We start from the raw sequence: 57,671 nt of genomic DNA, 5'->3' as shown, positions 1-57,671 counted from the left end.
GCATCACGGAGAGAATGTATTGATGGTTTTAGACCAAGATTCTAATGAAGTGCGTTTTTTTAGTCGGAATTTGATGTGTCCTTCAACCGGAATTTCATACCAGAATCCCGAACCGAATTTATTCTCTTTCAACTCTCCAAAAGGAGCTTGTGATCATTGCAACGGTTTAGGGACGGTAAACGAAATCAACACCAAAAAGATAATTCCAAACCCGAAATTATCGATAAAAGCGGGTGGTTTTGCTCCTTTGGGCGAATACAAATCCTCTTGGATTTTTAAGCAATTGGAAATTATCGGAGAAAAATATGGTTTCAAATTGACGGATGCTGTGGAAACCATTCCAGCAGAAGCAATGGAAATGATTTTGAATGGTGGAAAAGAAAAATTCACCATCAACTCCAAAGATTTAGGCGTTGCCAGAGAATACAAAATTGATTTTGAAGGGATTTCGCATTTCATAAAAAGCCAACATGACGAAAGCGGTTCAACAACTATAAAACGTTGGGCAAAGGAATTCATGGACGAAATAAAATGTCCGGTTTGTGAAGGTTCCCGTTTGAAAAAAGAAGCGCTATTCTTTAAAATCAATGAAAAAAATATTACTGAATTATGTGATATGGACATTTCGGATTTAACTGCTTGGTTTCTTGATTTAGAAAATCATTTATCTGATAAACAAAAGATTATTGCTACTGAAGTAATCAAAGAGATTAAGGATCGATTGAACTTTTTGATGAATGTAGGTTTGGATTATTTGGCTTTAAGCCGAAGTTCCAAATCACTTTCGGGAGGTGAAGCACAACGAATCCGTTTGGCTACCCAAATTGGTTCGCAGTTGGTTGGTGTTTTATATATTTTGGATGAGCCAAGTATTGGTTTGCACCAAAGAGATAATGATAAATTAATTCATTCTCTCGAACAATTACGCGATATTGGAAACTCTGTAATTGTGGTGGAACACGATAAAGACATGATTGAACGTGCGGATTATGTGATTGATATTGGACCAAAAGCAGGAAAATATGGAGGTGAAATTATAAGCAAAGGAACGCCTGCGGAAATTCTGAAACATCATACTATTACAGCGATGTATATGAACGGCGAAATGAAAATCGAGGTTCCTACAAAGCGCCGTGAGGGAAATGGAAAGTTTTTAAAACTGACTGGTGCAACAGGAAACAACTTGAAAAATGTTTCGATAGAATTACCTTTGGGCAAAATGATTTGCGTGACTGGAGTTTCGGGAAGTGGAAAATCGACGTTGATTAATGAAACGCTCTACCCTATTTTGAACGCGTATTATTTCAACGGTGTCAAGAAACCGCAACCGTATAAAAAAATAGAAGGATTGGAACATATCGATAAAGTTATTGATATTGACCAGAGTCCGATTGGGAGAACACCACGTTCAAATCCGGCTACATATACCGAAGTTTTTACCGAAATCAGAAATCTGTTTACGATGACTTCCGAAAGTATGATTCGGGGATATAAAGCGGGACGATTTAGTTTTAATGTAAAAGGCGGACGTTGCGAAACCTGTGAAGGTTCTGGTGTGCGAACGATTGAAATGAATTTTTTACCAGACGTCTATGTAGAATGTGAAACCTGTCAAGGAAAGCGTTTTAACAGAGAAACACTGGAGATTCGATACAAAGGAAAATCAATTTCGGATGTATTGAATATGACGGTAGATGAAGCGGTTCCGTTTTTTGAAATGATTCCGAAAATTTACAGAAAAGTAAAAACCATTCAGGATGTTGGTTTGGGCTATATTACACTTGGCCAACAAAGCACGACGCTTTCTGGTGGTGAAGCACAACGTATTAAACTTGCAGGAGAATTATCTAAAAAAGATACTGGAAATACGTTTTACATTTTGGACGAACCTACAACAGGATTGCATTTTGAAGATATCAGAGTGTTGATGGAAGTCATTAATAAACTGGTTGATAAAGGAAATACGATATTGATTATCGAGCATAATATGGATGTGATTAAACTGGCCGACTACATTATAGACATTGGACCTGAAGGGGGAAAAGGCGGCGGACAACTTATTGCCAAAGGAACTCCAGAAGAAATTATAAAAATTAAGAAGAGCTATACGGCGCAGTTTTTGAAAAAAGAGTTACTTTAGTATCTATAAAAATAAAAAATAATTTCGGTAAGTTATGAATTTAAAAAAAGCGTTCAGTAGTGTCGAAAACTACTTTTCACCTAAAATAATTGGCGAAGTTAATGATCAATTTATCAAAGTAGCAAAAATTAAGGGCCAAGATCTACCATGGCATAATCACGAAAATGAAGATGAATTATTTTATATTGTAGAAGGCGAACTTTTAATGGAAATTGAAAACGAGCCAAAATTATCTATGAAAAAAGGAGATTTATTTGTGGTAAAAAAGGTATTAACCATAGAGTTTCGTCAACTGACGAATGTTTAATAATGCTTATAGAATCAAAAACTACCGAACATACAGGTAAAGTTATATCCAAAATAACTAAATCAATTGAAGAACAAACGTATTAAATTTACTTAGCCCTGATAGTAATGAAAATCCTTTATTGTTTTTTTTAAAACAATAAAGATTGAAAAGGATAGCAGGAATTAGCTCCAAAAAAAATAAGATTATAAAATAGAGAATATGAGATTAGAAGATTTTGATAATGATGAGGATAAAGTAATCCAAGACCGATTAAAAAGAAAAACTTGGAACGAGATTAGAACCAATGATAGTTGGGCGATTTTTAAAATTATGGCCGAGTTTGTAAACGGTTATGAAAGTATGGGACGCATTGGTCCGTGTGTGAGTATTTTTGGATCTGCCAGAACGAAACCCGAAGATCCTAATTATTTATTGGCAGAAAAAATTGCCTACAAAATAAGTAAAGCCGGCTACGGTGTGATTACCGGTGGTGGGCCGGGAATTATGGAAGCGGGAAATAAAGGCGCACATCTGGGTGGAGGAACATCGGTGGGATTGAATATTGAATTGCCTTTTGAACAACATTTCAACCCGTATATTGACAGCGATAAAAACTTGAATTTTGATTATTTCTTCGTTCGAAAAGTAATGTTTGTTAAATATTCCCAAGGATTTGTGGTAATGCCAGGAGGTTTTGGAACCATGGATGAGCTGTTTGAAGCGATTACTTTGATTCAAACAAAAAAAATAGCTAGATTCCCTATTATCCTTGTAGGAACCAGTTTTTGGTCCGGATTAATCGATTGGATTAAAACAGTTTTAGTAGAAAAAGAACATACCGTAAGCGCTGAAGATTTGAATTTATTCAAAATTGTGGATACTGAAGATGAAGTGGTTGATGTGCTGGATAAGTTCTATAAAAAATATGATTTAACCCCTAATTTTTAACAAAAAAGCTGTCTAATCAACAGCTTTTTTTTATGTTAATTAGACTGTTTTTATAGTGTTTTATTCTAAAAAAAAGTATATTTATTTTTTTAATAAATTAATACTTGAATTTGAACTCATTCTTTAAAATTACGTTTTATGCTCTTGTTTTATTACTTTCAGTAAAACAATATGCACAACATCAATCTGATATAACGGCTGAGTTAAATACGGAGAATAAAACGTTGAATATTCAACAACAAATTACTTTTTTTAATCAGTCAAACGATACGTTAACCTCGATTGTACTGAACGATTGGAGTAATGCTTTTTCTACTAAAAATACTCCTTTAGCCAAACGTTTTTCTGATGAGTTTTACAGAGATTTTCACTTAGCGAAAGAAGAAGAACGCGGAAGCACGAAAAGTGTAATCATTTTAGACGCAAATAAATTGGTTTTGTCATGGGAAAGACCAGATAGAAATCCTGATTTGATTGAAATTAAATTAGGACAACATTTACTTCCGAATCAAAAAATTGTTTTACAGCTGATTTATCTAACTAAAATTCCAAGCGATAAATTCACAAAATACGGATACAAAAATAACGGAATTATACACCTTAAAAACTGGTTTCTTACCCCAGCCCGTTATGAAAATCATGATTTTATACGCTACAGCAATACCAATTTAGATGATATTGCCAATGCTAATTCAAGTTTTGATATTGATTTAAAAATACCTAAAAATTTCGAAGCTATTTCTGATTTAAAAAGCAGTATATCAATTAATGAAACTTTTATAAATTACAAATTATCGGGAAATAACAGAACCAATTTCAGTCTTATCATTGAGCCAAAATCTCATTTTGAAAGTTATAAAAACAGTGCTGTTGAAGTACTGACCGATTTAAGAAACAACAAATTAGATAATATTCAAAAAGCGATTATAATCGATCGAATTGTGAATTTTACAAACGATTTAATTGGAAAATATCCACATGAGAAGATTATTGTTTCTCAAACGGATTACGAGAGAAATCCTTTTTATGGCTTGAATCAGCTTCCGTCTTTTATAAGTCCCTTTTCGGATGAATTTCTTTTTGAAATTAAATTTCTGAAAACCTATCTGAATGAATATTTAAAAACAAGTTTACAATTAGATCCCCGAAAAGACAACTGGATATATGATGGTTTACAAGTCTATGCCATGATGAAGTATATGGATGAAAATCACCCAAATACTAAAATGATGGGAAGTGTCTCTAACATCCGACTATTGAAGAGTTATAATATTGCCAATATTGGTTTTAATAATCAATATAGTTATTTCTATATGCTGATGGCTCGAAAAAATCTGGATCAAGCACTAGGGGATCCAAAAAACACGTTGATAAAATTCAATGAACAAATTGCCAGTAAATATCGTTCCGGATTAAGCATTAGATTTTTAGATGATTATTTACAAAATGATGCTGTACCAACTAGTATCAAACAATTTTACAATCAAAATCAGATCAAACAAGTTTCCAGAGCTGATTTTGAAACTATATTAAAATCAAATACCGATAAAGATATTAATTGGTTTTTTAATACCATTATTAATTCCAGAGCTATTATTGACTATAAATTTTCCAGTGTTAAAAAAACCAAAGACAGCATCACTTTTTCATTAATAAACAAGACAGAAACTCCTATTCCCATCCCAGTTTATGGTACAAAAAAAGGCACAATAGTTTTTAAACAATGGCTGGATATTGAAGAATGCGACAGTACTTTCACGTTTCCGAGAAATGGTGCAGATAAAATTATTTTAAATTTAAAGAATGAAGTTCCTGAATATAATTTAAGAAATAACTGGAAAAAACTAGATGGTTTTTTTCCGAATAATCGTCCGGTTAAGTTTGTGTTTTTAAAAGATTTAGAAGATCCATATTACAATCAAGTTTTATATGTTCCGTCTATATATTATAATTTATACGACGGAATAACTCCTGGAATACGATTGCATAATAAAACTATTTTAGACAAGCCATTCACATTTGACATCAATCCATCCTACTCTACTAAATCCAATAATTTATCTGGATCAGCTTCATTTGTAGTCAATCAAAATTATAGAAACAGCACACTTTATAATGTAAAATATTCTGTTAGCGGCTCTTACTTTCATTATACGCAAGATGCTTCTTACTTTAGACTAAATCCTACGGTTCAATTGCGAATTCGCGAACCTAATTTTAGAGACAACAGAAAACAACTGATTCTTTTGCGACAAGTTATTGTAAACAGGGAAGAAAGCGCTTTTACCATGAACAATGCTCCATCTAATTATTCCATTTTTGATGCACGCTATGTAAATACAAAAACCGAAGTAACGAATCATTTCAATTTTAGTTCTGATATTCAGATTTCAGGAGAATTTGGAAAAGTAAACGGAGAAATAGAATATCGAAAGCTTTTTGAAAACAATCGTCAAATTAATTTGCGATTCTATGCGGGAAGTTTTTTATACAACAAAACCGAATCTGATTTTTTTAGTTTCGCATCAGACAGGCCTACCGATTATTTGTTTGATTATAATTATTTTGGACGTTCAGAAAGCACAGGTTTTTACAGTCAACAATTCATAATGGCAGAAGGTGGTTTTAAATCAAAAATGGATACCCCTTATGCTAATAGATGGATTACCAGCTTAAACGCAAGTGTGAGCGTATGGAACTGGATAGAAATTTATGGAGATTTAGGTTTTATTAAAAATAATAACCAAAATACAAAGTTTTTATACGACAGCGGAATTCGTCTCAACCTTGTAACAGATTACTTTGAGCTGTATTTTCCTGTATATTCGAATAATGGATGGGAAATAGCGCAAAATAATTATAACGAGAAAGTACGATTTATAGTTACTTTTTCGCCTAAAACATTAATCAATCTTTTTAATCGAAAATGGTTCTAATCCAATATAATTTTCATTATTCATTAAACTATTCTCATTAAAACGAATTTAAAATTACATATAACAAAAAAATAAAGTTCTTTTTATTAGAATAAATTGCAATAATTAAATTATATTTTTTTTAATGAATTATGAAAATAGCTAGTTTTTAAGTAAATTTGCCCCACAAAGTTATACTTTTCAATTATGATAAAAGAAAAAACCAATACTACATTGACATTTGAAGATTTCAAAATCGAGGTACTGAATGACTATAAATTAGCTATAATCAGTAGAGAATGCAGTCTTTTAGGACGTAAAGAAGTATTGACTGGAAAGGCTAAATTTGGCATTTTTGGTGATGGAAAAGAAGTACCACAATTAGCCATGGCGAAAGCCTTTAAAAATGGTGACTTCCGTTCCGGGTATTATCGTGATCAAACTTTTATGATGGCTATTGGAGAATTAACCGTGCAACAATTTTTTGCAGGTTTATATGGTCATACAGATGTTGAACAAGAGCCAATGTCAGCAGGAAGACAAATGGGCGGTCACTTTGCCACTCATAGTTTAAACGAAGACGGAACTTGGAAAAACTTAACAAAACAAAAAAACTCAAGTGCTGATATTTCTCCAACGGCTGGACAAATGCCACGATTATTAGGACTTGCTCAAGCTTCAAAAATATACAGACAAGTTTCAGGAATACCAAATGCGGCTAATTTTTCTAATGAAGGAAATGAGATTGCATGGGGAACAATAGGAAATGCAAGTACATCTGAAGGTTTATTTTTTGAAACCATAAATGCTGCAGGTGTATTACAAGTGCCTATGGTTATGAGCGTTTGGGACGATGAGTATGGAATTTCTGTACATGCAAAACACCAAACTACCAAAGAAAATATCTCAGAGATTTTAAAAGGATACCAAAGAGAAAATGGCAGTAATGGCTATGAAATACTGAAAGTAAAAGGTTGGGATTATGCTGACTTAATTGCTACTTATGAAAAAGCTGCTGATATTGCCCGTGAAAACCACATTCCTGTTTTAATTCACGTAAATGAATTGACACAACCACAAGGACATTCTAGTTCAGGTTCTCATGAAAGATATAAAGATGCAAATCGTTTGGCATGGGAAAGAGATTTTGATTGTATCCGCCAAATGAAATTATGGATGATTGCCATCAATATTGCGTCACCAGAAGAAATTGATGCTATTGATGCTCAAGCCAAAAAAAATGTTTTAGAAGGTAAAAAAGCAGCTTGGAATGCATTTATTGAACCTATTATTGAAGAGCAAAAACAACTGGTGGGATTATTAGAAAAAATAGCTGAAACCAGTAAAAATAAAGATAGAATTTTACAATTCACATCTGATTTAAATAGTATTAAATCACCGTTGAAAAAGGAAATTCTAGTTACAGCACGTAAAGTTTTACGCTTAATCCTAAATGAAAACGGTAAAGAAGAATTGTCACAATGGATCAGTTCTTATACTAAAACTACACAGGAAAAATTTAGCAGTAACTTATTTTCAGAAACAGATTTAAATGTCTTTTCTGTAGAAAAAGTGCTTCCGGTATATCCAGAAAATGCCAAAGAAGATACGGATGGTCGCATGATTTTACGTGATAACTTTGATGCTATTTTTACAAAATATCCTGAAACATTAATTTTTGGTGAAGATGCCGGAAATATTGGTGACGTAAATCAAGGTTTAGAAGGAATGCAGGAAAAATATGGAGAATTACGTGTTGCCGATGTGGGAATTCGTGAAGCTACCATATTAGGTCAAGGAATTGGAATGGCATTAAGAGGCTTACGCCCAATTGCTGAAATTCAATATTTAGATTATTTATTGTACGCAATACAAATCATGAGTGATGATTTAGCAACACTGAGATACCGTACTGTTGGAAAACAAAAAGCGCCATTAATTATCCGAACTCGTGGTCATCGTTTAGAAGGAATCTGGCATTCCGGTTCTCCTATGGGGATGATCATAAATGCCATACGAGGAATTCATGTGTTAGTTCCAAGAAACATGACTCAAGCAGCAGGATTTTATAACAGTTTGTTAGAATGTGATGAACCCGCATTAGTAATCGAATGCTTGAATGGTTACCGATTGAAAGAAAAAATGCCGTTGAACTATGGCGAATTCAAAACTCCAATTGGTGTTGTGGAAACGTTGAAAGAAGGTGCTGATATTACGTTAGTTTCATACGGTTCAACATTGCGTTTAGTGCAACAAGCAGCAAATGAGCTTCTTGAAGTAGGCATTGATTGTGAGATTATCGATTTACAGTCTTTACTACCATTTGACATCAACCAAGATGTGGTAAAAAGTATTGCTAAAACAAATCGCTTACTAGTTATTGACGAAGATGTTCCAGGCGGAGCTTCAGCTTATATTTTACAACAAATAATTGAGCAACAAGACGCCTATAACTATTTAGACAGTAAACCGCAAACCTTAACTGCAAAAGCACACAGACCTGCTTATGGAACAGACGGAGACTATTTCTCAAAACCTTCTGCAGAAGATATTTTTGAAAAAGTCTATGCAATGATGAACGAAGTTAATCCTTCGAAATATCCAAATTTGTATTAAGAACTAATATTATAAATTAAAATTCCAATCTTTACGATTGGGATTTTTTTTTAAAAATAATAAACCAATTTTCTCTTTTAAAGATTTAAAACAGTAAATTGTATATCAATTAATTGGCTAATAACCATAAAACATAAAATATGAAAAAAGCATCATTGTTCTTAGGAATCCTATCACTACTTGCGATTGTTTCCTGCAAGAAAAAAGAAGAAACTACAGTTCCAGCAACACAAACTGAAACTTCAAGTGAGACAACTACAACTGTCACTACTGAAGCGAAAGATAGCACGTCAATAAAAGTAGCTACCGATGGTGTAAGTGTGACTACAAAAGATGGAAAAACTAAAACCAGCGTGGAACTTTCCGGTGGTGAAGCAAAAGTGGAGATCAAAAAGTAATATCCGATTATTATGTCGACAAAGTATTAGAATGCCAATATGAAATTTCATATTGGCATTTTTTTAGAAACATTTTTCACAATTAAAAGTTATATTACTACCTAAATTTTTATGTTGCCATTTTTTATTTTAAATTTAAGAATTATAAAAATTAATACAAATTATGACCGCACTGGAAACTATCTTAAAAGACATCCAAAATGTAAAAGTGATAGACAAATCAATAAATTACGACCAATACATCCCATTGGATTTATCGATACAAAATGAAAGCTTTACAAAACAGACTATTGAAACTGCAAGTAATTTTGAAAAATATATCGAAAACTATTTAGACGAAAACAATGCAAAAGTTGCTTTTGGTGGTTATAATGAAATTAGAAATCTATACAAACGCAGTGATATTTTCAACGATTCTAAAACTGAGGAACGAAATATCCATATCGGTTTAGATTTATGGATTAAAGCCGAAACTCCAGTATTAGCAGCACTTGATGGATTTATTCATAGTTTTAATTACAATACTGGTGTAGGAGATTATGGTCCAACGATTATCTTAGAGCATAAAATAGAAAATCAGCGTTTTTATACTTTATACGGCCATCTTTCGTTAGAAAGTATCAGCGATATTGAAATTGGTGATATTTTCGAAAAAGGACAACAAATAGCGACTTTAGGAGATGCTTCCGTGAATGGAGATTATGCACCTCATTTACATTTTCAGATCATAGAAGAAATTTCACAAACATTTGGTGACTATCCTGGAGTTTGCAGTGAGAATGACTTGAAGCATTATTTGAAGAACTGTCCAGACCCGAATATCTTATTAAAAATTGTATAAATATGAAAAAAATAATTATTGTCTTCAGTATTCTTCTGCTCATTGGATGTAAATCAAAAAAAGTTGTTACAACTGCTGAACCGGAGAAAGCTAAAATTGAAAAACTTGGTTTATCCGAAGTTAATGAAAGCCAAAAAATCAAAGCCTATGAATTAGGAAAAAGAGTTTTAATGACTTGTAATACTTCTAAATTCAAACCTTTCAACCAAAGTGAAGCAACAGAATCTGTCATCAAGAATACGACAGAGGAAAGATTGACAAAAACCTGTACCAGATTCCGCCAGTATTATGGAACTTTTATTGATCTTCAATTAGTTGAGATTTACAAAAACAATTTTGACGGAACAACAATTTTTCGCTACAAAGCATTGTATTCAAAGAAAGTAGCCAATAAAGAACTTCGTGTTTCAATGAATCAAGAAAATAAAGTTTCCTCAATTAAATCATTGGATTGGGTAACTCCTTTTTCGATGAATTAATTTTTTAATAAAATAATCCTGAGTATAAACCCTTTTATGCCCCAGAAAGCCTCTTTAATCTAAATTTAGAATAGAGATACTTTTATAACTTATATGCAATGAGTTAATTATAAAAAAATATTGTTTATCAACATCTTTGATAATGTAAACAAATTAGCTGTCCTATAATTGGCTTTTTTCGACCAAAACTAACTCTTTTACACGATTATATAGCGTAAATTGGGTTTAAAGCGACTACCTTCACAAAATCTCAACTTATCGTAGAGCAATTAAATAGTCAATATGCAATATAAAAATAAACCTATAGATAACCGTGAGTTAACAAAATCCCAATCACACATCATAGTTGAAATTATACAGTATATACCAAATGCTGTTTTAAGCAGAACCATAATTAAAAAAACTACTGGAAACATTACTGCTTTATCATTTGATGCTGGCGAAGAATTATCTGAAAGAACGTCACCTTTTGATAATTATGTTCAAATAATTGACGGAACAGCGGAAATTTTCATCAATGAAATAAAGCACCTTCTTAAATTAGGAGAAGGAATAATAATTCCAGCTCACTCCACACATTCCTTTAATGCAAATGTGCAATTCAAAATGATTTCAACAACTATAAAAAGTGGATACGAAAATTAATTAAGTTTTTATGAAAGTAAAGCATAATTATGTCATCCAAAACAAAATATGCCATATTTTAATTATTTAAAACTACAATTTAAGAGAATAATCGATGGATATCTTTCTAAAAAATTATTCATTAAAATATATAATGTAACTTTAACCTGAAAAAAAATAATTTTTCTAAACTGTAAACGAAATATCTTTGAAACTATACATAAAATACATGGTAAGTAATCGCTGTAAGATGGCGGTAAAAGAAGAATTAAAAAAACTTGGACTACACTTCATGGTTGTAGATTTAGGTGAAGTTGAAATAATGGAAAATATCTCTATGGACCAGAGGCAACTTTTAAAAACAGCACTTTTGGACTCCGGACTTGAATTAATGGATGATAAAAAATCTATGCTAATCGAAAAGATAAAAAACGTGATTATCCAGATGGTTCACCATTCAACAGAAAATATAAAAATTAATTTTTCTGATTATCTGAGCCAACAATTAAATCACGATTATACATACCTATCTAACTTATTTTCGGAAGTGCAAGGAACTACAATCGAGCAATTTATAATTTCACACAAAACTGAACGAATAAAAGAACTGATTATTTATGGTGAATTAAACATCACTGAAATAGCCTGGAAAATGAACTACAGCAGTGTGGCACATTTATCCAGCCAATTTAAAAAAGTTACCGGCCTCTCACCTTCCCATTTTAAACAATTGAAAGATAAAAGACGCAACCCAATTGAAGAAATTGGTAACTTAAAATAGAAAAAAATCAAGTCAATTTTATAAATAAATATAGAAACTATAAAAACTCAAGAATCACAATACGCCAGAAGTCTTATTGAAGCAAGTTTGGACCCGTTAATTACAATAAATCCAGAAGGGAAAATTACGGATGTAAATGAAGCTACAGTAAATATTACGGGGCTGAATCGCGATCGTTTAATTAATTCTGATTTTTTCAATTATTTCACCGAAAAGCAAAAAGCACGTGAAGTGTATCAGGAAGTCTATGAAAAAGGTTCTGTTTCAGATTCTCCGCTTACACTGAAGCATAAAGATGGTAAATTGACAGATGTATTATTCAATGGTTCTGTTTATAAAGATGATCTGGGAAGTGTATTAGGAGTCGTAATTGTTGCCCGCGATATTGCTGAGCAAAAATGGGCTTTAGATTTACGGGTTGCCAATAAAGAGCTTGCTTTTCAAAACGATGAAAAAGAAAAGCGAGCAGCTGAACTGGTAATTGCCAATAAAGAGCTTGCTTTTCAAAATGATGAGAAAGAAAAAAGAGCTAATGAATTAATCATTGCTAATAAAGAGCTTCTATTTCAAAATGATGAGAAAGAGAAACGAGCGGCTGAACTTGCAATTGCCAATAAAGAGCTTGCTTTTCAAAACGATGAAAAAGAAAAAAGGGCAGCTGAACTGGTAATTGCCAATAAAGAGCTTGCTTTTCAAAATGATGAGAAAGAAAAAAGAGCTAATGAATTAATTATTGCTAATAAAGAACTTCTATTTCAAAATGATGAGAAAGAGAAACGAGCGGCTGAACTTGCAATTGCCAACAAAGAGCTTGCTTTCCAAAATGATGAGAAAGAAAAAAGAGCTAATGAATTAATCATTGCCAATAAAGAGCTTCTATTTCAAAATGATGAAAAAGACAAACGTGAAGCCGAATTAGTTGTAGCCAATAAAGAGCTTGCTTTTCAAAATGATGAAAAAGAAAAACGAGCGGCTGAATTAGTGATTGCCAATGAAGAACTTCTATTTCAAAACCAAGAAAAAGCAAAACAACAAATTGCCAATAAAAAACTGGAAGAACTTAGTTACGCAGCAAAATTAGCTTCGCAATATTCTCTCAGTTTGATTGAAGCTAGTCGGGATCCATTGGTCACTATAAATACCAAAGGTAAAATTACGGATATGAATGAGGCATTGGTAAACATTACGGGTATGACGCGAGACGAGCTTACAGATTCTGATTTTTTCGATTATTTTACTGACCAACAAAAAGCTCGAGAAGTATATCAAGAAGTATTCGAGAAAGGTTCTGTAGCTGATTCTCCGCTTACACTTCGCCATAAAGAAGGCAAGCTGACGGATGTATTATTCAATGGTTCCGTTTATAAAGATGATAAAGGAGATGTACTTGGAGTTGTAATTGTTGCCAGAGATGTAACGGAACAAAAAAAAATTGCTACGGAGCTGGTAGAAGCACGGGTTTTTGCTGAATTAGCCACCGAAATTGCACAAGAAGCCAAAATAAATGCCGAAAGTGCTACCATTATAGCAGAAAATGCAGTAAAAGCAAAGCAGCAATTTTTGTCTAATATGAGCCATGAAATTCGTACTCCGATGAATGCAATCATTGGATTTACTAAAGTGGTTTTAAAAACAGAATTGACGCCTAAACAAAAAGAATATTTAAATGCAATTAAAATGAGTGGCGATGCTTTAATCGTACTTATTAATGATATTCTTGATTTAGCAAAAGTTGATGCCGGTAAGATGACATTTGAGAAAACACCATTCAAAATGAAATCCTCCATTTTAGCAATGCTTCATTTGTTTGAAACAAAAATTCAAGAAAAAAATTTAAAATTAATTACAGAATATGACAGTAAAATTCCTAATGTTCTTGTAGGAGACCCTGTTCGTTTACACCAAATTATTTTAAACTTGGTAAGTAATGCCGTAAAATTCACCTCTAATGGAAAGATTACGGTAAGCGTTCATTTATTGCATGAAGAAGAGGATAAAGTAATTATTGAGTTTGCAATAACTGATACAGGAATAGGCATTTCCCAAGAAAAAATTGGAAAAATATTTGAAAATTTTCAACAAGCATCCAGTGGCACTTCAAGATTGTATGGAGGAACCGGATTAGGTCTTGCCATAGTGAAACAATTAGTGGAACCTCAAGGAGGAAGTATTCGTGTAAAAAGTACTGTTCATGAAGGATCTACGTTTAGCTTTACATTAAGTTTTCAAAAAACAAATGCAGATGCTGAATTAGAAAATGAACTGCTAGAATTAGATACTGAAATAAAAAACATAAAAGTATTAGTTGTTGAGGATATTCCTCTTAATCAACTATTAATGAAAACATTATTGGATGACTTTGGATTTTCCAGAGACATTGCTGAAAATGGTAAAATAGCCATCGAGAAATTAAAAGAAAACGAATACGATATCATTCTAATGGACTTACAAATGCCAGAAATGAATGGATTTGAAGCTACAGAATACATTCGTAAAACAATGAATTCTAAAATTCCTATAATCGCTTTAACTGCTGACGTTACAACGGTCGATTTAGCTAAATGTAAAGCAGTAGGAATGAATGATTATCTGGCAAAACCAGTTAATGAAAGGCTGTTGTACAGTAAGATTGTTGGAATATTAAAAAAACCAAAACTTGAAAAACTTAGTGCTAAGCTTAATGAGAATATAGAAGAAAATAGCGTTAAGGAGGAAAAAATTAAATGTATTGATTTGATTTATTTAAATCAGCGAACAAAATCAAATCCAGCGTTAATGATGGAAATGATTTCATTGTATTTAACACAAACTCCACCGTTAATTAATACCATTAAACAAAGTTTAGAAGATAAAAACTGGCAATTATTGGGTGCTGCAGCGCATAAAATGATTCCGTCTTTTGCCATAATGGGCATGAATCCTAACTTTGAAAATATGGCAAAAAAAATTCAGGAATTTGCAATTGCGCACGAAAAAATGGAAGGAATAGATGACTTAGTCCTGCAACTTGAAGAAATTTGTTTACAAGCATGCCAAGAATTACAAGAAGAACTTAATATAATCAAAAATACCATATAATGAAAAATGATACTAAAATAAAGATATTCCTAGTAGATGATGACGCTTTATTCTTAAAATCTTTAGAAATTGAATTTTTAGAAAATGCTGATTTTACAGTGGAAACTTATTCTACTGGAGAGCTGTGCATCGCTAATATAAATAACAATCCAGACGTAGTAATTTTAGATTATCAACTTGATGGTATAGTTGCAAATGCAATGAACGGAATTGAAACATTAGATAAAATAAAAGCATTCAATCCAGAAATTCCAGTAATAATGTTGTCCTCCCAAGATAAAATTGAAGTTGCCATAAACTGTATGCATCATAAAGCTGTGGACTATGTGGTGAAAAGCGAAACTGCTTTTGTTCGCTTACAAAAAATAATTACTTCTGTTTTTAAATATCAAAAAATGGAAAAGCAATTAAATTGGTACATGGATAGAATGTAGTATTTTTTAAAGTGTGAATGATATAACTTTTATTGACAATTATGTAACACTTTTAGAGTCAAACAGAAATACATTTGCTTTGTAATTAATTCAAGTACAAATACTTGAATTAATAAAACCTCAAAGCATTTCTATTTTTATCAAGTAGACTTTGAAAGTTAAACATAAAAATAAATTACAATATCAATCTTTAAAAAATAAAATTATGAATCTTAAAAGAATCTTTGGAGCATTACTTACCGCACTTGGAATAGGTGGTCTTATTTATACTGCAATAGTATTTGCTGGAACATCTGGCGACATGACAGATGTTAAATCATTAATCATTTACGGCGTACTGGGTATTATTTTCTTCGTTTCTGGAATCAGTTTGGTTCGTACAACAAAAGACGAATCATAAAAATATAATTCTTTCTTTGCCGCTATTTTTGATGCTTATCCCTTTTCTATTGGGAAACAAAATAATTTAGATTAGCTTTCAATCTTTATTTTCCTGATGGTGCATTAAAAATTCCGAAAATGAATTTAGACTAAAATCGTTACAATTTACAATATCAATAACTTCTCTCCGCTTTTTTAAATTAGTCGAGAGAAGTTATTTATACGATGCAAAATACCTCATTTTGTTAATTAAATCCTCCTTTTTTCTACTAATGCATATGTGAATGTTACAACTCATTCTAAAAATTATGTAATTGATTTTATCTTAAAATACAGAACTTTACTAAACAAGTTTAAACAATTAAATAGAAACAGATGAAAAGTACAGCCACCAAAACTATCAAAAAAGTAAAGTTGCAAGAAGGTAAAGGAAATTCAGAAAATACTATACCTGAAAATAAGGAAAATTGCCGCAATGTTTTTATTGAGGAATTAAAAGAAATCTACTTTAGTGAAAAAGCATTAATGCTATCCATTCCTGTAATGATAAAGAGTGCAACAACTGATGAATTAGTAGATGCGCTCAAAGTACATTTACAATTCACACTAGATCATATAAAACGCTTAGAAGATTTTTTTTGTTCAATTGGAGAAATCGATATTATGCTAAAATATGATGCAATGTATGGGGCAATTACACCCAAAGAATAATTAAAAACGGCTTTAGAATCTGACTTAATTTTTGAGAACAATTTTAGTATACAATATAAGTCGCACAACTAAAATTGATTTTAAATTATAATAAACTCATTTTATACCTATTACGTTAATTTGTAGGTATTTACCAGACACAAATTACCAAATATAACTATCTTTACATCAGTGTTTTAAAACGGGTGAACTATTGTAAATTTAGACTGTTTCAAGATGAAAAATATAGCGCAATTATTAGCTTTATTAGGCAATGAAAAAGACTTTTTACTGAATCATGTCTGTAAAACAATTTCGAAAGATCAAATTCATTTACCCAATCCTTCGCATATAGATACCGTTTTTTTACAAAGCAATCGAAACGCACAAACGATTAGAAGTTTGACACAATTGTACCATCATGGCCGACTTTCGGATACTGGTTATATTTCTATTTTACCCGTAGACCAAGGAATTGAACATACTGCGGGAAGTTCTTTTTATCCAAATCCTATTTATTTTGACCCCGAAAACATCGTGAAACTTGCGATTGAAGCAGGCTGTAATGCGGTGGCTTCCACAATGGGAGGACTGGCAATGTTATCTAGAAAATATGCGCATAAAATTCCGTTTGTTGTAAAAATCAATCACAATGAACTCCTAACCTATCCCAACAAGTACGATCAAATCATGTTTGGGAGTGTTCGAGATGCCTGGAATATGGGAGCTGTAGCTGTGGGTGCAACTGTTTACTTTGGCTCAGCCGAATCAGACAGGCAAATTATAGAAGTGGCAAAAGCTTTTGAAGAAGCGCATAATTTAGGTATGGCAACTATTCTTTGGTGTTACGCAAGAAATGATGGATTTATTAAAAACGGTATCGATTATAATACCGCTGCTGATATTACCGGTCAAGCCAATTACTTGGGAGTTTCTATCCAAGCAGATATTATTAAACAAAAGCTACCTACTAATAACGGTGGTTTTACGACAATACAATTTGCCAAAACTAATCCAGAGATGTATACAAAATTAGCCTCAGATCATCCTATAGATTTATGCCGCTATCAAGTAATGAACTATTTTTCCGGTCGAATCAGCATGATTAATTCCGGAGGAGAATCTAAAGGTGAAACTGATTTAGCCGAAGCCATAAAAACTGCCGTCATAAACAAACGAGCTGGTGGTAGCGGAATGATTATGGGTCGAAAAGCTTTCCAGCGCCCCTTTGGCGAAGGTGTAAAACTGATACAAGCTGTTCAGGAAATTTACCTGGCTAAAGAAGTTTCTATTGCTTAAACATAGATTAATCAATTGATTAAAACTTCAATACTAAATCAAAAAACACTGATTACATAGCTTTTACACTCTCATAAGGTGTGAATCATGTAACTTATTTTTACAATCTTATAATACTTTTAGAGCGAAATCAAATGACCTTTGTACTATCATGATACTTTATTAATTGTTGCACACCGTTTGAATGATTTTAAAAAAAACGTGTACAAAGTTTTAAAAAAAGTAGCGGCAATTAAATATTAAATATAGAAAATATGAAACCACAAATTGGAATTACACAAGAGCATTTAAAAAATAGCATTTCTATCCTATCGTCAATTTTAGCGAATGAGATGACACTGTATATTAAATTAAGAAAATTTCATTGGAATGTTTCTGGCGAAAGTTTTATGGAATTTCACAAATTATTTGAAGGTCAATATACACAACTGGAAGCTTCAATAGATGAAATTGCTGAACGCATCAGCAAATTAGGAGGAAAAACTATTGGAACGATGAAAGAGTTTTCAGATTTAAGCATCATCAAAGAATCGCCTAATCACTATCCATCTCAAAAAGAAATGGTTAAAGAATTACTGGAAGATCATGAAACAGTTATTGTTCATCTTCGAAAAGACGTTGATACAAGTGCTGAAGAAAATAAAGATACCGGAACTGCTGATTTCCTTACAGGTTTGATGGAAGCACACGAAACAATGGCTTGGACACTAAGAAGATATTTAGAATAATAAAAATATAAAAACATGGAAAATTCAGAAAACGAAGTTTATTCAGCTTCAAAAAGTCATTGCAGAGTTGGTAAAATAACTCCTAAAAAAATAGAAGAAGATAAATCTACCACAACAGTAGATTTATAAAAATAGTAAGGTTAGGTTGGTTTTTTTAGGTTTGGTTAAGGGCTATTGTTTTTACAATAGCCCTTTTTGGTATAATAATTATTGCTTTTCTAAGCAGGAATTATTTCAATTTTCATTCAAATTAATAGGATTAAAAACCCTACTTAAAATATGTAAATTATATAATCTTTACCTAAAGTAATATAATGTTTTTTTAGATTAAAAAACTGAACTTTAAATAATTGTAATTCATTAATTATAACAACAGTTACATCACATAACGCTAAAAAAACAATTATGAAAACAACAAAGAAATTAGGCATTTGGATGGATCATTCCATGGCCCATTTAATGGAATTTACTTCTAAGCATTTTGAAATAGAAACTATTGAATCAGAACTTAGCAATCAGGAAAGAATTGCAAGTTTAGCAAAATCCGAAAATTCAAATTTTAGTAAAGAGAGAAAACAACTTTTTGAGTACTATAAAAAAATTGGCGAAGCCATAAAAAATTACAAACGCGTAATTCTCTTTGGACCAACTGATGCAAAAATAGAACTCTTTGATCTTTTGAGTGAAGACACCCGTTTTTTAAAAATTAAATTCGAGATTAAAGACACTGATAAAATGGACGTAAATCAGCAACATAATTTTGTTAAAGAATACTTTTCAAGAGCATAATTCAACCTTTATACCATTATATATCAACTTAAAAACTTTTAAAAATGAAAACAAGAACTATAGGAATCGTTATGATTATTTTAGGAATAATTATGTTGTTGTATACTAGTTTTAATTATGTAACAACTGAAAAAGTAGTTGACATAGGTCCAATTCAAATTAACAAAGAAGTTAATCATCCCGTAAAATGGTCTCCAATTATAGGAATTATACTTGCTGTAGGCGGTGTTGTCTTGATAGTTGCAGGTACTAAAAAAGAAGCTTAATTCTGATGCTAAAATTTCAATTTATTGAATGTGTGAATAATGCAACTTTAAATAATAGTTATATAACACATTTTTTGGCATTGATAATGACCTTTGCAAAGCAGACAATCTTAAATAAATGTAGTACAGTATAATCTAGTTTAATCACTGTTAAAATAGAATAAGATGAATAAAGAGAAATCAATTGTGGTATTAAATAATCTTATTGAAATCAATAATGATAGAATTCAGGTTTATGAAACTGCAACAATAGTAACAGAAGAAAGTGATTTGAAAAATTTGTTTTCTGAATTCCAAAAAACAAGTGAAATTTTTAAATCAGAACTGGCAGAAGAAGTTCAAAAAATGGGCGGAATTCCTGTGGATGTGATTAAAAAAAATAACTTTTTTGTGAAGCTTTGGATGAATTTCAAGGCAAAACTTGTCGATAAAGACAGAGAAGATATTTTAAACACTCTTGAATATAAAGAATTTGTAGCTATAAAAAGTTATAAAGAAACCTTGATCGATAATTTTGATCATCTTACCGTTGAGCTTCTTATTATCCTTAAATCACAACAACTTTTATTAACTGCGCATCATGATAAGGTGAAAAAGTTAGGAGATTTAATGTTGTCTTAAAGCAAACCATTTCTTCTGATTCACTTTAAGTCAATACTTAATTTGCATTTATAAAAACACAATGACCAATGAATAGTATAATAACAGCCAGAAAAGAAAGCGTAATAACGTACTTGAAAGAAACTTTCAATGATGTAGGCAACATTACATTATTTGGAGCGCGTTTTTTCAAAGAAGTCATCAAACCTCCCTATGAAATCAAGGAGTTCATGAAACAATGTTACGTTATTGGGTATAAATCTTTGCCATTAGTAACCATCACAGGATTTATAATGGGCTTAGTGCTTACACTGCAATCAAGACCTACATTAGCTAAGTTTGGCGCAGAATCGTGGTTACCTAGTATGGTTGCTCTTTCTTTAATACGGGAAATAGCACCCGTAATTACTGCTTTGATTTGTGCTGGTAAAGTTTCGTCCGGTATTGGTGCTGAGTTAGGGTCCATGAAAGTGACGGAACAAATAGATGCGATGGAAGTTTCAGCAATAAATCCGTATAAATATTTAGTCGTTACAAGGATTTTAGCCACTACACTTATGATTCCGCTTTTAGTGATTTATGCAGATGGTATTGGGATTATCGGAGGATATGTGGGAATAAATATTCATAGTGATGTTAGTTTATACCGTTACATCTCACAAGTTTTAGAATCCATTACATTTTTAGATATTTTTCCGGCGACTATGAAAACTTTTTTCTTTGGTTTCTTTATTGGAATGATTGGCTGTTATAAAGGATTTAATGCGGCTAATGGAACTGAAAGTGTTGGGAAAGCGGCAAATTCTGCTGTAGTTACTGCTTCGCTAACAATATTTATTATTGATATGCTTGCCGTACAATTAACTGATTTATTTTTCTAAAATGATACAAGAAACAATAACAATAGCTCCTGCTCCAGTTCCTAAAACGAATAGTCCAGTTATAGAAATAAAAGAACTTTATAAATCCTTTGGCAAAAATGAGGTTTTAAAAGGAGTTACTTTCTCTGTAAATAAAGGTGAAAATTTAGTAGTCTTAGGAAAATCAGGTTCCGGGAAATCAATAACCATAAAATGTTTAGTTGGTTTAGTGGTTGCGGACGAAGGTGAAATAAATGTATTTGGTACCGATATCACAAAAATAGATACCGCTGAGCTTAATAAAATCAGAGTTCGAATAGGTTTTCTTTTTCAAAATGCAGCGCTGTATGATTCCATGAGTGTTCGAGAAAATCTAGGATTTACATTGAAACGACACGCCAAAGATTTATCTGCCGAAGAATTAGAAAATCAAATAAAAGACGTTTTGGAGAGCGTTGGCCTGGCTGAGGCAATTGATAAAATGCCTTCGGAATTATCAGGAGGAATGCGAAAAAGAATTGGTCTTGCAAGAACCCTTATTCTAAAACCCGAAATCATATTATATGATGAACCTACCACTGGATTAGACACAATAACATCCAGAGAAATCAGCGAATTATTATTAGAAATTCAAAAAAAGCATAAAACATCTTCGATTATTATTACTCATGATATGGCTTGTGCAAAACACACTGCTGATCGGCTAGTGATTCTAAAAGATGGTGTAATACATACCGAAGGAACTTACGAAGAATTAGAAAAAAGTGATGACGAATGGGTTCGTTCTTTTTTCATATAACCAATAAAAAAATATAAAATGAATAAAGAATCTGGATACCAATGGAAATTAGGAATGTTTGTAATTATAGGGTTAGTACTTTTTGTTACAACAATATATTTTGTTGGAAAACAGAAAAATTTATTTGGCTCTACATTTGAATTGAATTCGAAATTTAATTCGGTGAACGGACTTGAAGTAGGCAATAATGTTCGTTTTTCCGGTATCAATATCGGTACGGTGGAAGAAATTGAATTTCTTACGGATACATCTGTAGTAATTAAATTAATCATAAAAGAAGAAGTTCGTAAATACATCAAGAAAGATGCTATTGCGAGCATTAGTTCTGACGGTTTAATGGGCGATAAAGTGCTCACTATATCCTCCGGCAAAAACTCTAATGTAATTGTAGAAAACAACGATAATATAGCTTCAAAGCAAGCTATAGAAATGGATGATTTAATGGTCAGCGTAAAAAAGAGTGTAGATAATGCCGGCGTTATTACGGCTCAACTTGCCCAGTTCAGTTACAGCATGAATAACGGAAATGGCGCTTTATCTAAATTAGTCTCCGATGAGGAATTTGGAAACAGTATAAAAAACATGGTTTCTAATCTTGAAAACAGTTCAAATGAATTTAAAAAATTCACTATCAAAATGAATGACGGAAAAGGTGCGCTGTCAAAATTAGTGAGTGATGAGAAAATGGGTCGAATGATTGATTCTACCTTAACAAATGTAAAAACAGGAACCGAAGGACTCAATGAAGTTATAGAAGCTGCAAAACATAATTTTCTGTTGAGAGGCTATTTCAATAAAAAGAAAAAAGCAGAAGATAAAAAACTGGAAGAACTCGAAGATCAGGAAGAAATAGAAATGAAAAAGGAATTAAATATTGGGGCAAAATTTGATACTATAAAATAGTCTTTAAATAGCAATAGCTTAATATATTTCTCGAAAATACATCAAATTAAGAAAATACTTATTATTTAATCCTTACGAGTGAGAATTCTACAACTTTATAGTAAAGTTGTATAACATTTGATCTACAGATGCAAAGTATCTTTACAATACTACAAATATTTTGAACCCCTAAATTAAAATGAAAATGAAAAAAATGAAATTTATTCTGTCTTTCATCATGCTTGGATTATTAATTTATTCCTGCAACAATGATGATACTAATGCTAGTTATCCGTATGCCGTGAGACTGACTGATGCTCCTGGTCCTTATGAAGAAGTAAATGTAGACATACAAGGCGTGGAAGTTATAGGTGAAGATGGCAAAACTGTAGCACTTAATGTAGAAAAAGGTATTTATAACTTACTAGAATTTTCTAATGGTGTCGATACATTAATCGCAACAGATTCACTTGAAATTTCTTCAGTGAAACAAATAAGACTTATTTTAGGTGCTGCTAATACAGTAGTTCTTGATGGTGTAAGTTATCCTTTGAGCACGCCAAGCGCAGAACAAAGCGGATTGAAGCTTCAAGTTAACCATACACTTCAAGAAGGAATATTGTATACCGTTCTTTTGGATTTTGATGCCAATAAATCAGTGGTTAAATTAGGAAATGGCGGATACCAATTGAAACCGGTTATCAGAACAATAGAAAAAGCAATTAGCGGTTCTATAAAAGGTAAAATCACACCAATAGGAACAATGGCTGTAGTTGAAGCAACTTCATCAACAGCTGTAAGTTATACGAGTAATGTAAATGAAAACGGTGATTTCTTAGTAATGGGACTTCCTCCAGGAACGTATACCATTACTATCACTCCTGCTCTACCGTTATTGCCTGTAACAAAAACGGAAATAGTAGTTACAGCTGGTCTTACAACTGACATAGGATCTTTTATTATCTTATAAAAATAGTTGTACAAAATGCCCTTTTTTAATTAAAAATGGTATTTACAAACAACTCAATGCCTCTAAAATCATTAAAAACATCATACCAGTAAAGGATGTTTTTAATGATTTTTATTTTTTAAATTCAAATAAAAAGTGACTCTCAAAATAACCTTAAAATTGAAATCATCATGAAAACAGAAAAAGAACTTAATGACGCTATTCTTGAAATTACAATGAAAATACGGAATGACTATCCTGAATTATCAAAATATTTATCAGAGATGCCTGTAACTATTCCGGACATTACAAAGCCTGAAATAAATATTAAAACACTAACGGATTATTACAAATCATTGGAAGACATAGTGAAAAAATACGTTCCAAATCATATCCCCGATTGAAATTAATAAAATGGTTTGCTGACAGCAATATCAAAAAGCTAATTAATTATTCCATAAAAAATAATTTATTGTTTCCTTTTTTTATAAAATCAGTGAATAAAACAAACTATTCATAAAGTTATATAACTAATTAAGTCACTAAATACATCAACTTTGTAGAGTGAAAACTATTTCGCAGACAATACACACAAAGAAATGAATTCTATAGAACTTACAGGAAATTGGGAGGAACAAAAAGGAAAATTAAAACAAAGATTTGCTGCTTTGACCGAGAATGATTTACTCTTTACAGAAGGTAAAAAAGAAGAAATGTTAAAAAAACTCCAAATTAAATTGGGGAAAACCAAAGAAGAAATTCTTAAAATTATACAGTCTATCTAATATTTTTTTTTCAAAAAAACCTTATTTGCCCCTATTACTACATTGCCCACTTTAGAAACCGTTGCATAATTCAAACTAGCAACATTAAATGCTACTAGTTTGAATTATAAAATGGTTAAACGGAAGTTTTCTAATCCCATCAAAAAATTTAATAGTAAACTATACAAAATGAAAAAGACACTTTTTACCCTTGCAATAACAACTTTCATAGCTGGAACCTTTTTAACCGGTTGCCAAAATACTTCTAAAAAAGAAGAAACTGCTCAAGAAAATGTAGAAGACGCAAGAGAAAATCTTGATGATGCAAAAGAAGAATTGTCAGATGCAAGAAAAGTAGCAACAGAAGATGAATGGAATGCATTCAAAGCAAGTACTAATGCTACAATTGCTGAAAATGAAATGAGAATAGCGGAGATGAAAGCCAGTATGAAAAAAACCGGAAAATCAATCGAAGACGAATACGCTGAAAAAATTGAAATTTTAGAACAAAAAAATAATGATATAAAAGTTAAGATTGAAACCTATAAAAATGATACCAGCAGTGATTGGGAATCTTTCAAACAGGAATACAATCGCGATATGGATGAACTTGGCCAGGCAATGAAAAACCTCACAATAGACAACAAATAGTAAATTAAAAAGACGAGTTATACAACTCGTCTTTTTTTTGTCTAATTATTTTTTGATTAAAAAAAACAACCTGAAAATATTTGACAATAAATCGTTTAAGGTGTGAATAATGTAAACTTAACCAAAAGTATTGTAACAAAGTAAGAGCGTAAGATGCTGATATTTGTAGTATAATAATTCAATAAAACAAATAAAATGAAAAATTCAAAAAAGCTAATTTTTGCCTCATTTGTGATAACATTCATGACCTTAACAAATGCTAATGCACAAGACAATACTTCAAAATTTGGAGTAAAAGGAGGTGTAAATTTCTCTAATTTATATACTGAAGACGTTGATGACAACAATGTGTTAACAGGTTTTAATGTTGGTTTTTTTGCCAAATTGCCTATTTCGAATAATATCGCTTTGCAACCTGAAATTTCTTATACAGGAAAGGGAGCTGAACTCATTTACAACAATGCTTTAGTGAGTGGAACTGCTCAATTTAAATTAGATTATATTGAAGTACCTCTTTTATTGGTAGTTAATGTGACCAAGAATTTTAATATTCATGTAGGTCCTTATGCAGCTTATATGGTAAGTGCTAAAACGACTAATAAATCAGATAGTGGTAGTTATAATTTTGAAGATAATATTGACACGGATGATTTCAACAAGTTTGATGCAGGTCTTGCCGGTGGTGTCGGGATTGATTTAGAACCAGTTAGTTTTGGAGTACGTTACAATTATGGATTGACTAAAATTGGAAAAGAAGACTCATCAACTAGCTTTAGCTCTCCAGATGCTAAAAATAGCGTCCTGAGTTTCTACGCTGCTTTTACTTTTTAATTAGTTTTAAAAAAGCAAAACTAATTTTACCATAAAACACTGTAAAACAAAACAATACATATATTTTTTATATGTAACTTTACTAAATTTAATCAAAAAATAATCGTTAAAAATTAAAAATCATGAGCAATTTACTTTATACTATCGCAGTAATTTTAGTCCTTTTTTGGGCAATTGGTTTCTTTGCATACAGCGTAGGATCAATTATCCATATCCTTCTTGTTATCGCAGTTATTGCAGTTATATTAAGAATTATACAAGGCCGAAAAATCTAATACATCTACTTATTAATTGACCTACAAAAATAAATCGATTAGAAATATAAATCATTAAAAACTAGAAATCATGAGCAATCTTCTTTACACAATCGCAGTTATTTTAGTCATTTTTTGGGCTATTGGATTCTTTGCATTCAGCGTAGGATCAATTATACACGTACTTCTTGTTATTGCAGTTATTGCAATACTATTTAGACTTATACAAGGTAGGGGTATCTAAATCAAATAATAAAACAATAAAACAATAAAATAAATAATTATGAAAGCAGATAAAATAATATTAGGAGTTTTAGGAGGCGTAGCCGTTGGAGCATTATTAGGAGTATTGTTTGCACCTGAAAAAGGGGACAAAACAAGAAAAAAAATTATGGACAAGAGCAACGATTATGCTGATGAATTAAAAGATAAATTAGATACTTTATTAGGAACAATCAATAAAAAGTATGAGAAAATTTGGAGTGAAGGCGAAAATTTAATCGCTCAAGGAAAGTCAAAATTTGATGATGCAAAGCATGAAGGTGAAACATTACTTTCTGAAGGAAAATCAAAATTTTATGATGTAAAAAACGAAATTAAAAACACAAGTATCTAAAAAGACACTTCGGTTTTAAAATTTCACAAGTAATTACGCTTACAAATTATCCCATGGAAAACACAGCAACAACAATAGAAATGCTTTTTGAGAAAGCAGAGGATTATACTAGAACAACAGTAGAATTGGTGAAGTTAAATGCAGTAGATAAAACTGCTGATGTTATGTCCTCGCTTCTTTCTCGATTAACCGTTTCTATTGTTTTTGTAATGTTTGCATTTCTTGTAAACATTGGTCTTTCCTTATGGATAGGCGAATTATTAGGTAAAGTATATTATGGTTTTTTTATAGTATCCAGTGCTTATTTTCTGATTTCAATAGTGTTATACATTAATAAAGATCAATGGCTTAAAATGCCAATCAGTAATTTTATCATTGTCAAAATGCTTAAAAACAGTTAATATGAAAACCATTAACGAGACAGACACTCTTAAGGAAACGATACAATTGCTTAAAATAAAACAAGCTAACGAGTTTGTACATCTTAAAAACCAGTATTATCATACATACGAAAGTTTGAAACCTTTGAATATCATCAAAAATGCTTTTGGCCAAATGGCTACCTCATCTGATTTTAAAGGAAATATACTCAGTAATGTTATTGGTATATCAACCGGTTATTTAACTAAAAAAGTTTTGCTGGGATCGACCCATAATCCAATCAAAAGAATATTAGGTACATTACTACAATTTGTAATTACTAATGTTGTTACAAAACATTCAGATACTTCAAAATCATAACTCTTACATTTTAGTTTTGAATTGATTTATTCGAATGCTATAATCATCGATAATTCGATAAATTTTCTATAAACACTTATTTGTTCTTTATTAAATAAGTTCAAAATAATAGTTCTAACCTGGGAATTTATTTTATTAAAGATTATATTTTTTGAAAATTAATTTGAAAAGGGCATGAAAAAAAGATTCAGAAAAGAAGCGCTAATATTAGTAAATAAAGAACTTGCTTTTCAAAACTTAGAAAAGGAAAAACGTGCTGCTGAATTGATAATTGCCAATAAAGAGCTTGTGTTTCAAAATCAAGAAAAGGAAAAACGTGCTGCTGAATTGATAATTGCCAATAAAGAGCTTGTGTTTCAAAATCAAGAAAAAGAAAATCGTGCTGCTGAATTAATAATTGCCAATAAAGAACTTGCGTTTCAAAATCAAGAAAAAGAAAAACGAGCTGCTGAATTGATTATTGCCAATAAAGAACTTCTTTTTCAGAATAAAGAAAAAGAAAACCGAGCTGCTGAATTGATTATTGCCAATGAAGAACTTGCTTTTCAAAATCAAGAAAAAGAAAACCGAGCTGCTGAATTGATTGCTGCTAATCTAGAGCTTAAAAAAGCCGAAGAATACCAAATAGAATACATCAAAGGACTAGAGGAAATGATGTTTATGACTTCCCACAAAGTGAGACAGCCCATTGCTAATATTTTAGGTTTGTCCTACTTGCTCCATCATCAATCCATAAATTCACCAGATGATCTAAAGGAATCTTTAGATTACATCAAACAATCTGCTTTGAGTCTTGATACTTTTACCAAAGAACTTACTCAATTCATTTTTAATTTGGGAGAAAAAGGAAAATTGTATTTAAATAAAACCGCTTCCTAAATTATAATCAAACAAGACATGATTCCCTAAAAGGGTAACAATTTATAATAATAGGGTTTAACTTTTTCATTAAAGTTAAACCCTATTTTATGTTTCTGTACTATTTAATGGGTGTCTTTGACTTAAAAAACGATTTAAATCATAATACATTTTAGATTAAATTTTTTAGGAATCCTTAAGTTTCTGAAAAAAAATACTAAATAGAACGATACATTTTAAACAACAACTAACTGATTAACAACATAAAAATTAGAAAACCTTTTTCAAATAAGTGAATTTCACAACTTCCTTTTTTAATTGTGTAACACAAACAGCCAATAACAAAACAATCTTTGCTGTACAAAATACTTAATCCCCTAAATCAATAATAATGAAAACTAAAAATTTACTATTAATGTTTGCAATATTGTTTATTGCATCAATTTCCAGCTGTGCAACAGATGATTTTCAAGAAACCATAGGTGTTTGTCCAGTTGTACAAGCTACAAGTCCTATAAATGGAGCGACAGGAGTTTCATTCAATCCTATAATTACAGTTACCTTCAATGAGGAGATGGATGCCGCAACTATCAATCAATCCTCTTTTACTATTACAGGAACTGGACAAGTAGCAGGTAGCATAACATATAGTGGTACCACTGCGTCATTTACACCTACGATTGCTTTATCTCCTAACACTACTTACACAGGTAGAGTTTCAACTGCCAGTAAAGATGTGATGGGTAATGCTTTACAAGAAGATTATGTATGGACATTTAAAACTGGAATTGCACCTACAGTAACGACAACAGATCCTATAAACAATGCCATAGGAGTTAATCTAAATAAAATTATCACTGCTGATTTTAGTATAGCAATGGATCCCTTAACTCTTAATGCAACTACTTTTATAGTAAGACAAGGTACTGTGGTTATTCCGGGTATCGTTGCCTACTCTGGTACAACTGCCTCTTTTACTCCAAGTATTCCGCTTACTCCAGGAACTATCTACACAGCTACTATCACAACTGGCGCAAGAAATACCGCTGGTATTGCATTAGCAAATAACTATGTATGGAATTTTACTACAGTGAGTCCTGCAGTTATTACAACTGTTCCAACTGCTGCAACTGGTTTATTTTTTGGAGTTTTTGGAGGAAATGCCGGAATAACAAATCAAGGTTTGAATACAGTAATTAATGGAAATATCGGAACAACTGCTGCTTCTACATTAGTAACTGGATTTCATGATGGAACTACTGGGGACGTTTACACAGAAACACCTTTAAATAAAGGGCTAGTAAATGGTAGAATACATACTGCACCACCAACTCCTGGTTCAGCAACTTCTGAAGCAATAGCAACTCAGGGATTAGCTGATGCAAATGCAGCATATATTAGTATTTCCCCAGCACAAAAACCGGGAGGAACAGATCCAGGCGCGGGTGAATTAGGAAATTTAGTGTTACCTCCTGGAATTTATAAATCAGCAGGTGCAACTTTTAAAATTTCATTAGGAGATCTAACTTTAGATGCCAAAGGTGATCCTAACGCCGTTTGGATTTTTCAAACAGCAGCTGGTTTAACAGTAGGAATTGCTGGACCAACAGGTGCTAAAAATGTTAATTTAGTTAATGGAGCTCAAGCTAAAAATGTATTTTGGTATGTAGGTAGTTCGGCTGTAATTAATGGAGCTGGTGGCGGTGTTATGACTGGAACTATAATTGCTTCAGCAGGTGTTACATTCTCAACACCAGGAAATGCTGTTCAAACTGTATTAAATGGTAGAGCAATCTCACTAGTAGCATCAGTTACTATGGTTAATACCACTATCAATGTACCTGCTAATTAAGAATTAGATACAATTGGTTTCAACTAAACAATTTCAACTCGTTAAGACGGGATATTTAAAATGAATCAAACAAAACAAATAACATGGACAATATAAATAATTTCAAAAAAAGACTATGCCAAGCTTGGTCACCTAATAATTTACCGTTAAAAAGTCTTTTAGTAGTCTCATTGACATGGTTAAGTGCCCAAACGACTGTTCAGGCACAAGAAGTTCAAGCAGTTAGATATGCTAAACCTTCGTGGTACTTCGGTGTTGCTGGTGGAGCCAATTTTAATTTTTACGAAGGTTCTACTAATCAGTTGAATGCTGGTTTTACGCCTCCGGCTACTTTTCATGAAGGAAATGGAACTAGTCTTTTTATTGCGCCACTTTTAGAATATCGTCCAGCTGATTCAAGATGGGGTGTAATGTTACAAGCAGGATACGATAGCCGTAAAGGTTCCTTTGACCAAGTAAAAACAGCATGCGACTGTCCTGCTGATTTATCTACTGACTTAAGTTACATCACCGTGGAACCAAGCGTACGTTTTGCTCCTTTTAAATCTAATTTTTATCTTTATGGAGGTCCACGATTGGCTTTCAATATGGACAAATCATTTACCTATCAATTAGGCATTAATCCAGCTTTCCCTGATCAAGCTCCAACTCCTGCAGTAACAGGTGAATTTAGCGAGATAGAGAAAACTATTCTGTCAATGCAAGTTGGTGCAGGATATGATATTCCACTTTCTTCAGATAGTAATAAAACACAATTTGTATTGTCTCCTTTTGTTTCTTTCCAACCTTATTTTGGTCAAAATCCTCGTGCTACAGAGACTTGGAACATAACTACCATCAGAGCTGGAGTTGCCCTTAAATTGGGACAAGGAAAAAACATTCAAGAAGCAACGGATTTGGCTAAAGACCGTGAAGTGCAGTTCTCAGTAAATTCTCCAAGCAACGTTCCCGGAGAAAGAAAAATGACTGAAATTTTCCCGCTTAGAAACTATGTTTTCTTTAATGAAGGATCAACTGAGATTCCAAATCGTTATGTCTTATTGACAAAAAATCAAGTAAAAGACTTTAAAGAAGATCAATTAGAAACATTTGCTCCAAAAAATTTATCAGATCGTTCTAAACGTCAAATGACTGTTTATTATAATGTACTGAACATCCTTGGAGATCGAATGCAAAAAAATCCTTCATCGACAATTACTTTGGTGGGTTCCTCTAACAATGGCAATACAGATGGTCTTACTATGGCGGAATCTGTTAAAACCTATTTGGTAAATATATTTGTAATAAATCCAACTAGAATTACCACTAAAGGTCAAAATAAACCAAATATCCCATCAGAGCAACCAGGAGCAACATTAGAATTGGTTTTGTTACGTGAAGGAGATCGCAGAGTTTCTATCGAAAGTAATTCTGCTGATTTATTGATGGAATTTCAAATTGGTCCTGATGCGCCATTAAAACCAGTTCAAATTACAGCTTCACAAGAAGCACCTTTGGAAAGTTATGTTACTTTCAATAATAAAGGAGCTGGAGAAGCATTATCATCTTGGTCATTACAAATAACTGACGAGAAAGGAAAAGTACAGTCTTTTGGACCTTATACTCAAGATGAGATTAGCATTCCTGGAAAAACAATTTTAGGTAGCCGTCCAGAAGGAGATTACAAAGTAAAAATGATTGGCCAGACTAAAAGTGGTAAAATTATAGAAAAGGAAACTCCGGTTCATATGGTACTTTGGACTCCTGCAAAAATGGAAGAAGGTATGAGATATAGTATTATCTATGAATTCAATAACTCTAAAGCAATTTCATTGTATGAAAAATATCTTACTGAGGTAGTTACTCCTAAAATTCCTGTAGGAGCAACTGTAATTATCAAAGGTCATACTGATATTATTGGTGAAGAAGTATACAATCAGGACTTGTCATTAGCTCGTGCAAATGATGTAAAAAATATCCTTCAGAGCAGTTTAGCTAAAGCGGGTAGAAACGATGTTAAATTCGATGTATCAGGTTATGGTGAAAATGAAAATAATTCTCCATTTGACAACAAAACTCCCGAAGAACGTTTTTACAATCGTACCGTAATAATTGATATTATTCCTGCCGTTAAATAAGTCGAGATAACAGAATACCATTTAATAAATTATAAAAGAGGATAGAAACTTAAAAGTCTATCCTCTTTTTTTATCTAAAATTGAGAAACCATTTCCGAATGTAATCTAATGAGAATCAATCCTGAATTATTCCTGGTGTTTCTATATCAGAAATAAATCACATCAAATTATTCTATATTCCTTTTTTAAAACCTAAATTTTAACAAAAAAATTATTATTTTTACTACTCACTTTATGTAGATATGACCCCAAACGAAAAAACCCTCATTAAGTTTTATACTGCTTTTGCCAATGCCGATGCTTCAACTATGTGTGAATGCTATCACTCTAAAATTGAGTTTCGTGATCCTGCTTTTGGTTTATTAAAAGAAAAGGATGTTTGCCAAATGTGGAAAATGCTTATTGAAAAAAGTAAAGGAAATATAAAAATTGAGTTCTCAGATATAAAAGCTGATGAATACGTTGGTTCCGCGCAATGGATAGCTACCTACACATTCAGTAAAACCAATAGAAAAGTAGTAAATGTTATTCGCGCACAGTTTCAGTTTAAAGACGGATTGATCAAAAAGCACACTGATGATTTCGACATCTGGAAATGGTCCAAACAAGCTTTTGGAATTACCGGATATTTATTAGGTTGGACTGGTTTTTTTCAACATAAAATACAGCAACAAGCACTGCTATCATTGAAAAAATACAAAGAAACTAAAAATGCTAATTGAAACTTTAAAAACACTATTCAACCGAGATTTAAATCAGCTAAAAACTGAAATTAACTCGTACCAAAACGAAAGCGATATTTGGAAAACTCAAAAAGGCATCGCTAATTCAGCCGGAAATCTATGCTTGCATTTAGTGGGAAATCTAAATACTTACATTGGCGCCGAATTTGGAAAGACAGGTTATATAAGAAACAGACCATTAGAGTTTTCACTGAAAGATATTCCAAGAGCAGAATTGCTGACAAAAATCGAAGAAACCATTGTCGTTGTTGACAATGCATTAAATACAATATCAGAAGAAGAATTAAAAAAGGAATATCCTCTTTTAGTTTTCGAAAACAAGACTTCTACTGAGTTTATGCTTGTCCATTTGACCACGCACCTAGCCTATCATTTAGGACAAATTAATTACCACAGACGATTATTGAAATCTTAAAACATTCGCAATAATTGGCAATTTAGTAGTTTGTTACACGTTTTAGGTTCATACTTAAATCGTTTATAAAGTAAGGAAGAGTAAGGAATAACGCTTATAATACAACAATTATATGTCAGAATCTTCTAAAACACCCATTCCATTTCAATCCAACAGGAGATTTTCTGTGTTAGAAATTCTTCAGTTTATCGTATTGGCGGCTTTGATCCTTTACTTTGCCAAAACACTATTTATTCCGTTAAGCTTTTCATTACTCATTGGTTTTATTCTATATCCTGTTTGTAAATGGATGGAAACAAAAGGAATCAACAAAGGAATTGCAATTGTTATTTGTATTTTAGGAGTAACACTTTTGGTAGGAGCTATAATTTATCTATTATTCGCACAGTTTTCAGAGTTTCTTCACGAATGGCAATCTTTAAGAACTAAACTAACCGAAACAATAAATCAATTGAGTATTTTTATTTCGGAACGATTTGACATTAGTTTGCAAAAACAAACAGAATTTATCAATAATACACTCAACAACTCCGGTTCACAAGCTTTTTCAATAGTCCGAAACACCGCTTATTCCCTGTCTGAATCTGTATTTTTTTTATTAATGATTCCTGTTTTCTCGGCATTAATACTTTTCCACCGCCAGATGTTATCAAATGCCTTATATGAACTTTTTCCTCCCGAAAGAAAAAAAACCATTCACGAAATCCTCGTCGAAACCATTCATGCATATTACAATTTCATCAAAGGAATGCTGTTGGTCTATTTAATAGTTGGATTATTAAACAGTATCGGACTATTGATAATCGGAGTACCACACCCATTTCTGTTTGGTTTTATAGCCTCAATCCTTACTTTTATTCCGTATGTAGGAATCATGATATCGTCGCTCTTGCCCATTGCAGTTTCTTGGATAACGTACAATTCAATTTGGTATCCGTTAGCCGTCATTGGTGTTTTTTCTGTTGTTCAAGCACTCGAAGCCTATATTATATTTCCTTTTGCAGTGGGAAGCCGTTTAAAAATAAACACACTTGTCATCATTATTGTAGTAATCGTGGGAGGCATTTTATGGGGCGCTGCAGGAATGATTCTCTTCATTCCGTTTATCAGTATCATAAAATTGATTGCGGACCGCACACCTAGCTTAAAGACGCTATCCGTTTTATTGGGAGATGGCGAACAAAAGAAAACTACGAAATAATCTATTTCAAAAGAGTAAAATCAAACTTCCAATCCAACTCTTTTTTATACCACAATTGCCCCTGTGAAACTTCCAGCGGGCAGTCAAAATTATTGGTATAAAGTGCTCCGGTTCCTAATCCTTGAGGCATCAAATTGTGCTGTAAAAAGGTCCATTGCGCAATAGCATTGAGTCCAATATTACTCTCCAAAGCAGAGGTAATCCACCATCCGATTTTATGCTTTTCAGCCAATGAAATCCATTCTTGAGCGCCTCGAAAACCACCTATAAAACTAGGCTTCAAAATGATGTATTGCGGCTTGATTTTCTCTAATAATTGTTCCTTTTCTGCCAAAGTAAACACACCAATCAACTCTTCATCCAAAGCAATAGGAAAAGGTGTGGTTCTACACAGCTCTGCCATACTGTCAGTGTGATTTTTTTGTACTGGTTGCTCTATACTATGCAATTTAAATTCAGATAGTTGTGTTAATTTATCTAAAGCTAAATTTTCACTAAAAGCGCCGTTAGCATCAACCCGAATTTCGACTTGCTCGGGAGTGAAATGTTCCCGAATAAATCGCAATAATTGCAGTTCTTTATCGAAATCTATCGCTCCTATTTTGAGTTTAATACATCGGAAACCTTGCGCTAGTTTTTCTTCGATTTGCTGCTTCATAAACGACTCCTCGCCCATCCAAACCAAACCGTTTATCAAGATGGATTTTGTGCCATTCGTAAAGTCAGAAGGAAACAACAAAAAAGGGTTTTCACTCTCCAAAGATTGGAACGCCATTTCCACTCCAAACTGTATCGAAGGAAACTCCATTAAAGCTTCCCAAAGTTGGTCTTTTCCTAAGTGAATAGTATCGCAGGTCCATTGCAATTTTTCTTCATAATCCGAACGATCATCAATACTCAATCCGCGAAGGATTCCACATTCTCCTATTCCTTTTTTACCGTCTTGCTCCAAGACGATAAACCAAGTTTCTTTTTCGGTCATAACGCCACGAGAAGTTCCTGATGGTCGTTTGAAATCCAGAATGTATTTATGGTAGGTTGCTTTCAATAAATTATGAATTATGAGTTATTTTAATCTGGCAAACTTGTATCTAACTAATTGTATCAAAACTTAATCGACTAACTTCAAAATCCTTTCAAAATCACTGGAAGTTATTCCTGCCTTTTTGAAAGCAGCAAAATCTTGTTTTATTTTTTGAGTCCAACTCAAACTATCCGTAACGTTTTGAGATTGATATTCTTTATAAATGGCTTTTGCCGAGGCATAATTATCGTTCAATAAATAGGCGTGAGCCAAATTCATCTTTATCAACAACTCCGAATCATCGAGCTTCTCGCCTTCTTTCAGGAATTTAATTGCTTTTCCGTATTGCTTCGTCAACACATAACTATTTCCTATTCCATTGTAATCCAAAGCGGTCGCCTTGCCATCATTGATAATTGTTGTCAGTTTCGAGATGGCTTCGCCTTGTTTTCCTTGTTTTGCTAATACAGCGGCTTGCTTGCGCAAATCTTCATAAACACTTTTTGAAAGACTGGTTTCCCCAAAACAACTGTTACCAAAATCCTTAAACGCTTTAGCACGCTCTACAGCCAATAATTTTTGAAATTCCTTAAACTTGTACTTGGATTGGATTTTATCGAGAATACAAACGCAAAAATCATCTGAATTGGTCATTTTTTGAGCCAAATTAGATGTTTTACATTGATCGATGATTGCTTTTCTGTTTTCAAGCGTCCAGCCACGACTGAGTTTATTATCTACCCACGGCACGACTTCCAGAATAATTTTTTGGTTCATAATCCAGTTTTTACTTTCGAAACCAAACCATAAATTCCCAGAATTGGATTGCATACAAGCCGATTTCTCTGTAGAAAGTCGTTTGGCATCTTTACTGACTGGCGTATCCTGAACCAAACACGCGTCATCCATTTTTCCGTTTTCTTTGTATTTTGCAGCCAAGTCAGCACTAGAAAAAACAGCATATTTACATTTGTCATCTCCAGAAATTTTAGACAAAATAAAAACTGCTCCTGCTGAACCTTGACTAATTCCCGTAGGATCCGGGATAGCTTTTAAAACCGAAACCAAACTGCCCGCCATTTGCTGATTTTTATCCAAAAGCGTTATTCTATAAACGACCTCAGTAGTTCCTTCAGGGAAATCTTGGGTTTTTATGATGATTCTGTCTCTCGCTGAAACAGTTGTTTCTTCGGTTGTAGCGCGAGTTTTATCCCAATAACCGTCTTTTTGAGAGAAAACAGATTGAAATGAAATAATTGTTACTACTATTAAAGCTATTTTTTGAATGTTCATTTTCTTGATTAACGTTTTTTAGCCCAGATTACTTCACTTAATTTTTATTTACATAAGGGTTCATTGAACTTCGTTTGCAGTGAAAATCCTTTTTATCAGCCTTTTTCGGCTGATAAAAAGATTACTTCACCATACTTTTATTTTAGTGGAGTTCAGTGAATTTCATTTGCAACGAATAGCTGGAGATTGCTTCGAAAAACTCACAATAACTAATTACAATTCGATGGAACTTCCTATTTCCAGTAACATCAAATCTTTTCCTTTGTTGAAGAATTTACGAATGGATTCCTCGTGGTCGATTTCGATATACCCAAAAGTGTCATAATGATACCCTAGAATTTTATCGCAATCCAAGAAATCAGAAGCAATAATTGCATCTTCGACATCCATGGTGAAATTATTGCCTATCGGCAGAATAGCCAAGTCGAGTTTGGTACGCATAGGAATGAGTTTCATATCCATAGAAAGTGCCGTATCGCCTGCAATATATACGTTTTTATGTTCGCCTTCGATGACAAAACCACCTGGATTTCCTCCGTAACTGCCGTCAGGAAAGGAACTGGAATGAATGGCATTTACATATTTCAGTTTCCCAAAATCGAAATTCCAACTTCCACCGTGATTCATCGGATGTGACTGAAAGCCTTTTTGAGAATAATAACCCGCAATTTCAGCATTGGAAACAATTACCCCATTGGTTCTTTTAGCAATTGCCTCGACATCCAAAATATGATCTCCGTGAGCGTGCGTCACCAAAATATAATCCGCTTTTAAGGTGTCAATGTCAATGTGTGCTGCGTTTGGATTAGCCGAAATATAAGGATCAACAATGATGTGTTTGCCTCCAACTTCTATCCCTAATGATGCGTGACCGTAAAATGTTATTTTCATTTTTTTTAATTTAAAAATTGAATGATTGAAAGATTCCGTATTCGATTATTATTTTATCTCCCGCCTAAAAATGTATTTACAATGATATCCGAAAAAAAGTAAATCATACCTAACGACAATAAAACCGAAAGTGCAAAAGTACTCAATGCCAGTTTTTTTAATTCAGGATCTAATTCCTTAGGGTTTTGATTTTTATAGACGGTAATTAAATGTTTAGTTAAAGGGATATACGCCAATAAAAACAAGTATTGATCAAAATGAAAATCGTCAACAATTGCAAAAATCAACACCATAACCATCGCTGTTGCAATCAAAAAATAATGATATGTTTTTGCTTTGGCTCCGCCAATTTTTACGACAATCGTATTTTTATTAGACTTCCTATCTGATGCTTCGTCACGCATATTATTCAGATTCAAAACACCCACGCTCAATAATCCAATAGCAACTGCAGGTAAAACCAATTCGAAATCCAATTGTTTGGAGTATAAAAAATTCACCCCTAAAGTACTTACCAATCCGAAAAATACAAAGACAAATACATCACCAAATCCACGGTAACCATACGCTGTATTCCCAACCGTGTATCGAATTGCAGAAATAATTGAAAGAATTCCCAACACTAAATAGAACAAGGAAAACCATAGATTTGTATCTCTAAACGCATAATAAATCAACAATATCGCTGAAAGCAACGTCAATGCCGAAGTAATTATAATCGCGCGTTTCATGGCTTGTGGAGTAATCACACCACTTTGTATCGCACGTTTTGGACCTACTCGATCCTCGTTATCCGTTCCTTTCATGCCGTCACCGTAATCATTGGCAAAATTAGACAGTATTTGCAATCCCAAAGTTGTTAAAATAGCAAAACCAAATAACCGCCAGTTAAAGACTTCTGTTGGCGTTAATATATCATCTGTTGGGTGCGCCAAAGCATACATACTACCAACTATTATTCCAGAAACCGATAAGGGTAATGTACGTAATCGTGCGGCTTCAATCCAATGTTTCATGTTTTTTTATTTAAAAATTTGAAGTTTAAAACTTAAGATTTAAAGTATATAAAACTTTAAACCTCAGACTTTAAACCATTTTATTTACATCCAATTACTATCGGAAGTTTCTATTTGATACAACCAAAGGTTGACTTGTTGCTTTATAACTGAATAATCCCCTAACTGAAAAGCGATATCTCCTCCTGCGGTATGCAATGTTACAGAACCTATATTCAACTTTTTATGCCAAAAAAGCTGCGAAGTTGTAATCGCCTGAATTTTACTGGGCTCAATAATATCATTACTCACATCCCAAGCACCACTTTGCTTTATTATAAAATTCTCGTTGATAAACAATCGGTTATTCTTAAATTTAAAATATTGGATTAATCCAATAAAAATCACATAAACCGGCACTACATAACTGTATTCAAAAAACAGGGGTTCAATCCAATACCCAATCGCCAAAAATCCTAACAAAGGTAGTCCTATTGAAAGGAAAATAGAAAAAACAAGTTTACGAAAATCAGGCTGAAGCATTAATCCTTTTTCAGGAATTTTATGAAACAACAATTTCAATATCGAATCTCTCTCGGTTTCACTACAGCCCGGAATTTCTATTAGCGACTTGCGTTCTTCTTTTTCTCCGCTGGTCGCTTGTCTAATTTTCAGTTCTAAAATCCCCATTTTCTTTTGGAAATAATTCCTTTTAATGGTCGTAATCTGAACTTTTTCAGGCTTGATAATAGTACTTTTTGTATTTAACAACCCAAAAGACAACAACAAAGAGCCTTTTTGTCGGGTTATTTTATAATCATAATATTTGAAAACGATTCGGATTACATTTACAACCAAAACAATTCCAAACAAAAATACTATTGATATTAAAATCGTCTGAAAGACTAAATTTTTATCTATGTAAGAGCCTACTTTCTCTTTGTAAACATTATTCTCGTCTCCAAAGTTTTGCAAATTCTCATAAATCGTACTAAAGAAAATAAGCAACAAGGCGATACTTCTCTCATAGTTAGACGTTATTCCAACTTTCAACAAACTCAAAAAACTTATTTTAATGAAAGGATGCGTCGCTTCAAATAGTTTTTGCTCGGTTTCCTCCAATGAAGTTTCTTCAGTTCCGATTGTATGCTGCGTTTCTTCATTTTCCAACAAACGAAATTTCAGTTCTAAAGCCAGTTCATGCGAAATCGCTTTGATAGCGCCTTCTTTTTTATTGCTACCGGCAGTGTCTACATCCAATTCATAAACACCAATTAACTTTTGAATAAAAGACTGATTAATATTTACCTGTTGAATTTTACGAAGCTGAATCGCTGTTTTAGTTTTATTGAAAACGCCATCTGTAATGATAAATTCTTCATTTTCGGCATCCAAAAAGAAAGTAAAATTCAGATATTTCAAATAAGAAACAACTCCAATACTCACAAAGACAGTTGCCATCCCAAGGAAAAAATACAATTTATTAACCTCGTCAAACTTGAAAATCCAAATCACAATCATAGGCCACAACGCTCTGGCGTATTGCTGAAGCGTGTAAAAAAACATCACCAAAATCCCTATTGAAGATTGCCTTTGCGGCTGACTAAAATCGGCTCCCATTACAATTGCTTTTGTATTTTACCCATCAACAATTGTTTGATATTTTCGGCTTGTTCTTTTTCGATTCCCGGAATTTCAATATCACTTGAACTTCCTCCGGCAGTAAAAATTTCAATTTTGGCAAGACCAAAATAACGTGAAATTAATCCTTCATGCAAAGCCACATGTTGCACTCTATTATAAGGAATTACAATAGTTTTTGTAGCGATAATCCCGTGCCTGAAAATAACATCGTGTTCCCGGAATGCAAATCCTTTTTTCTTTAATCCAATAATCGAAAACACGACTAACAAAATCGAAAATACAGGAATTACTATTCCTAAAATCAACCAGACTCTTCCCGAAAATAATTCCGGTTTAAGCATGGAAAATAATATTGGAACTAGAATTAGTAGTGCTATAATTCTCACCAGACTAATCAAAACCACTCTAATGTATTTAGGATGTAAATTCGTAAAAGTGACTTCCTCAAATTTTGGAAGTTGGCGCGTATCAATCGTTTCGTTTGTGAAATTTTCCATTTTTTTATTTTGTTTCAGGTTTAAAGTTTAACGTTTCAAGTTCTACACTTGAAACCTAAAACATTAAACTTTTTACGGCAACCATTTTTTCTCAAAATTCGGTTTTCTTTTCTCAAGGAATGCATTTCTTCCTTCTTTAGCTTCTTCGGTCATATACGCAAGTCTTGTAGCTTCACCAGCAAAAACCTGTTGTCCTACCATCCCATCATCCGTAAGATTCATGGCAAATTTCAGCATTTTAATCGCCATTGGTGATTTTTGTAAAATTTCCTGTGCCCATTCGTATGCCGTATCTTCTAGTTCAGCATGCGGAATCACAGCATTCACCATTCCCATATCCATTGCATCCTGAGCCGAATAATTACGTCCCAAGAAGAAAATCTCGCGTGCTTTTTTCTGTCCCACCATTTTGGCCAAATAAGCAGAACCATAACCACCATCAAAACTCGTTACATCAGCATCCGTTTGTTTGAAAATCGCGTGTTCTTTACTTGCCAAAGTCAAATCGCAAACCACATGCAAACTGTGTCCTCCACCTACAGCCCAACCTGGAACTACAGCGATAACTACTTTTGGCATGAATCGGATTAAACGTTGTACTTCTAAGATATTCAAACGGTGCTGCCCGTCATCGCCCACATATCCTTGATGCCCGCGCGCGTTTTGATCGCCACCGCTACAAAAAGAATATACGCCATCTTTAGAAGAAGGTCCTTCAGCAGAAAGTAAAACGACGCCAATGGACGTGTCTTCCTGTGCATCATAGAATGCATTATACAATTCGGCAGTCGTTTTCGGACGGAACGCATTGCGCACATCCGGTCTGTTGAACGCAATTCTGGCAACGCCATTGCATTTCTTATAAGTGATATCTTCGTATTCTTTGGCAGTGATCCAATCCATTACAATTGATTTAAATTATTTTAGTGTAAAAATAAATCATTTTTTACATTTTATCTATTCTATTTAGATAAGCTTATGGTAATCCTTCTCTGATTAAAGGCTTTAAAACGTTAAAAAAGAATTAAAAAAAAGCATTTTAACAGTAGGCAATTCAAATTATTTTTAATTTTAAATCAAGCTAATCAGATGAATACAAATTGTTTATCTTGATTAATTATTGATTCTTCACTGATTTATTAACCTAAAAAAAGAATGTATTGAATGCAATTAAAAATGTTGTCGCTCCTTTTTCTACGGTAATAACTTATAAAAATATATTCAAAGCCCCGATAAACGAGCTAATGTTACAACCATTTGCCCCAGCAGTAAAAAATAAAAAGTAACACCTACGGTTAAATAAAGATTTATTTTTCTTGTCCTTGCAAAAGTGAGACATTAATAAAAAATTGTTTTAGAAAATTATCTTCCAATATATAGAAAACCAGCGGCCTTATCGTGAAATTATTTCTTAACTCGTAAGCAAGTGATTGTACATTTAAAGACAAACTATTCTTTAAAGTAATTTACGCTTAAGTTAATATTTTTAAAATAGTATAGAGCATACTATTGTTCATTATAGGTGGATAAATATACTTTAAAAGTAAAATTAAATTTATTTTAATGCTGCTAGAATTTAATATTCTAAAACAGGATTAAAAAGAGAAAGACTAACCGTTATGATTAGTCTTTCTTTTTTTTAAATAAATAAATAAATAAAGATTGTTCAACTATATTTTTTTCTAAACCATTTAGAAATTAAGCTACATTAAGAATCTCCTCTTAACTAAATTTCCTTAATCTCTTAATGGTTACAAAAGAATAAACATCAATATTGTTAGTATTTTTTATTCCTTAACCAAGTAAATTCCGTCTTCCTTGATTTCTATTAATTTCTCTCGATACAAAGCACCTATCGCTTTCTTGAAGGTTTTTTTACTCATTTTCAAAACCGTTTTAATATCTTCCGGATGTGAATTATCAGTCAATCGCAAGAACCCTCTGCTGGCTCTCAACTCATCAAGAATTTTTTCGGCATTCGGTTCGATACTTTGATATCCTTGAACTTGCAATGCCACATCAATTTTATTATCAGGACGAATTGTTTTGATATAGCCACGCATGCGATCTCCCGTGCGAATAGCATCATCATACACTTCATCTTTGTACATCAAACCTTTGTACTTTTCGTTGATGATAACGTTAATTCCTAATTCAGTGATATGAGAAACAATTAAATCTACTTCTTCCCCTTTTTCAACCGTTAGGTGATCATTTTTTAAAAACTGATTCAATTTACTGGAAGCCACCAAACGATTGGTTTTCTCGTCCATATAAAGGTACACTAAGTAGCGTTTCCCTTTTTCCATAGGACGCGCCTGCTCTTTAAACGGAACCAAAATATCTTTTTCCATTCCCCAATCCATAAAAGCACCAATTTGATTGGTATAATTCACACGCAAAAGTGCAAATTCATTCAATAAAATATAAGGTTCTAATGTCGTGGCAACGGGTCTTTCTTCATGGTCCAAGTACACAAAAACAATCAACTCCTCACCTATTTCAAATTCGTTTGGCACGTATTTGTTAGGCAACAGAATATCATGTATTCCTTCTGGATCTTGTTCTGGATTTCCCAGAAACAAACCCACTTTGGTATCACGTAAAATGGTAAGCGTATTGTATTTTCCTATTTCAATCATTTTCTTTCAATTTCTAAAGCGCAAAGGTACGAAGTTTGAAAATAGTAAATTAAGAAACCGTCCACAAAAAAACAAGCCTAAAATCCGATGGCTATTTTCTTTATTAGGAGCACAAATTTCCGTTTTTTCATAACGAGTTGTCCCGCTGTTCGCAGTATCAACGCCCAAAAGCGTTGGATACTTGCTTCCATCGGGGCTAGATTAGAACGTTTTGTTTTTCAAAATTTCGAACATTATAAGAGTAAACAATTCCTAAAACTTAATTTCGTTTATACTTTCTTTTTCTTTTTCACTAACTTTGAAGAAACTAAAAAATCCTATTAATGAAACCAACCTCAATTCTCTGTTTGTTCCTACTATTATTCATTTCTCATACGAATTACGCACAAACCACAGTCGATGACCCCGAAATAAAAAAAATGGTTGCCGAAGTAAAATCGGAGAACATGGAAGCTACAGTTCGAAAACTTGTATCTTTTGGAACCCGACATACATTAAGCGATACCAAAAGCAACACCCGCGGTATTGGAGCGGCGCAACGCTGGGTAAAATCAGAGTTTGATAAATATGCTTTAGCATCTGGCGGAAGACTGACTTCTATTATTGATTTTTTTACCATCAAAGCCGATGGAAGACGTATTGCTACAGACAGCCAATTGGGTAATGTGATGGCAACTTTAAAAGGAACTGATCCTACAGATGATCGTGTATTAATTATAAGCGGCCATTTAGATTCTCGTGCTTCAGATGTAATGGATGCCAAATCAGATGCACCAGGCGCTAATGATGATGCTTCTGGAGTAGCTGCCATGATGGAACTAGCCCGAATCATGAGCCAAAGAGAATTTCCTTTTACACTGATTTTTGTCGCTGTTGTTGGTGAAGAACAAGGATTGTACGGAGCCAAACATTTAGCCGATGTTGCCAAAGATGGAAAATGGAATGTTATTGCGATGATTAATAATGACATGATTGGAAACAGTTTATCCAGCGGTACTTTATTGCGTGATAATACTAAAGTTCGTGTTTTCAGTGAAACAATTCCATTTTTAGAGACGGAAGCCGAATCAAAAATGCGTAAATCGACCAATCGTGATAACGACAGTCCATCGAGACAATTAGCCCGTTACATTAAAACGGTTACCAATCAATATGTGGAACAACTAGACATTAATTTAGTGTATCGCAACGACCGTTTCTTACGTGGTGGCGATCACACTCCTTTCAGTCAAAATGGATTTACAGCCATTCGTTTTTGTGAAATGAACGAAAACTACGATCACCAACATCAAAATGTTCGAAAAGAAAATAACATACAGTACGGCGATCTTGCTGAGTTTATGGATTTTGAATACATGAAGAAAGTAACTTGTTCTAACTTGGCTACATTCAGTAATTTGGCTTGGTCTCCAAAAGCACCAACAAATGTAGGAATTGAAGTAAAGGATTTGACTAATTTTTCTACTTTAGCATGGACTGCCCCTGAGGGAAAATCAGTTTATGGATATAACATTCTTATCAGAGAAACATCATCACAACATTGGGAAAAAGCAATTTTTGTAAAAGACACAAAAGCCGAAATTCCATATTCTAAAGATAATTTTTTCTTTGCTGTTCAAACAGTTGATGCATTAGGACATTCCAGTTTACCGGTTTTCCCAATACCAATTCGTTAAAAAGCATTCAATACTAAACAAAAAAGCGTTTGCCGAGGCAAACGCTTTTTTTATGGATACTATTTACAAATTAATATTAATTGTAAACACTCTCTTTTTTGAAGTGAACTGTCAGTAAATAATAAACGACCACTCTGTATTTATTTTTATTGGAACGACCGTATTTTTCCATAACTGCATCCAGTGCTGCATCTAAATCCGGTCCATCTGCAAGTCCTAATTTCTTGATTAGAAAATTGTTTTTCACCGTATCTAATTCCGCTTGCTGGCTTCCGGCAACCGTTGCAGAATCATCATTATAAATTGACGGACCACAACCAATAGTTACTTTTGTCAACAAATCCATATCTGGATTTACACCACATTTGTCTTTCAAATCGGCAGCATACTTTACAATTAATTCGTCTCTTGCACTCATAAATAAAAGTTTAATATTTGATTAATAGATTTTTATACTCTCAAATTTAAACATTTAATCGTGCCTTTTTACGGACACCTGAAAATAATTAGACCAATTCTTTAAAATATTGCAGTAAAATGCTGTCATTTTCCAAAGTGGGTGTGAAAATTTCCAAAATACTTGGCTTTTCATTTTGAGCATATAAAGCAGTCAAACTTGTTGCTAAACTTGCTTCATCGCTGGCAATATTATATTCAAAACCATACATTTTAGCCAAATGTTCCGCTGTTAAACAATGGGAAGTTTCAAAGAATGTATTAAAAACAGGACTTTCTTCATGTCCTGGTAAAATCCTAAATATTCCTCCGCCTCCATTATTGATTAGAATAATCTTGAAGTTTTTCGGGATATAATTGTTCCATAATGCATTGCTATCGTACAAAAACCCAACATCTCCCGTTATGAAAACGGTTTGTTTTTCATCTCGTCCATATGACGAGACAGCCGCACCAATTGCCGTAGAAGTACTTCCATCGATTCCACTGGTACCGCGATTGCAATACACTTCAATTGAAGGATGAACGTCTATTAATTGCGCATAACGAATTGCTGAACTATTGCTGATTTGCAACTGACTATTCGTTGGCAAACACTTAATCACTTTTTCGAAAACTTTAAAATCCGAAAAAGGAATTTTATCTAAATAAATATCACTTTTTAGCTTTCGCAACGCTTTCACAGCGTCTAATTGCTTAAAATAATTACTTTCTATTACGTTTGTAAGTGGTAGAAATACATCAAAAAATACATTTGGATTTACTTCAAAATGGTTGGTCAAAGTACCAAAAGTGTCATACGCTCTCCAAGAATCAATATGCCAATGGTGTTTTGGCTTGTATTTTCTCAAAAAAGCTTTGATTCGTTTCGAAACAATCATTCCGCCAAAAGTCACTAAAATTTCCGGACGAAAATTTTCAAAATCATCATGCGTAAAAGGCGTAATTATAGTGTCAATATTGCTTATAAAAGTATCGTGATGCAAATTAGAAGTCGTTTCAGTCAAAACTACAACCGACTCATCTTTCGCAAAAGCATCTATTATTTTTTCATTGATGGTATTCGGTTCATTTACACCAACTAAAATCATTTTTTTGGTGGAATTGTTCCAAATTGTTGCAAATTCCGAAACGTCTTCGATAGAAATTGTCTGAGTTACATTTGCGGAAGCGATAGTAAGCACTTCAACTGAAAGTTCTGAAACGGTTTCATACAAAGGCTCTTCAAAAGGGGCATTGATGTGAACGGGACCTTTTTGCGTGATTGCCGTATTGATGGCTTCGTTGATTTTTAAATCATTTGTTGCTGAAACGTCTTCCTGCAAATTAGCATTGTACAAAGAATGGTTTTCGAATACATTTTCCTGTCTAATCGTTTGTCCGTCGCCAATATCAATTTTGCTTTGCGGTCTGTCTGCCGAAATCACTATTAAAGGAATCTGGCTGTAAAATGCTTCCGCAAAAGCGGGATAATAATTCAATAAAGCAGAACCGGAAGTACACACCAAAACCACTGGTTGTTTCGTTTGTTGTGCTATTCCCAATGCAAAAAAAGCAGCCGCACGCTCATCAGCAATACTGTAACATTGAAAGGCGGGATTACTCACAAAACCTATTGTTAACGGTGCATTTCTAGAACCCGGAGAAATAATTATGGTGGTGATTCCTTTGGACAAACAAATTTCAATAATGCTTTGTGCTAAAGGTATTTTGGGGTAAATCATTGTTTTAGTTTCAAAGTAACAAAGATACAAAGATGTAAAGGTTTTTCTCTAATCTTAAATAGTTTTCTTAAATTTGAAGGAAAATAAATTCTATATGGAAATCAAAATAAGACCGGCTGTTTTTACCGATTTAGATACAATATTGGAAATCATCAATCACCAAATACTTCACAGTACTTCGATTTATGATTATGAGCCACGAGATTTTGAAACCCATAAATTGTGGTTTGAGGATAAATTGGCTCAAGATTTACCTGTAATTGTAGCCGAAACTGAAAATGGAACCATTGGATATGCTACTTATGGCTCATTTCGTCATAAAATAGGCTACCGTTTTACAGTGGAACATTCTGTTTATGTAGCGGAAGAATTTTTAGGAAAAGGGGTTGGAAAATTATTATTGGCTGAACTCATTCAATTAGCGAAAAAACAAAAATACCACACTATGATTGGCGTTATTGACTCCGAAAACAAAGGAAGCATTGCTTTTCATAAAAAATATGGTTTTGAAACTGTGGGCGTTATTAAAGAATCCGGCTATAAATTCGATCGTTGGTTGAGTTCCGTTTTTATGCAATTGATATTAGAATAATTGAAGTTGAACTAGAATTTGGTTCGTTTTTTTCAATATGTTTGGCTTTATAACTTTATGACTTCAAGACTTGAGACTTTATAGTATATTTGCACAACTAAAAATTTCATGGACTATACCTTACTTTCATCACCTTTACAGGGATTTACCGACTTTCGTTTTAGAAATGCCCAAAACAAAATTTTTGGAGGAATTGATACGTTTTACTCGCCTTACATTCGCTTAAACGGAAAAATGGTTATTAAACCGTCCTACGAACGAGACCTTCTTCCGGAGAACAATCTTGATTTAGAGGTGATTCCGCAAGTGATAACAAACGATGCCGATGAATTTTTATTTGTGGCGAAATATGTTCGAGAACTGGGTTATAAGGAATTAAACTGGAATTTAGGATGTCCTTATCCTATGGTTACCAAGTCTGGAATGGGTTCCGGTCTAATCAGTAATCCAGAAAAAATAAATAACATTCTTCAGAGAGCACACTCTGAATCTGACATTCTAGTGTCTATGAAAATGCGTTTGGGTTATGAAAACAGTGAAGAAATTCTGGATGTTTTACCTATTTTAGATACCTACCCTATTAAGAATATTGCGATTCATGCACGTATAGGAAAGCAATTATATAAAGGTGGCGTAAACTTAGATGCGTTTCAGCTATGTGTTGATAACACCAAGCATAAACTGTATTACAATGGTGATATTACTTCGGTGGCTAAGTTTCATGAAATGCAACAACGCTTTCCTACTATTGACCATTGGATGATTGGTAGAGGATTAATTTCGGATCCATTTTTACCCAGTATGATAAAAAACAATACTTCAGAATATCCTGCCAATAAAATGGAATTATTCAGTGCTTTTCACGATACTCTGTATGCTATTTATAGTGAATCTCTTTCTGGTTCAACACATATTTTATTGAAAATGTATCATTTATGGGAATATTTTTCGGCTACGTTTTCAAATCCGCATAAGGTATTGAAAAAAATAAAAAAAGCGCAAAGCATCCGAAATTACGAAGCTGCTGTTGCAGAAATTTTTAAAAATGAAAAAATTTAAATTAAACCATTCAGAAATTAAAAAAAATTAAGCTCTGATTCTTAATGTAACTTAATTTCTTAATGGTTCAAATTTTAGAAAATATTCGACACTTACTCAAACCGTAAAAAAAAGAGATTTTCATTTGACTGAAAATCTCTTTTAAAATATTTTACTTTTTTAAATCAGTAAATTAAGCTTTGATCCAATTCAATACTTCAGGATCTGTTACCAAAGTTTTTGGGGAAATCACTTTTTCTAATTCTCCTTTTTCGTTGATTAGGTATTTTTGAAAATTCCATTCCACAGTTGAATCTTTCAATCCGTTTTTTGATTTTTGAGTCAAAAACTGATAGATAGCAGCCATATCATCTCCTTTTACAGAAACTTTATCCATCATAGGAAAAGTCACTCCGTAATTCAGTTGGCAGAAAGTAGCAATTTCTTCATTTGTTCCTGGCTCTTGAGAAGCAAAATTATTCGCAGGAAAACCTACAATTACTAATCCTTTGTCTTTGTATTCTTTATAAACAGCTTCAAGATCTTTGTATTGTGGCGTCAATCCACATTTTGAAGCAGTATTTACAATCATGATTTTTTTACCTTTCAAAGAAGCAAAATCAAAACTGTTTCCAGATAAATCTTCTACTTTGAACTGATAAATTGTTTCTTTAGCTATTGATGCGTTGCTCATTTTGGTTTCAGTTTTTTTAGGTTGCGCCTGATTTTGACAGCTAAATAAGATTAAAGCAAAAGTGGCAATAAATACTAGATTTTTCATATTTAAAATTTTTTATAAAAATAGACAATTATTTGTCTCATTAAAATTTATTTTCGTTAAACACACGTTAAAAAACAAAGAAGCCTGACATTATGAAAATGCCAGACTTCCTAACAAATAAACAACAAATCTTAATATGGTATTTAAAACGTATAGGTTATTTTTCCTTTCATGAAGAAAGGCGTTCCTGGAGTAAAATGAATTTCTTCGACACTTTCAGGTTCATTCTGAAGCCTGGATTCAGTGGCAAATTGTGTTTCGTTCCATGCAGTATCAAAAATATTCTCAACTGCTATTCCGAAATTGATATTCTTATATTGATAATTAACATTTAAATCAGATATAAAATAACCTCTGGCAACAATAGAATTATCCTCATTTGCTGGGCGATTTTTTAAGTAACGATACCGTATTCCTCCTGAGAAACCATTCACTTTCTGGAAACTTAAACCTCCTGTCGTGGTGAAATCTGGCGCTAACGGGATGTAATCCTGACCTTTTGGTTCATCAATACTTCTGGCATAAGTATAATTTGCATCAGCATCAAAATACAACCAATCGTTCAACTGATAACGCAATCCAAGCTCTGCTCCCATGCGTTTTGATTTTCCGCTTGGCTCAATGATTCCGGCATCTCCGACGTAAACAAATTCCTGCTCCAAAAATAAATACCACAAAGCAGAATTCACAATTAACTTAGGAAATGGTTTCCAAATGGTACCAATATCCGTTCCTATTGCGGTTGGTAAAATTTGTTTTCCACTGTTTTGAACGACCACTCGAGCATCATTCGAATGAAAACCCATTCCTGATTTTATAAAAAACTGCAAATTGTTATTTTGCGAATAAATGAAATTCAGTTTTGGAGAAAATTTAACTTTAGATTCTGATTGTGTTTTGTAATCCATAGTCAACTTATCTTGGTAATTAAATTTGAAATAATCCAATCGAATGGCCGGATTAATCATTAATTTTCCAAAATTGAATTCTGAATTCAAGTACGAAAACAAATTAGATTCATCAATATCTCCTAATTTTATATTTTCTAAAACTGTTCTTCTGTTCAAAGTATGAGAAAGCTCCGTATCTTTTGTAGCATCAGCGCGAAAACCTCCACCAAACTGTAACAAAACATCTACATCATTTAATTTTGTTTTCTTATTCAACTCGGCATTCATTCCATAAATATCCCTGTTTTCTTTCTGTTTAATTTGGTCTCCGTTTATTGGATCTTCCAGGAAGAAAGTAAAATTCGAATACAATTCAAATTGATAATTTGAATAAAAAGCATTGGCTTTCAAGAACGTATTTTCATCAATTGGTTTACTCAAACTTGCACTGAAGTTCGTTCGGGAAGTATTTCCTCCTTCGGTATCATCAACGGAACCAAATCTAGAAATCGTTCCATTATCAATCAGCCGTTGCGGAATTTGACCCGAAGCATCCCATTTACTTGAAAAGCGAGAAGCCAAGATTGAAAACTTGCTATTGTCACTTAAAATAGCTGAATATTTTCCTAACAGATTGATCCTATTGAAATTTTGGGGAGAATCAAAAGGCCCATCTGTCAGTATATATTCTGTAGCGATATAGGCGCTTTGTGTTTTTTGGTTGCCCAAAAGATTAAACAATCCCACTGTTCGCATCGTGTTGAATTGTCCTATTTCAAGACCAATACTACTTTTTTCAATTTTATCTTTAGTTTGGAAAGCAACATATCCTGCCGTTGCAAAATCCCCTTTGTTAGCATAATATGTTCCTTTTCCAAAATCTATTTTTTCTACCGTTTCCGGAATTACAAAATGCAAATCAGCATACCCCTGACCATGCGCATGAGAAACCATGTTTACTGGCATTCCATCTACTGAAATGGCAATATCTGTTCCGTGATCGATATCAAAACCTCTAAGAAAAATTTGCTCCGCTTTTCCTCCACCGGCATGTTGCCCTATGAATAATCCAGGTACTTTTCGCAAAATTTCTTGCGAAGAATTTACCGGAGTGGTTTGCAAATCTATTTTAGAAATTACATTCATAGCCGAAAGTTTAGGTTGGATTATTATTTCATTCAATCTAAAAATATCATCTTCCAGAATGATTATATCATCCGATGAAACAATGGTAAAATTTGACTTTTTATATCCTAAAGCGGTTATTTTAATCACATCTCCCAAAACTGTTTTATCTAAGCTAAACAATCCGAATTCATTTGTATGCGCATGACTTTCAGAATTTGTGTTCACTAAGTAGGCGTTTTCAACAGGATTACCATCGCTATCTAACACTTTTCCTTTTTGGATTTGGCCATAGGAAGACAACCCAAAAAGGGTAATCATCACTAAAATAATATTTTTCATACGCTATAATTGATTTACCTTTTTGTCAAAATTAGGTCCCAATTCATACAAGCTGGACAGTAATTCTTCCTTAATAGGTTTCGCTTTAAGCGCTAAATTATTTGATTTATATATCATTGCTAAGTGGTATTGTACCTTTGGTTCAAAGGATTTTCCGACCACATGATTCTGAGCAATTTCTAATGCTTTTTTATTTTCGCCTACATTTAGGTATGCCCAAGCCAATAAGTCATAAGAATCTGCAGTGGGTCTGTGCTCTACTTCTATTTTGGCAATTTCTAATGCTTTTGAAGCTGTTTTTTTGTCATCGGCATAAATCAAAGCATTGTATTTGTTGTACATCGCGCCATAATTATTTTTCTCCATCATAGAAAAATAAGCGTTTCTATTTCTTATTTCATTGGTTTTATCTCCTTTAAATTGGGCAATTTGAGATTTCAACAAATAAAAATCTGGAGTATTATGAGTAACAGCTATAGCATCAATAATTCTATTTGCCTCATTTATATTTCTTTCTTTAGAGAAAACTATCCAAGCAATTCCTTTTAGAGCATAGGAATAATTAGGATCTAATGCTAATGTTTTTAGGAAACTGTCATACGATTCCTGAATTCTTCCAGCATGACCATAAAAATCTCCAAGGTTTGAATAAGACCAAATTTTAAGTCCTTTGTTATCGTCTTTTTCAGCAATATCTCTCGCTTTTTCCATGAAAGTTATTGCTGTATCCAAATCTCCTTTGTGATCGTTCCATTTTGCCAAGCGAATCAAATAATCAAAACTATTCATGTCTCTTATGGCATTCAGATTTTTAACCGCTTCCGGATAATTTCCTAATTCCATTTGAACGTCGAACAATAATTTTTGGGTTTCTTTTTTTCCTTCGCCTATTGCTAATGCTTTATTAGCTAACTCCAACGCTTCTTTGAAACGGTGTTGTGAAATGTAATTTCTTGCTAATGATCGAATCGTTGATACTCTGGAATAATCATACGCTTCATTTGATTTTGTCAATAATTCTTCCGTTTTATATAGGCTTTTAATATTTCCTGTATATTCGAAAAGCATGTTGTAATTTGATGCTAATTGACTTAAATAACTGATTTGGTTTGGAGCTGCATCAAATTTTTTCTGCCAAAAATCAATTTCTTTATATGCAAAAGTCAGTGATTTATTTTCCTTTAAAGTCAAATATTTATTATAGTCTTCCTTATTTGTAATTTGTTCTGATTTAGTCTCGCAACCGAATATGAATAGGATTGTGAAAACTAAAAATGATATTGTTTTTAAAGTTTTCATACTCTAATTGTTTTGTTTTGTTTGTTTGTTTGTTGTAATAAAAAAAACAGAGCGAAAATTGTTGCAAGCGCTCTGTTTTTTTTTTTAGAAAATATTACCAAGCAGAAGCTAAGTAAGGGAAAGTTGTACCAAATGCTTTATCATTTGCATTTACATTATCTTTAGTAAGGCCCGGGTTAGAAGTACCCGCTGAACCACCAAAAATCAATAATAATTCAACATCAATTACATCATCTGCCAAAGCTCTACCAGTTAATATATTAGTCCCGTCAAAGAAAGTAGTTTTAGCTGTCTTAGAAACTCCCAATACATCTGTAGCCAAAAGACCAGTTAGCTGAGCAGCCGTTTGTCCTAAAGCATTAGTAGTATATCCTGGATTCAATGCTAATAATCTAGATTGAAAAATAGATTGGTATTTAGCTCCCATTGCCGAAGGAATTGCAGCATTAAAATCGTCTTTAGGTTGCCCTGAAGCAACGAATACAGTATTGATTGCGGGTCTCGCCATTTGATCTTGCTGAACATAAGTTCCTGAAAAATCTAGGCTTACAGTAGAATCACCGTTTGAATCGTCATTATCACAATTTACTGAAACAACTGCAGCTACTAGCGCGATTGTTATAATTTTGAATTTATTTGTTTTACTCATGATCTTTATATTTTAAGTTTTTTGGAAATCGTAAATACTCGATTTCATGTTGTTACTTTTTTAAATAAAATAATTATTGTTTTTTCTTAGTTTCAGCCCAAACATTGATTGTGCTTGAAGAACCTAACATTGTTTTTGGAACTTCTACTACAATTGACATTACATTAGTTCCTGCGAATGTATCTACACCCGGATTTTTAAAACCTGAAGCTGTTCCTCCAAGAATTGCTTTAAATTGACCTAAATCAAAGAAAAAAGGATCGTCTCTTGGTCCTGCGAAAAATTTCATTCCGTTTTGCTCAGCAGTTAAAGCTGTTGCGCCATAAGTAGAAATTGTAACATTTCCTGTAGCTGCAGTCGTTTTAACTGTACTTGATGTTCCCGTTGTTCCTGGAGCAACTGGTCCAAAGAAATACATTTTGTCATCTCTCTTGATTGCTTGAATCACTAAGTCTTCAACATTGTCACCTGTGTTATCAATATTGATCTCAACCATTACATTTTCTTTAAATGTAGCAGCACCTGTAGCATTAGGACTTAACAATCCTTGTGTGTTTACTGCAAATACTAAATTACTTGTGTTTTGACCTTGAAAAGCGTACACATCAGTAATATCACCTGCATCGCCAGACATTGTAGCCGGAGCATCTATGTGATCCGCAGCTACTAATATTAAGCCCGAAACCGCCACTAGCGATAGACCTAAAATCATTTTTGTTTTTTTCATTTTGTTATAAATTAAAAGGTTATAAAGTCATTTACGGGAAAGTGTTTCTTTTGGTTTTAAAAATGGTAAAAAAAAAACAATTAATTAGTCAAATACTTGATAATCAAGAAAATAAATACTTAAATAAAATATAATTATTTTTATTTTATTTTTTTTATTATCTTGACAATCATTAAATCAATCATTTCTAAATAAGATTGTATAAGTTTGTATAAGTAAAATAGTAAGATATGAGTCAAGAAGAGTTATTAGTATTAATTTATAAGAAAGACGAAAGGGCATTTACACATCTATATGATATGTATTCCAAAAGTTTATTTTCGGTTATAAATGTTCTCGTAAAGAATAGAGAAGAAGCAGAAGACGTGCTTCAGGAAGTATTTGTAAAAATTTGGAAGAATATTGATTCGTACCATGAGAGCAAAGGAAGATTTTACACTTGGATCCTCAATATTGCCAGAAACACTTCTATAGATAAACTGCGTTCAAAAAATTTTAATAACAGTCAAAAAAACCTTTCTACAGATAATTTCGTAAATCACTTTGAAGACAGTTCTAAACTGGTTGACAAAATGGATACAATTGGATTGCAAGAGTTTGTAAAAAGACTAAAACCAAAATGTATTCAAATAATAGATTTACTGTTTTTTAAAGGGTATACCCAACAAGAAGCTTCTGATGAATTGGCAATTCCTTTGGGAACAGTAAAAACACAAAATAGAAATTGTATTAATGACTTAAGAAATTATTTGAAAGTATAATGGAAACAAAAGAATATATAGAATCAGGAATCCTGGAGCTTTATGTTTACGGTTTACTAAGTGAACCCGAAAACGAACAAGTAAGCGCCATGGCGAAAAATAATCCAGAAATTAACAACGAAATTATTGCGATAGAAAAAGCCATTGTTGCTTTATCATCTAGCTTTTCACCGTTTCATTCTGTAGCTAATTACGAAAAAATTAAAGCAAAACTGGAACTCAAGCATGCTAAAGTAATCGAGTTACAGCCTACCAAGAATTGGTCACAATATGTTGGTTGGGCAGCAGCAATTTTATTATTGGTTGGTATTGGATATCAATACAATCAATTAGATGAAACTACTACGCAAGTAGCCAATACTGAAATTGACAAAGCTAAATTAGAGAAAGAATTTAATGTCTTAAAATTAAAAAACACGGCTAACGAAACGAGTTTAGCAGTTGTAAGAGACACTAAAAATACTGTTGTAGCACTTGGTGGACAAGTAGTTGCTCCAGAATCTTTTGCAAAAGTATATTGGAATCAAGATACTAAAGTAGTCTATATTGATGCAGCAGGTTTACCAGAACCACCAGAAGGAATGGTATATCAGGTTTGGGCATTAAAATTAAGCCCATTAACCCCTACAAGCATTGGATTACTGGAAGACTTTGATGCAAATGATCAAAAATTATTTGCTGTGAATAATGCTAATGAAGCCGAAGCTTTTGGAATCACACTAGAGCCAAAAGGCGGAAGCTTAACTCCTACAATGGAACAATTATATACATTAGGAAAAGTGTAAATTATCTCTTTTTCTGTATTACTAAAAAAGGTTCAACTTTACAGTTGAACCTTTTTTTATTGAGAACTAACGAAAAAACATATCGAATAGAGATAATAAATTACATTTAACTAAAAAAACATTTTTTAAATATTAAATCTATTCTAATAAAAATAATCAAATTGAATTCTATCATTTAACAACAAAGTAAAACCAAGTATTAAAGTGTCTAATGTAACTGTATTACCACTTACTGAGTAGGCTGAATTCCTAACTCTTAAACCATTAATAAACATTTTTACTTTACTTTTTACAGATGGTGTTTTAGACATAACAAAAGTTGATTGCAATAAGTTAGAATAAAGCTCATCTGTTACATCATTTACACTATTATCAACATAATCCTTAACCGATTTTACGCTTGGATATTTCGTGTCAGAAGTTCCGTCCGTGCTTACACTTGTACTTTTGTTTGCCAAAGCTTCTTTGCTTGCTTCTGCAGTCGTAGCACGAGATACTTCTGATGCTAAACTTGTAGTCAATGTAGCTTCAGCAGCTGTAGCACGAGATATTTCAGATGCTAAATTTGTAGTCAAAGTCGTTTCAGCAGTTGTAGCACGAGATATTTCAGTTGCTAATGCTGTTGAACCGGATGTAGCCGAAGCGTCAACATAATCCTTAACCGATTTTACACTTGGGTATTTCGTGTCGGATGTTCCATCTGTGCTTACACTTGTACTTTTGTTTGCCAAAGCTTCTTTGCTTGCTTCAGCTGTTATGGCACGAGTTGTTTCAGTTGCTATAGTCGCAGTCAATGTAGATTCAGCAGTCGTAGCTCGAGATACTTCTGATGCTAAATTTGTTGTCAAAGTAGCCTCAGCAGTCGTAGCACGAGATATTTCAGTTGCTAATGCCGTTGAACCGGATGTAGCCGAAGCGTCAACATAATCCTTAACCGATTTTACACTTGGGTATTTCGTGTCGGATGTTCCATCAGTACTTACACTTGTACTTTTGTTTGCCAAAGCTTCT

General features: G+C 32.9%; 58 protein-coding genes and 1 pseudogene (1 of these 59 running past the window's edge). 43 read left to right on the top strand and 16 right to left on the bottom strand.

Annotated features, from left to right (window positions below; all coding sequences use genetic code 11):
- The 38 genes and pseudogenes from uvrA to QLS65_RS15345 form a co-directional block, all read left to right on the top strand.
- On the top strand, nt 1-2,140 hold the 3' portion of the coding sequence (gene uvrA, locus QLS65_RS15530) for an excinuclease ABC subunit UvrA (RefSeq protein ID WP_282718604.1). Its footprint begins 692 nt before the window's first position; 2,140 of the gene's 2,832 nt are visible here — the last part of the coding sequence; its start codon lies beyond the left edge, outside the window; it ends in the stop codon at nt 2,138-2,140.
- A gap of 34 nt (nt 2,141-2,174) precedes the next feature.
- The gene (locus QLS65_RS15525; RefSeq protein ID WP_282718603.1) at nt 2,175-2,447 is read left to right on the top strand and encodes a cupin domain-containing protein; all 273 of its coding nucleotides are present in this window, start codon (nt 2,175-2,177) and stop codon (nt 2,445-2,447) included.
- 201 nt (nt 2,448-2,648) lie between these two features.
- A complete protein-coding gene (locus tag QLS65_RS15520) occupies nt 2,649-3,377 on the top strand; it encodes an LOG family protein (RefSeq protein ID WP_282713405.1) in 729 nt (242 codons plus the stop codon).
- Between the two features lie 191 nt (nt 3,378-3,568).
- Complete coding sequence (locus tag QLS65_RS15515; protein ID WP_282718636.1) at nt 3,569-6,313, top strand: gluzincin family metallopeptidase; 2,745 nt, start codon at nt 3,569-3,571, stop codon at nt 6,311-6,313.
- Between the two features lie 186 nt (nt 6,314-6,499).
- Nucleotides 6,500-8,908 carry an alpha-ketoacid dehydrogenase subunit alpha/beta gene (locus QLS65_RS15510; RefSeq protein WP_282718602.1) on the top strand — a complete coding sequence of 803 codons (2,409 nt, stop codon included), beginning with the start codon at nt 6,500-6,502 and terminating at the stop codon, nt 8,906-8,908.
- 140 nt (nt 8,909-9,048) lie between these two features.
- Entirely contained in the window at nt 9,049-9,306 is a 258-nt protein-coding gene (locus QLS65_RS15505; RefSeq protein ID WP_282713407.1) for a hypothetical protein, read from the top strand.
- A gap of 163 nt (nt 9,307-9,469) precedes the next feature.
- Nucleotides 9,470-10,147 (top strand): peptidoglycan DD-metalloendopeptidase family protein, encoded by a 678-nt coding sequence (locus QLS65_RS15500; RefSeq protein ID WP_282718601.1) that lies wholly within the window; start codon nt 9,470-9,472, stop codon nt 10,145-10,147.
- Between the two features lie 2 nt (nt 10,148-10,149).
- Nucleotides 10,150-10,626, top strand: a complete 477-nt coding sequence (locus QLS65_RS15495; RefSeq protein WP_282718600.1) for a hypothetical protein — start codon at nt 10,150-10,152, stop codon at nt 10,624-10,626.
- Between the two features lie 282 nt (nt 10,627-10,908).
- The gene (locus QLS65_RS15490) at nt 10,909-11,271 is read left to right on the top strand and encodes a cupin domain-containing protein (RefSeq protein ID WP_099715321.1); all 363 of its coding nucleotides are present in this window, start codon (nt 10,909-10,911) and stop codon (nt 11,269-11,271) included.
- A gap of 208 nt (nt 11,272-11,479) precedes the next feature.
- A complete protein-coding gene (locus QLS65_RS15485) occupies nt 11,480-12,031 on the top strand; it encodes a helix-turn-helix domain-containing protein (RefSeq protein ID WP_282718635.1) in 552 nt (183 codons plus the stop codon).
- Nucleotides 12,032-12,085: 54 nt separating this feature from the next.
- Nucleotides 12,086-15,109 (top strand): annotated as a pseudogene (locus QLS65_RS15480) (hybrid sensor histidine kinase/response regulator); the annotation flags it as partial.
- Nucleotides 15,109-15,543 carry a response regulator gene (locus QLS65_RS15475; protein WP_099715318.1) on the top strand — a complete coding sequence of 145 codons (435 nt, stop codon included), beginning with the start codon at nt 15,109-15,111 and terminating at the stop codon, nt 15,541-15,543. The pseudogene QLS65_RS15480 and the gene QLS65_RS15475, both read left to right, overlap by 1 nt.
- Before the next feature lie 205 nt (nt 15,544-15,748).
- Nucleotides 15,749-15,943: a hypothetical protein gene (locus tag QLS65_RS15470; RefSeq protein ID WP_099716318.1), complete on the top strand. Its 195-nt coding sequence runs from the start codon at nt 15,749-15,751 to the stop codon at nt 15,941-15,943.
- Between the two features lie 356 nt (nt 15,944-16,299).
- Nucleotides 16,300-16,635: a DUF892 family protein gene (locus tag QLS65_RS15465; RefSeq protein WP_282713410.1), complete on the top strand. Its 336-nt coding sequence runs from the start codon at nt 16,300-16,302 to the stop codon at nt 16,633-16,635.
- A 216-nt stretch (nt 16,636-16,851) separates the two neighbouring features.
- Nucleotides 16,852-17,913: a class I fructose-bisphosphate aldolase gene (locus QLS65_RS15460; RefSeq protein ID WP_282718599.1), complete on the top strand. Its 1,062-nt coding sequence runs from the start codon at nt 16,852-16,854 to the stop codon at nt 17,911-17,913.
- A gap of 254 nt (nt 17,914-18,167) precedes the next feature.
- Nucleotides 18,168-18,641 (top strand): Dps family protein, encoded by a 474-nt coding sequence (locus QLS65_RS15455; protein WP_282718598.1) that lies wholly within the window; start codon nt 18,168-18,170, stop codon nt 18,639-18,641.
- 405 nt (nt 18,642-19,046) lie between these two features.
- Nucleotides 19,047-19,430, top strand: coding sequence for a hypothetical protein (locus QLS65_RS15450; protein WP_282718597.1), 384 nt, complete (start codon nt 19,047-19,049; stop codon nt 19,428-19,430).
- 44 nt (nt 19,431-19,474) lie between these two features.
- Nucleotides 19,475-19,696 (top strand): YidH family protein, encoded by a 222-nt coding sequence (locus tag QLS65_RS15445; protein ID WP_121342215.1) that lies wholly within the window; start codon nt 19,475-19,477, stop codon nt 19,694-19,696.
- 165 nt (nt 19,697-19,861) lie between these two features.
- Nucleotides 19,862-20,317, top strand: coding sequence for a PA2169 family four-helix-bundle protein (locus QLS65_RS15440; RefSeq protein ID WP_282718596.1), 456 nt, complete (start codon nt 19,862-19,864; stop codon nt 20,315-20,317).
- A 68-nt stretch (nt 20,318-20,385) separates the two neighbouring features.
- Nucleotides 20,386-21,177: an MlaE family ABC transporter permease gene (locus QLS65_RS15435; protein WP_282718595.1), complete on the top strand. Its 792-nt coding sequence runs from the start codon at nt 20,386-20,388 to the stop codon at nt 21,175-21,177.
- A 1-nt stretch (nt 21,178) separates the two neighbouring features.
- Nucleotides 21,179-21,955, top strand: a complete 777-nt coding sequence (locus tag QLS65_RS15430) for an ABC transporter ATP-binding protein (RefSeq protein WP_282718594.1) — start codon at nt 21,179-21,181, stop codon at nt 21,953-21,955.
- A gap of 18 nt (nt 21,956-21,973) precedes the next feature.
- Entirely contained in the window at nt 21,974-22,858 is an 885-nt protein-coding gene (locus QLS65_RS15425; protein ID WP_099715311.1) for an MlaD family protein, read from the top strand.
- A gap of 184 nt (nt 22,859-23,042) precedes the next feature.
- Complete coding sequence (locus tag QLS65_RS15420) at nt 23,043-23,807, top strand: DUF4382 domain-containing protein (RefSeq protein ID WP_282713419.1); 765 nt, start codon at nt 23,043-23,045, stop codon at nt 23,805-23,807.
- A 170-nt stretch (nt 23,808-23,977) separates the two neighbouring features.
- The gene (locus tag QLS65_RS15415) at nt 23,978-24,190 is read left to right on the top strand and encodes a hypothetical protein (RefSeq protein ID WP_282718593.1); all 213 of its coding nucleotides are present in this window, start codon (nt 23,978-23,980) and stop codon (nt 24,188-24,190) included.
- 195 nt (nt 24,191-24,385) lie between these two features.
- On the top strand, nt 24,386-24,571 hold the full coding sequence (locus QLS65_RS15410; RefSeq protein ID WP_282713422.1) for a CsbD family protein: 186 nt from the start codon (nt 24,386-24,388) through the stop codon (nt 24,569-24,571).
- A gap of 168 nt (nt 24,572-24,739) precedes the next feature.
- A complete protein-coding gene (locus QLS65_RS15405) occupies nt 24,740-25,201 on the top strand; it encodes a sll1863 family stress response protein (RefSeq protein WP_282713423.1) in 462 nt (153 codons plus the stop codon).
- Between the two features lie 195 nt (nt 25,202-25,396).
- The gene (locus tag QLS65_RS15400; protein ID WP_282718592.1) at nt 25,397-26,032 is read left to right on the top strand and encodes a porin family protein; all 636 of its coding nucleotides are present in this window, start codon (nt 25,397-25,399) and stop codon (nt 26,030-26,032) included.
- A 122-nt stretch (nt 26,033-26,154) separates the two neighbouring features.
- Complete coding sequence (locus QLS65_RS15395; RefSeq protein WP_121342222.1) at nt 26,155-26,307, top strand: lmo0937 family membrane protein; 153 nt, start codon at nt 26,155-26,157, stop codon at nt 26,305-26,307.
- A 70-nt stretch (nt 26,308-26,377) separates the two neighbouring features.
- Nucleotides 26,378-26,530, top strand: coding sequence for a lmo0937 family membrane protein (locus QLS65_RS15390; RefSeq protein WP_121342223.1), 153 nt, complete (start codon nt 26,378-26,380; stop codon nt 26,528-26,530).
- Between the two features lie 39 nt (nt 26,531-26,569).
- Nucleotides 26,570-26,902 (top strand): YtxH domain-containing protein, encoded by a 333-nt coding sequence (locus QLS65_RS15385; RefSeq protein ID WP_282713426.1) that lies wholly within the window; start codon nt 26,570-26,572, stop codon nt 26,900-26,902.
- A 53-nt stretch (nt 26,903-26,955) separates the two neighbouring features.
- On the top strand, nt 26,956-27,303 hold the full coding sequence (locus QLS65_RS15380) for a hypothetical protein (RefSeq protein WP_282713427.1): 348 nt from the start codon (nt 26,956-26,958) through the stop codon (nt 27,301-27,303).
- A 1-nt stretch (nt 27,304) separates the two neighbouring features.
- A complete protein-coding gene (locus tag QLS65_RS15375) occupies nt 27,305-27,643 on the top strand; it encodes a hypothetical protein (protein WP_282718591.1) in 339 nt (112 codons plus the stop codon).
- Nucleotides 27,644-27,817: 174 nt separating this feature from the next.
- Nucleotides 27,818-28,522 carry a histidine kinase gene (locus tag QLS65_RS15370; protein ID WP_282718590.1) on the top strand — a complete coding sequence of 235 codons (705 nt, stop codon included), beginning with the start codon at nt 27,818-27,820 and terminating at the stop codon, nt 28,520-28,522.
- Nucleotides 28,523-28,892: 370 nt separating this feature from the next.
- Nucleotides 28,893-30,353: an ice-binding family protein gene (locus QLS65_RS15365; protein ID WP_282718589.1), complete on the top strand. Its 1,461-nt coding sequence runs from the start codon at nt 28,893-28,895 to the stop codon at nt 30,351-30,353.
- Between the two features lie 83 nt (nt 30,354-30,436).
- Nucleotides 30,437-32,470, top strand: a complete 2,034-nt coding sequence (locus QLS65_RS15360; RefSeq protein WP_282718588.1) for an OmpA family protein — start codon at nt 30,437-30,439, stop codon at nt 32,468-32,470.
- 242 nt (nt 32,471-32,712) lie between these two features.
- Nucleotides 32,713-33,192 (top strand): nuclear transport factor 2 family protein, encoded by a 480-nt coding sequence (locus tag QLS65_RS15355; protein ID WP_282718587.1) that lies wholly within the window; start codon nt 32,713-32,715, stop codon nt 33,190-33,192.
- Nucleotides 33,182-33,628, top strand: coding sequence for a DinB family protein (locus QLS65_RS15350; RefSeq protein ID WP_282718586.1), 447 nt, complete (start codon nt 33,182-33,184; stop codon nt 33,626-33,628). The genes QLS65_RS15355 and QLS65_RS15350 overlap by 11 nt, the downstream gene beginning before the upstream one ends.
- A 112-nt stretch (nt 33,629-33,740) precedes the next feature.
- Entirely contained in the window at nt 33,741-34,829 is a 1,089-nt protein-coding gene (locus tag QLS65_RS15345; protein ID WP_282718585.1) for an AI-2E family transporter, read from the top strand.
- A gap of 1 nt (nt 34,830) precedes the next feature.
- On the opposite strand, the gene QLS65_RS15340 is transcribed toward QLS65_RS15345, so the two are convergent.
- The 8 genes from QLS65_RS15340 to QLS65_RS15305 all read right to left on the bottom strand — a co-directional run bounded on the left by QLS65_RS15340 (nt 34,831) and on the right by QLS65_RS15305 (nt 43,815).
- Nucleotides 34,831-35,877, bottom strand: a complete 1,047-nt coding sequence (locus tag QLS65_RS15340; protein WP_282718584.1) for an o-succinylbenzoate synthase — start codon at nt 35,875-35,877, stop codon at nt 34,831-34,833.
- 63 nt (nt 35,878-35,940) lie between these two features.
- Nucleotides 35,941-37,146: a tetratricopeptide repeat protein gene (locus QLS65_RS15335; protein ID WP_282718583.1), complete on the bottom strand. Its 1,206-nt coding sequence runs from the start codon at nt 37,144-37,146 to the stop codon at nt 35,941-35,943.
- A 213-nt stretch (nt 37,147-37,359) separates the two neighbouring features.
- Nucleotides 37,360-38,037 (bottom strand): metal-dependent hydrolase, encoded by a 678-nt coding sequence (locus QLS65_RS15330; RefSeq protein WP_282718582.1) that lies wholly within the window; start codon nt 38,035-38,037, stop codon nt 37,360-37,362.
- 53 nt (nt 38,038-38,090) lie between these two features.
- On the bottom strand, nt 38,091-39,053 hold the full coding sequence (gene menA, locus QLS65_RS15325; protein ID WP_282718581.1) for a 1,4-dihydroxy-2-naphthoate octaprenyltransferase: 963 nt from the start codon (nt 39,051-39,053) through the stop codon (nt 38,091-38,093).
- 84 nt (nt 39,054-39,137) lie between these two features.
- Entirely contained in the window at nt 39,138-40,652 is a 1,515-nt protein-coding gene (locus QLS65_RS15320) for a PH domain-containing protein (RefSeq protein ID WP_282718580.1), read from the bottom strand.
- Complete coding sequence (locus QLS65_RS15315) at nt 40,652-41,173, bottom strand: PH domain-containing protein (protein ID WP_282713441.1); 522 nt, start codon at nt 41,171-41,173, stop codon at nt 40,652-40,654. Before QLS65_RS15315 ends, QLS65_RS15320 begins: the two co-directional genes overlap by 1 nt.
- 72 nt (nt 41,174-41,245) lie before the next feature.
- A complete protein-coding gene (locus QLS65_RS15310; RefSeq protein ID WP_091170323.1) occupies nt 41,246-42,076 on the bottom strand; it encodes a 1,4-dihydroxy-2-naphthoyl-CoA synthase in 831 nt (276 codons plus the stop codon).
- 884 nt (nt 42,077-42,960) lie between these two features.
- Nucleotides 42,961-43,815 (bottom strand): CvfB family protein, encoded by an 855-nt coding sequence (locus tag QLS65_RS15305; RefSeq protein ID WP_091170327.1) that lies wholly within the window; start codon nt 43,813-43,815, stop codon nt 42,961-42,963.
- A gap of 323 nt (nt 43,816-44,138) precedes the next feature.
- Here QLS65_RS15305 and QLS65_RS15300 point away from each other — a divergent pair, with 323 nt between their 5' ends.
- Nucleotides 44,139-45,491 carry a M28 family metallopeptidase gene (locus QLS65_RS15300; protein WP_099715290.1) on the top strand — a complete coding sequence of 451 codons (1,353 nt, stop codon included), beginning with the start codon at nt 44,139-44,141 and terminating at the stop codon, nt 45,489-45,491.
- Between the two features lie 76 nt (nt 45,492-45,567).
- On the opposite strand, the gene QLS65_RS15295 is transcribed toward QLS65_RS15300, so the two are convergent.
- Both QLS65_RS15295 and menD read right to left on the bottom strand, forming a co-directional pair.
- Nucleotides 45,568-45,909 carry a DUF2853 family protein gene (locus QLS65_RS15295; protein WP_099715289.1) on the bottom strand — a complete coding sequence of 114 codons (342 nt, stop codon included), beginning with the start codon at nt 45,907-45,909 and terminating at the stop codon, nt 45,568-45,570.
- Nucleotides 45,910-45,997: 88 nt separating this feature from the next.
- Complete coding sequence (gene menD, locus QLS65_RS15290; RefSeq protein ID WP_282718579.1) at nt 45,998-47,671, bottom strand: 2-succinyl-5-enolpyruvyl-6-hydroxy-3-cyclohexene-1-carboxylic-acid synthase; 1,674 nt, start codon at nt 47,669-47,671, stop codon at nt 45,998-46,000.
- A gap of 94 nt (nt 47,672-47,765) precedes the next feature.
- Between menD and QLS65_RS15285 the strand changes: the two genes are divergently transcribed.
- Together QLS65_RS15285 and QLS65_RS15280 are read left to right on the top strand one after the other, a co-directional pair.
- Nucleotides 47,766-48,263 (top strand): GNAT family N-acetyltransferase, encoded by a 498-nt coding sequence (locus QLS65_RS15285; RefSeq protein WP_121342239.1) that lies wholly within the window; start codon nt 47,766-47,768, stop codon nt 48,261-48,263.
- 108 nt (nt 48,264-48,371) lie between these two features.
- Nucleotides 48,372-49,322 (top strand): tRNA dihydrouridine synthase, encoded by a 951-nt coding sequence (locus QLS65_RS15280; RefSeq protein ID WP_282718578.1) that lies wholly within the window; start codon nt 48,372-48,374, stop codon nt 49,320-49,322.
- A gap of 172 nt (nt 49,323-49,494) precedes the next feature.
- On the opposite strand, the gene QLS65_RS15275 is transcribed toward QLS65_RS15280, so the two are convergent.
- The 5 genes from QLS65_RS15275 to QLS65_RS15255 form a co-directional block, all read right to left on the bottom strand.
- Nucleotides 49,495-49,995 carry a glutathione peroxidase gene (locus tag QLS65_RS15275; protein WP_369800966.1) on the bottom strand — a complete coding sequence of 167 codons (501 nt, stop codon included), beginning with the start codon at nt 49,993-49,995 and terminating at the stop codon, nt 49,495-49,497.
- A gap of 230 nt (nt 49,996-50,225) precedes the next feature.
- Complete coding sequence (locus QLS65_RS15270; protein ID WP_282718577.1) at nt 50,226-52,439, bottom strand: TonB-dependent receptor; 2,214 nt, start codon at nt 52,437-52,439, stop codon at nt 50,226-50,228.
- Between the two features lie 3 nt (nt 52,440-52,442).
- The gene (locus tag QLS65_RS15265; RefSeq protein ID WP_282713453.1) at nt 52,443-53,738 is read right to left on the bottom strand and encodes a tetratricopeptide repeat protein; all 1,296 of its coding nucleotides are present in this window, start codon (nt 53,736-53,738) and stop codon (nt 52,443-52,445) included.
- Between the two features lie 94 nt (nt 53,739-53,832).
- Entirely contained in the window at nt 53,833-54,387 is a 555-nt protein-coding gene (locus QLS65_RS15260) for a DUF4331 family protein (protein WP_282713455.1), read from the bottom strand.
- Nucleotides 54,388-54,460: 73 nt separating this feature from the next.
- Nucleotides 54,461-55,114, bottom strand: a complete 654-nt coding sequence (locus QLS65_RS15255; protein WP_282713456.1) for a DUF4331 family protein — start codon at nt 55,112-55,114, stop codon at nt 54,461-54,463.
- Between the two features lie 230 nt (nt 55,115-55,344).
- Between QLS65_RS15255 and QLS65_RS15250 the strand changes: the two genes are divergently transcribed.
- Nucleotides 55,345-55,875 (top strand): RNA polymerase sigma factor, encoded by a 531-nt coding sequence (locus QLS65_RS15250; RefSeq protein ID WP_099715280.1) that lies wholly within the window; start codon nt 55,345-55,347, stop codon nt 55,873-55,875.
- Entirely contained in the window at nt 55,875-56,660 is a 786-nt protein-coding gene (locus QLS65_RS15245; RefSeq protein WP_282713458.1) for an anti-sigma factor, read from the top strand. Before QLS65_RS15250 ends, QLS65_RS15245 begins: the two co-directional genes overlap by 1 nt.
- Nucleotides 56,661-56,803: 143 nt before the next feature.
- Here QLS65_RS15245 and QLS65_RS15240 read toward each other — a convergent pair.
- The coding region (locus tag QLS65_RS15240) for a hypothetical protein (RefSeq protein WP_282718576.1) at nt 56,804-57,671 on the bottom strand (868 nt) is incomplete at its 5' end.

The sequence above is a fragment of the Flavobacterium algoritolerans genome (assembly GCF_030010385.1).
In the GTDB taxonomy this organism is placed as follows: domain Bacteria; phylum Bacteroidota; class Bacteroidia; order Flavobacteriales; family Flavobacteriaceae; genus Flavobacterium; species Flavobacterium algoritolerans.
Note: the sequence above shows the minus strand (reverse complement) of the source record. Positions and strands in the feature narration are given on the sequence as shown.

What these genes read in the sequence shown, in the direction of transcription:
- QLS65_RS15525 (WP_282718603.1), top strand. Translation starts at nt 2,175, where the DNA reads ATGAATTTAAAAAAAGCGTTCAGTAGTGTCGAAAACTACTTTTCACCT.
- QLS65_RS15520 (WP_282713405.1), top strand. Translation starts at nt 2,649, where the DNA reads ATGAGATTAGAAGATTTTGATAATGATGAGGATAAAGTAATCCAAGAC.
- QLS65_RS15510 (WP_282718602.1), top strand. Translation starts at nt 6,500, where the DNA reads ATGATAAAAGAAAAAACCAATACTACATTGACATTTGAAGATTTCAAA.
- QLS65_RS15505 (WP_282713407.1), top strand. Translation starts at nt 9,049, where the DNA reads ATGAAAAAAGCATCATTGTTCTTAGGAATCCTATCACTACTTGCGATT.
- QLS65_RS15500 (WP_282718601.1), top strand. Translation starts at nt 9,470, where the DNA reads ATGACCGCACTGGAAACTATCTTAAAAGACATCCAAAATGTAAAAGTG.
- QLS65_RS15495 (WP_282718600.1), top strand. Translation starts at nt 10,150, where the DNA reads ATGAAAAAAATAATTATTGTCTTCAGTATTCTTCTGCTCATTGGATGT.
- QLS65_RS15490 (WP_099715321.1), top strand. Translation starts at nt 10,909, where the DNA reads ATGCAATATAAAAATAAACCTATAGATAACCGTGAGTTAACAAAATCC.
- QLS65_RS15485 (WP_282718635.1), top strand. Translation starts at nt 11,480, where the DNA reads ATGGTAAGTAATCGCTGTAAGATGGCGGTAAAAGAAGAATTAAAAAAA.
- QLS65_RS15475 (WP_099715318.1), top strand. Translation starts at nt 15,109, where the DNA reads ATGAAAAATGATACTAAAATAAAGATATTCCTAGTAGATGATGACGCT.
- QLS65_RS15470 (WP_099716318.1), top strand. Translation starts at nt 15,749, where the DNA reads ATGAATCTTAAAAGAATCTTTGGAGCATTACTTACCGCACTTGGAATA.
- QLS65_RS15465 (WP_282713410.1), top strand. Translation starts at nt 16,300, where the DNA reads ATGAAAAGTACAGCCACCAAAACTATCAAAAAAGTAAAGTTGCAAGAA.
- QLS65_RS15460 (WP_282718599.1), top strand. Translation starts at nt 16,852, where the DNA reads ATGAAAAATATAGCGCAATTATTAGCTTTATTAGGCAATGAAAAAGAC.
- QLS65_RS15455 (WP_282718598.1), top strand. Translation starts at nt 18,168, where the DNA reads ATGAAACCACAAATTGGAATTACACAAGAGCATTTAAAAAATAGCATT.
- QLS65_RS15450 (WP_282718597.1), top strand. Translation starts at nt 19,047, where the DNA reads ATGAAAACAACAAAGAAATTAGGCATTTGGATGGATCATTCCATGGCC.
- QLS65_RS15445 (WP_121342215.1), top strand. Translation starts at nt 19,475, where the DNA reads ATGAAAACAAGAACTATAGGAATCGTTATGATTATTTTAGGAATAATT.
- QLS65_RS15440 (WP_282718596.1), top strand. Translation starts at nt 19,862, where the DNA reads ATGAATAAAGAGAAATCAATTGTGGTATTAAATAATCTTATTGAAATC.
- QLS65_RS15435 (WP_282718595.1), top strand. Translation starts at nt 20,386, where the DNA reads ATGAATAGTATAATAACAGCCAGAAAAGAAAGCGTAATAACGTACTTG.
- QLS65_RS15430 (WP_282718594.1), top strand. Translation starts at nt 21,179, where the DNA reads ATGATACAAGAAACAATAACAATAGCTCCTGCTCCAGTTCCTAAAACG.
- QLS65_RS15425 (WP_099715311.1), top strand. Translation starts at nt 21,974, where the DNA reads ATGAATAAAGAATCTGGATACCAATGGAAATTAGGAATGTTTGTAATT.
- QLS65_RS15420 (WP_282713419.1), top strand. Translation starts at nt 23,043, where the DNA reads ATGAAAAAAATGAAATTTATTCTGTCTTTCATCATGCTTGGATTATTA.
- QLS65_RS15415 (WP_282718593.1), top strand. Translation starts at nt 23,978, where the DNA reads ATGAAAACAGAAAAAGAACTTAATGACGCTATTCTTGAAATTACAATG.
- QLS65_RS15410 (WP_282713422.1), top strand. Translation starts at nt 24,386, where the DNA reads ATGAATTCTATAGAACTTACAGGAAATTGGGAGGAACAAAAAGGAAAA.
- QLS65_RS15405 (WP_282713423.1), top strand. Translation starts at nt 24,740, where the DNA reads ATGAAAAAGACACTTTTTACCCTTGCAATAACAACTTTCATAGCTGGA.
- QLS65_RS15400 (WP_282718592.1), top strand. Translation starts at nt 25,397, where the DNA reads ATGAAAAATTCAAAAAAGCTAATTTTTGCCTCATTTGTGATAACATTC.
- QLS65_RS15395 (WP_121342222.1), top strand. Translation starts at nt 26,155, where the DNA reads ATGAGCAATTTACTTTATACTATCGCAGTAATTTTAGTCCTTTTTTGG.
- QLS65_RS15390 (WP_121342223.1), top strand. Translation starts at nt 26,378, where the DNA reads ATGAGCAATCTTCTTTACACAATCGCAGTTATTTTAGTCATTTTTTGG.
- QLS65_RS15385 (WP_282713426.1), top strand. Translation starts at nt 26,570, where the DNA reads ATGAAAGCAGATAAAATAATATTAGGAGTTTTAGGAGGCGTAGCCGTT.
- QLS65_RS15380 (WP_282713427.1), top strand. Translation starts at nt 26,956, where the DNA reads ATGGAAAACACAGCAACAACAATAGAAATGCTTTTTGAGAAAGCAGAG.
- QLS65_RS15375 (WP_282718591.1), top strand. Translation starts at nt 27,305, where the DNA reads ATGAAAACCATTAACGAGACAGACACTCTTAAGGAAACGATACAATTG.
- QLS65_RS15370 (WP_282718590.1), top strand. Translation starts at nt 27,818, where the DNA reads ATGAAAAAAAGATTCAGAAAAGAAGCGCTAATATTAGTAAATAAAGAA.
- QLS65_RS15365 (WP_282718589.1), top strand. Translation starts at nt 28,893, where the DNA reads ATGAAAACTAAAAATTTACTATTAATGTTTGCAATATTGTTTATTGCA.
- QLS65_RS15360 (WP_282718588.1), top strand. Translation starts at nt 30,437, where the DNA reads ATGGACAATATAAATAATTTCAAAAAAAGACTATGCCAAGCTTGGTCA.
- QLS65_RS15355 (WP_282718587.1), top strand. Translation starts at nt 32,713, where the DNA reads ATGACCCCAAACGAAAAAACCCTCATTAAGTTTTATACTGCTTTTGCC.
- QLS65_RS15350 (WP_282718586.1), top strand. Translation starts at nt 33,182, where the DNA reads ATGCTAATTGAAACTTTAAAAACACTATTCAACCGAGATTTAAATCAG.
- QLS65_RS15345 (WP_282718585.1), top strand. Translation starts at nt 33,741, where the DNA reads ATGTCAGAATCTTCTAAAACACCCATTCCATTTCAATCCAACAGGAGA.
- QLS65_RS15335 (WP_282718583.1), bottom strand. Translation starts at nt 37,146, where the DNA reads ATGAACATTCAAAAAATAGCTTTAATAGTAGTAACAATTATTTCATTT.
- QLS65_RS15330 (WP_282718582.1), bottom strand. Translation starts at nt 38,037, where the DNA reads ATGAAAATAACATTTTACGGTCACGCATCATTAGGGATAGAAGTTGGA.
- menA (WP_282718581.1), bottom strand. Translation starts at nt 39,053, where the DNA reads ATGAAACATTGGATTGAAGCCGCACGATTACGTACATTACCCTTATCG.
- QLS65_RS15320 (WP_282718580.1), bottom strand. Translation starts at nt 40,652, where the DNA reads ATGGGAGCCGATTTTAGTCAGCCGCAAAGGCAATCTTCAATAGGGATT.
- QLS65_RS15315 (WP_282713441.1), bottom strand. Translation starts at nt 41,173, where the DNA reads ATGGAAAATTTCACAAACGAAACGATTGATACGCGCCAACTTCCAAAA.
- QLS65_RS15310 (WP_091170323.1), bottom strand. Translation starts at nt 42,076, where the DNA reads ATGGATTGGATCACTGCCAAAGAATACGAAGATATCACTTATAAGAAA.
- QLS65_RS15305 (WP_091170327.1), bottom strand. Translation starts at nt 43,815, where the DNA reads ATGATTGAAATAGGAAAATACAATACGCTTACCATTTTACGTGATACC.
- QLS65_RS15300 (WP_099715290.1), top strand. Translation starts at nt 44,139, where the DNA reads ATGAAACCAACCTCAATTCTCTGTTTGTTCCTACTATTATTCATTTCT.
- QLS65_RS15295 (WP_099715289.1), bottom strand. Translation starts at nt 45,909, where the DNA reads ATGAGTGCAAGAGACGAATTAATTGTAAAGTATGCTGCCGATTTGAAA.
- menD (WP_282718579.1), bottom strand. Translation starts at nt 47,671, where the DNA reads ATGATTTACCCCAAAATACCTTTAGCACAAAGCATTATTGAAATTTGT.
- QLS65_RS15285 (WP_121342239.1), top strand. Translation starts at nt 47,766, where the DNA reads ATGGAAATCAAAATAAGACCGGCTGTTTTTACCGATTTAGATACAATA.
- QLS65_RS15280 (WP_282718578.1), top strand. Translation starts at nt 48,372, where the DNA reads ATGGACTATACCTTACTTTCATCACCTTTACAGGGATTTACCGACTTT.
- QLS65_RS15275 (WP_369800966.1), bottom strand. Translation starts at nt 49,995, where the DNA reads ATGAGCAACGCATCAATAGCTAAAGAAACAATTTATCAGTTCAAAGTA.
- QLS65_RS15270 (WP_282718577.1), bottom strand. Translation starts at nt 52,439, where the DNA reads ATGAAAAATATTATTTTAGTGATGATTACCCTTTTTGGGTTGTCTTCC.
- QLS65_RS15265 (WP_282713453.1), bottom strand. Translation starts at nt 53,738, where the DNA reads ATGAAAACTTTAAAAACAATATCATTTTTAGTTTTCACAATCCTATTC.
- QLS65_RS15260 (WP_282713455.1), bottom strand. Translation starts at nt 54,387, where the DNA reads ATGAGTAAAACAAATAAATTCAAAATTATAACAATCGCGCTAGTAGCT.
- QLS65_RS15255 (WP_282713456.1), bottom strand. Translation starts at nt 55,114, where the DNA reads ATGAAAAAAACAAAAATGATTTTAGGTCTATCGCTAGTGGCGGTTTCG.
- QLS65_RS15250 (WP_099715280.1), top strand. Translation starts at nt 55,345, where the DNA reads ATGAGTCAAGAAGAGTTATTAGTATTAATTTATAAGAAAGACGAAAGG.
- QLS65_RS15245 (WP_282713458.1), top strand. Translation starts at nt 55,875, where the DNA reads ATGGAAACAAAAGAATATATAGAATCAGGAATCCTGGAGCTTTATGTT.